The organism is Shewanella sp. ZOR0012, from assembly GCF_000798835.1.
GTDB classification, from domain to species: Bacteria; Pseudomonadota; Gammaproteobacteria; order Enterobacterales; family Shewanellaceae; genus Shewanella; species Shewanella xiamenensis.
In genome coordinates this window covers 1,686,357-1,735,061 of sequence record NZ_JTLE01000094.1, presented here as the reverse complement: position 1 = coordinate 1,735,061, position 48,705 = coordinate 1,686,357, and the positions used below count along the sequence as shown (strand labels likewise).

Below are 48,705 nucleotides of genomic sequence, written 5' to 3'. Positions count from 1 at the left end.
TGATGAGTTTTAGCGACTACATCGTGGCCCATTGCGAGGCCGATTTAAAGTGGATGGGTCCATTCCATTATCCATGCCTCGCTCACGCAAAGACCGCAAATGCCCTGCGGCAACTCCGAGGGGAGGTGAACTCCTGTCGCATTGATATTGTCTGCTATTTACTAAAAATATGCATACCCTAGCTTTCGATATCAATCAAAAAGATTTTTATTAATATTTTTTAGCTTATTAGCATTCTTTTCTTGAGCACTTTCATATGTCCAAAGACCTCGTTTACTACGTTCAGTTTTAATCTTTGATGTGAACAAAGTATTATAACTTTCTCGATACTGTTCTAAGTAACTCGTTTCATCACTCAAGTTATTTAATCTATTTTCAATAGTATCAACCGGACCAAGTTCTGAACCAATCCATTTACGGCCTTTAATTTCTGACACAACATAAGTAGTGCCAGCACCACCGAAAGGATCAAAAACAATATCGCCTTCTACAGAAGCCATCTCAATAATACGATCGAGTAATTTAATAGATAACTCATTAGCACCTCTGTTTTTATATTTTGCATGTCTAACTGGTGGAATATCATACCATACATCAGTTAAATTAATTCCCAAAGGGTTCATTTTATGCTTATATCCACCATAATCTTTCAAATCTCCAAAACACTTTGGACAAGTCTGCATTGGTAACCTATCAGCACTAAAGTAATTAGGTTTAACACCTTTATTAAAATATAACAATGAATAATGAGATGGGTACAGTCTTCCTTGAATTGGTAGACTATACTTGATATCTGTAGCAATCCAATGCCTAAAATTCATTCTCCCATGAATAAAACTTGCAAATTTACTATTCCATAATGGTAAATTCCAGGTAAAAAATGAACCTCCAGGCTTTAATATCCTAATACATTCACCAATCCAAGCCTCACTCCACTTTATATAACTTTCAGTTTTTAAATTATCATCCATATTAGATGGGTATAATTTATCTAAATTAAAAGGTGGATCTGCGAATACAAGATCTACTGAATCACTATCTATCATATTCATGACTGCTAAGCAGTCACCCTGATACATCCGCCCTAAATTTGTTTCAAATTTTAATTCTACACTACCAGCATTAACTTTTATTTTAGAGTCTTCATAATCATTGGCGATTATTTTAATTAGTTCATCAGAATTTTTTTGTATTGCTTCTAAAGTCGCTTGATCTAAACGTCCCATTTTTAACATTAGATTTAGTTCAGACACACCTAAATAGCTATTAATAGCCTCTAAATCATGTCCTGAGGGTAATGTATTTGTTTCATTGTAAAACTTGAGTCTTTCTACTGGCACACCAATTTTTTTCGAAATATTTTTAAGACTTGATTTGATCTCAATATTAACACCAATCGCCTTAAAAAACTGATTTGAATAGCTCATTTTTCATACTCTCAGTAACATATAACCCTCTTGTATTATCCATCAGACCTCATACATCGGGTTTTTATAGAGCTAATTATGCCTGACTCTAGCTCCAAAGCAAACAGTAACTAGATCTATAGATCCTTCCACATATAACCATTTAATGAAAATATTGATTAAATTGATTTTTTGAGATAAGTCGAGGACAAAATGGCAAGAGTAAGAAGTCATGAACTGAAAAGTCTCTTCAGTAGCAGACTCCAAAAAATCAGATCAGAGTTAGGAATGACACAATTAGAGTTATCTGAAATTCTAGAGGTCGACTCTTCCTATCTATCACTGATGGAACGCTCTAAAAAACCAATTCCAATCAGTGATTTCTTTATAGTGTGTTCACTTCTTCCTAGAGAAAGAGCCATAAAATTAATCATTGAAGTTATGGATGAGGTCAATAAAAATGAAAATACAAATTGCAAGGAATGATCTCTTTATTCCAGAGACCATAAAATCTAAAATATTTAATTATGTATCAGAAGCCCTCAACAGCATCACTACACAAAATAATCAATTCATTGTTAACGATACACTATGCTTCAGAAAACAGGGGAGAGGCAACAAAGTTACACCATGTGTTATGAACTCAGCATCATACATGTCCAGTATTTTTCAAGAATCCCTAGCATCGCTACCAAATTGTTACGGCGAAACTACAATAAACAATCAATCTTTTGATGGCATGATTCATATTGATTATGACGGTTTTGGGTTTGAAATAACAGAAAAAGACAATATATTAAAAGTTACACACCAATATATTTACATTAATAAACTCCCAAGCAATCGAGTTTATACATTATTCCCAATGTTTTATGGAATGTTTGTCGATCGCTCTTTCTTTGATATTAACTTTCTACCTGAATACCTTCATCATTTCTTCACTAAAAAGTCATTAAGAACCACTATTAAAGTAGGAGTTGAATTCGAGACTGGAAATATCGCTAGCTCATTCAGAGCCATTAATAAATTATATGGCCTTTACCAGTCAGGCTTTATTGATATTGGCGTACTAGTAACCAGTATAGATAAGCCAAATTGTGCTACCAGAATCTGGCCAGTATCCAATAGGAATGGTTCTTTCCAAGAACTAAATCAACGTAATTATGAGGAACAAGTTTCATTACCATTGATAGGAGTAGGCTTTTCTCCAGATAGTTTTAGTAATAAAGCACCATTTTTTGATGCAACAGGTTCTCTGTATTACCTTACATATACAGGTTCAATCTCTGATTGTGGGATATTTAAAAAGTATATTGGTAATAACTCAGAAGAAATTTTAATTCCAATTCATTCTTAAAGTTTAATGTAACCAAAAAAGATGGGACATTCATTTCTTTTTCAGTAAATCGCAGACAACACCAAAGCGACAGGAGTTCACCTCCCCTCGGAGTTGCCGCAGGGCATTTGCGTTCGTTGCGTGAGCGAGGCATGGATGCCGAGATAGCGTCAGTCGAATCAGGGACGAGCGTCTGACGCGATAGCATAAGAATGCTTAATGCCCAAGGAGTTTTCAACTCCGTTAGGGGCGTCTTGGAGCATCCAAGGAGGATAGGACGAGCAGTCCTCCTTGGTCGGGTGTGGGGTGAAGCCCCACGACGTTGATTTTGACTTTGATTTAGTCTTCTAACACGACCAATGAAACTTAAGCAATTTGATATGCTAGCAAGAATGTAAGGGCTAACACCCCAAGTTGTCACACCTTCAACCCAAGGTTAAATCTTCACACAGACAAACAGCGCATTACCTGAACTTAAATCCCATGGGACGATTTTTTCATAATCGTGTTCAAAGATATGCACTTCAAAATATGGCGCGAGTAACGCTTGCAGCTCCGCAAAACTGGTGGCGACCATAGTGTGTTGGTCTTGCCATAACACAGTTTGATGCGCAGATGTATCGGCATCAGCTTCTAAATCAGTGAGTTGAGTAAAAGGCTGCTGACGCTTTGCAATGCTTAGATTTAACGACTGGTTTTCGCCTTGACCACTGTAATGCCAGCCAGATTCAAAGGCAAAATGGTGCCCCTCAAACTCGGCAAAATGCTTAATCGATAAGCGGTTATCGATGCGGTGCTTATCAACCGAGTTAAAACAAAATATCCCGCCGTCATTCAGGGCACTGTGCACACTGGCGATACAACTTTTAAGGCGCTCTATGTCCGCACTGTAATGGATGGAATATAAAAAACAGGTAATTAAATCCACTGGCTGCTCAAGATAAAAGGCAGTCATATCTTGCAGATTAAACTGAGCCTCAGGGCAACGACGCATGGCCATATCGAGCATCGGCTGATTAATATCTAGGCCACTACACTGATAACCAAGGTCGATAAAATGCCGTACATGTGGGCCAGTGCCACAGGCTAAATCAAGGTGTTGTTTACCATTATTCCCTAAGAACTGATGCAATCGATGGATGCTCGCACTCTGTTGTTGATAGTTAATATCGGAGCACATTAAATCGTAATAACCGGATAGATCGGTATAAAGCGCGTTAGAAGACATAGCAGCGAAGAGAAGGTATGGGCAATTAAGGGTGGCGCATGATATATCAGTTAGCCCAGAACCGATACACACAATTCCACAACCAATCTGAGTGCAAGGCACTTGGAGCACATTAATTCAATAAAACAATGCTATAGCGCAGCATAACAATCTAAGGCGTCAAAGGTAGTTAAATACTCGAGTTGGGGTTTGGCGAAGTAGTAACCTTGAAAATAATTAATACCACGACCAACAAGATAGTCTAACTCCGCTTTACTCTCGACCCCTTCGGCCAACACCTGAGTATTAAGCGTGCTACAAATCCCGAGCACTTCATCGATAACAAACTGTTTTTGTTTGTCTAAATGGATATCTCTGATCAACTCCATATCGAGTTTTAATACCTGAGGACGCAAAAACTCCAACCAACTCAAATCAGCGAAACCACTGCCAAAGTCGTCGATGGCGGTGATAAATCCCCGTTTAGCGTAACTGTCAAAGATACGGCTCAATTTGGCTCTATCGACAATTTGCTCACCCTCAGTGACTTCAAACATGATGTTATGAATATTAAAACCAAAGAGGTCGGCCGCTTCAATCGAGGCGCGGATACAGGTTTCAGGGTTATAAACTGCATTAGGTAAAAAGTTGATACTTAATATTTTATTAAGGCCAAGCTTAGCGGCGGTTTCAATGGCTTTGACCCGACAAGCCTGATCAAAGTAGTACTTATTGTTTTCGTTTATACGCTCAAACACCCAAGCAGCACCTTCGCCATTTGGGCCGCGCACTAGGGCTTCATAACCATAAATCTGCTGATTTGGCCAATCGATAATGGGCTGAAATGCCATACGAATTTCAAATCCGAGTGACTTACCACTTAAACAGTCCATACAGGTTTGTTGCTTGATTCGAGAGGGAAAATCCATCATAGGTCTCCATAACCTTATCCTCTCTCAGTGTGGGGATAAATCGCTAATTTTGCCAGCGTTTAGTGCCTTTGCTCTGTTAAAACATGCAATATTGTAAATATGTTGACTCAGAATTAACCGATTGCGCCCCATAACAGCAATGGATGAGCCAAAGAATCCTCATCCATTGCATCTCGTTATGACTTATTTGAGTTTATAAACCACTTCGACTCTGTCTTCGATAGTCACTTGGCCATATTGATAGCTTTCGGCGGCGCCCATGGCATCGGCCTTAGCATTCATACGTAACATCACCGGTTGCACAGGGCGTTGATCATAATAACGAATTTGCCAAATCTTACCTAGGTTTTCCCCAAATCCCTTAGCTAAGGATTCTGCTTTTTGTTTGGCATCGACAATCGCCGCTTGGCGCGCCTTGGCCACATACTCGGCCTCTTTACTCGACTTAAGGGCGATATTATTAACCCTGTTGATCCCCTCCTCTAAGGCGGAGTCTAAAATCGTATTTAAACGTGCCAAATCGTTAATAGTCACAGTGACTTGGCGACTCGCGGTGTAACCAGTTAGCTCAGGTGCTTTATCCTGCGCATACACATATTGGGGTTGCAGATTTAAGTTGGCGCTTTGGATCTGCTCCTTGGTAATCCCCGCTGCCGTCAAACGGGCGATAAATTTCGCCACCGCCGCATCCGAGTTATCTTTAGCCGCCTTAGCGTCTTTCTCGGTGACAGCAACTTCGACATTAAGCTCAGCCATATCCGGCTCGACTTGAATTTGGCTTACGCCCATGGTTTCGATATGGGGAAAGTCCACATCGGCAGCCACTGCGGTGGCAGTAAATACACCAGAGAAAAGACCACCAGCCACTAATACAGCTAAAAGAGAATGCTTCATTATTAACTCCAACTAAATCATTTAAGGCGAGACTGCCTTGATTCTAATGCGATGGCTATCAGCTAAAAGTGTGACTCGCCATCTGCTAGCCATACAAACGAATCATACAAACTATCCCTATAAACGCGGGTAAACATAAAAAGGGTTAATTTTTTTAAAACGTTTTAAATTGGCAAAACTTATCAGCCTATCGCTAAAATCCTCTTCCACAAGCACTCAAGCTACAGTTGTGACTTTCCATACGAGCACGCATACGAGCCAGTCAGTCTCTAACTGGTAGAAACGCGCTCTTAGCTGTACACTTTTCACCCAAAGACACTGTACCTTTTAATCACTTCAGGTATAATCCGCGCTCTTTTTACGGCGCTCTTTTATCAGCATCAGCGAGACACCATGACAGTTGAAACTTTTCATCCTAAGCAAACTACCACGCTTGAGACCCCTGCCAAAACATTGGAAGCCGCCAGTGCTGACTCTGTTAATACGGGCAATGCTGCCACAGGCAATCGCATCGGTTTTGTGTCTTTAGGTTGTCCAAAAAACCTCGTGGACTCAGAGCGCATTCTGACCCAGTTACGCATCGACGGCTATGAAGTCACCAACAGCTACGACAATGCCGATCTGGTAATCGTTAACACCTGTGGTTTTATCGACGCTGCGGTTGAAGAATCCTTAGATGCGGTGCGCGAAGCCCTAGAAGAAAACGGCAAAGTAATCGTAACGGGCTGTTTAGGCGCTAAAGAAAACCAAATCCGTGAAGTGCACCCAGACGTGCTCGAAATTACTGGCCCACACAGCTACGAAGCCGTGTTAAAGCATGTACACAAGTACGTGCCAAAACCTGAGCACAACCCATTTACCTCGTTAATCCCACAAACTGGGGTTAAGTTAACGCCTAAACATTACGCTTACTTAAAAATTTCAGAAGGTTGCGACAACCGTTGTACCTTCTGCATCATCCCAGCACTGCGTGGCGATTTAGATAGCCGCGGCGCAGGTAGCGTATTAGATGAAGCCAAACGTTTAGTTGAAGCTGGCGTACAAGAAATCCTTGTGGTGAGTCAAGACACCTCTGCCTATGGTAAAGACAAGGGCGGCCGCACCGATTTTTGGAACGGTATGCCAGTTAAGCAAGACATCACCAGCCTTGCTCGCCAACTGGGCAAGATGGGCGCATGGGTACGCTTACACTACATCTACCCATACCCATGGGTTGACGATCTGATCCCATTAATGGCCGAAGGTTTAATTCTGCCTTACTTAGACATTCCAATGCAGCACGCCAGCCCACGCATTCTGAAGATGATGAAGCGCCCAGGCCGTGTTGACCGTCAGTTAGAAGCCATCCAACGTTGGCGCGAAATCTGCCCAGATTTGGTGATCCGCTCAACCTTTATCGTGGGCTTCCCTGGCGAAACCGAAGAAGACTTCGAAATGCTGCTCGACTTCCTGCGTGAAGCGCGCCTCGACCGCGTTGGCTGCTTCAAGTACTCAGAAGTGGAAGGCGCTGTCGCCAACACCATCGCTGAACTTATCAGTGAAGACGTCAAAGAAGACAGATACCACAGATTTATGGAAGTCCAAGCCGAGATCAGCGCTGAGCGTTTAGCCCGTTTCGTTGGCCGTACTATGGATATTCTGATCGATGATGTTGACGAAGAAGGCGCGATTGGCCGCAGCTTCGCCGATGCCCCAGAAATCGACGGCATGGTATTTATCAACGGTGAAACTGAACTCGAACCCGGCATGTTAGTTCGCGCGGTGATCACTCACTCGGACGAGCACGATCTGTGGGCCGAGTTAGTGGATGCCGATGCAGAGGATGAAGTCGAGGCTTAAGCCTTCAAATCATTCAAGTTTTAATAAGACGAGTCACAGTCTCAATTGTGGCTCGTTTTTTTATGGCCAAAATCTGGCTAATTCTCTCAATAGTTGAAGGCTAGATAGTGCGACAAAAGGGATTGAAAAGGAAATCGCAAGGCAATGTGAGGGAGGAGTCTAGCAGGGATTAAATGAGCAGGATTAACGCGGCAAAAACGTTAAAACATCATCCCCATAAAGTCGAAAGGGGTATCGCCCCTGTGCTGATACCCCTTTCGGTTTGCTGCTTTACGGTTATAAGACCCTTTGCCCTTTTTCGGCTTTTCGGTACGCATCCGAAATAACGGACTGGTCACCAGCGCCTTAAGTGCATTGTCTGTAATGGTGCCGCGACCATTTTCATGCTCTTGCACACTCTGGGCTGTTACTTTTGCCACATTTACCTTAGTCATAATGACTCCTCAATTCATCCTATATTGGTCAAGGGCCAAGTTAATCATTCTCAGCCAGCGGCGACACTATAAACCAATCTAAAAAGATGTACAGAGTTTGTGCAAAACCGCAAAGAATCGCTCTTTTTATTATCAAAAAGTATGATAGATTAATCCAACAAAAATAATACATTAGGCTAACAAGCCTTCATTTTAAGTCGCTATTTAGCGATACGATTACTCTTTGTAATCACAGGATAGGGAGTGATTAATTTTGCCGTTTGCAGTGATTTATCGGCCATTACTGAGCCTACTTTGCCTATTACTCATCCTATCCCCCAGCCTAGCGCAGGCTTTTTCAAGCTCTGAGTGTGTTATTAGCATGGGCTATCGCACCAGTGAACGCCGCCCCTTTATCGAACAGGAACCTAATAACCAAGGGTTTTACTACGATATTTACCAAGTCGCGGCCGAAAGAGTGGGATGTAAATTGCGGGTAATTCGAGCACCTAAACTGCGTATTTTGCGGGATCTCAAACTCGGAAATATCGATTTTTATCCTGGGCTGCATTTTAGTGAAGAACGTGCCCAATTTACCTATTTTATTCCTAACGGTCTGTCGGAGCGCATTATTGGAATTAGCCGAGCGGGTGCGGCAAATGTTGGTTCATTAGAGCAGTTATCACAGAGCGGTATGACGCTATTAATTGCCCCGGGCAGCTACGACTTTAATGGTATATCCGAAACCATGTCGGTCCGTAAACCACCTGAACTCAATGTGCCTAAGGCCTTAGATTACCTTATTAGTGGCCAAGGGGACTTTTTTATCTACGATCAAGCAACCATCAGTTATTACCTTAAAAATCGAGATACAAGCCAATTTAAGCTACACCCTAATTGCTGCCAGCAACCTCAAGCTATGTATCTGGGATTTTCGAAAAAAAGCCGCCATTTTCGTGGGCAACATAACCCTAACTATCGCGCCGATCTTCCCTTAAGTCCGAATAACAGCCCAAGCGTACTCGCTGAAGATTCAAAGGCCTATGAATTTGCCAAAGCACTCGCCGCCATGGATGCAGAGGGGGAAACCCAGCGGATCTACTTTAATCACTTCGGTTAATCCAAGGGCGTGTTAAACCGCGCCGCTTGATATCCTCACCTTGGCGCTAGCTTATCCTCATCTTAGTGCTAGCGAGAACTTCAGGCCGCTATTTCAGCTTTATCTTTATAAGCTCTGCGACAATATGCCGCACTTGTCACACTTAGATGATCTTTATAATGCAGCGCAATTTATCTAAGTGAATGGAAGACAATAAGATGGCTGCAAACGCTTCAACTATTCCCCACAGCTTTAAATGCTCCGCAATCGCCAGCGCGCTGACCTTAGCATTAGGCGCTTCAGTTGCCTCACAGGCCATAGCCGACGAGACAAATCAGACTCAAATTGAACGTATTCAAGTCCATGGCGAACAGAGTATTGGCCGTAATGCCTTAGGCTCGGCCGATGCTTTGCTGAAAGATCAAGGCGTCGATTTCTCCGAAGCGGGCGGCGTTTCCGCCTTGCCTGTGCTCAATGGCATGATGGGCGATCGCATTAAAGTGTTAGTCGATGGTGCGGATATCACCGCCTCCTGCGCTAACCAAATGAACCCACCACTTTCCTATGTTTCTGCTAATCAAATCAGCTCGGTAGAAGTGGTCGCGGGCGTGTCCCCTGTCAGTGCGGGCGGTGACAATATCGCCGGGGTGATTAAGGTTAATAGCCTGAATCCTAAATTTAACGACAGCGACAACCTCAGCTTCGAAAGCGGCGAGATTTCATCGGGATACCGCAGCACCAGCGATGCATTCCTACTCGGCGCGAAGGCTGGGATTGCCAGTAAGGACCTAAGTTTCAGCTATCAAGGCGCCTATGAAGACGCCAATAGCTACCACGATGGTCACGGCGATAAAGTACTCGATACCCTCTATCGCGCCCAAAACCATGCGTTAACAGCGGCATGGCGCGATGACACACAACAACTGGCGATTAAGCTAACGCACCAAGCAATTCCATTCCAAGGTTTTCCTAACCAATACATGGATATGACGGATAACAAGAGCTACGGTGCCCTAGTCCGCTATCTGCGGGATTTAGACAACGACGGCGAGTTTAGTGCCCAGTTAAACTGGCACAGTGTGAAGCATGAAATGGGCTTCTTCACCCCAGAAAAAACCGGCAAGATGCCAATGAATACAGAGGGTAGCGATTACAGCTACCAACTGCATTGGCGCCTACCCATGGGCGATAACAGCACGCTACTCATCGGCCAGGAATTTTATAACTATCAACTCGATGATACTTGGCCAGCGGTGCCAGGCACTATGATGGCACCCAATGACTATATCAATATCAATGACGGTGAACGCCGCCGCGCCGCAGTTTATGGCGAGTGGCAGCAAAACCTCACGCCACTCTGGTGGTTGTCTGCTGGGGTGCGTTATGAATATGTCACCACAGATACGGGCGAAGTGCAGGCTTACAGCAATATGCCCATGATGGGCATGCCCAATGTGGATGCCGAGGCGGCAAAAGCCTTTAATGCCATGGATAGAAGCCGTGACGATAACCTTATCGATGCTACGCTGCTGGCGCGTTATCAGCTATCGGCCAAACAACAATTGGAATTTGGCTTAGCCCGTAAAAACCGCGCACCAAACCTGTACGAGCGTTACAGCTGGGGCCGCGGCGTGATGGCAACCACTATGATTGGCTGGTATGGCGACGGTAACGGCTATGTCGGCAACCCCGATCTTAAGCCCGAAACGGCGCATACTCTGAGCGCGGCCTACAAGTTTAATGGCGATGAATGGCAATTCTCTACCACGGCTTGGTATAGCGCGGTGACAGACTATATTGATGCCGAGGTGATTGGCAGCTTTAACCGTACTGGCCTTGCCAGTGGTAAACGCAATATCCTTAAATTCACCAACGAAGATGCCAATTTATATGGCGCTAAGTCTAGTGCGGTCTACCTATTAGCCAATACCGACAGCGGTAAATGGCAGATGCAGGGTAAGCTCGATATCACCCGCGGCGAGCGTGATGAGGGTAATGAGCCACTTTATCAAATCAAACCGCTACAAACCGAGTTAGCCCTTAGCCATCAACTGGGTGATTGGGAAAACCGCCTATCATGGCAATGGGTAGCGACTAAGGATAAAGTCGATGAGCGCCGTTTAGAAAATGAGACCGACAGCTATTCGCTGTTAAATTTAAGCAGTAGTGTTAAATGGCAAGAGCTGAGTTTAACCTTTGCAATCAACAACCTGTTTGATACTTACTACGAACTACCGCTGGGTGGTGTCAACCTTGCCGAGTTTAAGGCTGATAGCACGGGTGGCTTTAGCCAAGTCGCAGGTTCGGGTCGCTCATTTGAATTAAGTGCCAGCTACAAATTCTAATGAGCACCGCCGCTAACAAGTGGTGATGCAATTTAGGGCGGATCAGTTAAATCAAAAAGGGCAAATGCAGCTGCATTTGCCCTTTTGTGTTTCAATTGACTGAACCGTTATATGCCGCTGGCTAGTTACCTGCGACCTTCATCTCGGATAATAAGATCCCGCCGGTGCGGATAGATGAACGTAAATCGAAGTCCTTACTGACCGCCTGAATCCCACGGAACATATCCTTAAGATTGCCAGCAATGGTAATTTCTTCAACGGGGAACTGGATTTCACCATTTTCGACATAAAAACCAGCGGCGCCACGGGAATAATCCCCCGTCACCATATTCACGCCTTGGCCCATCACTTCTGTGACAATCAAGCCAGTGCCCATGCCTTTGACTAACTCATCGAAACTTTGGCCAGTGTGCGCCAGCGTCCAGTTGTAAATGCCGCCCGCATGACCTGTGTTAGGTAGGCTCAATTTGCGCGCCGAATAACTGGTTAGTAAATAGGTTTCTAATATGCCACTGTCGATGATGCGTCTATCTTGGGTCGCCACACCTTCGCTATCGTAGTTGGCACTGGCTAGTGCGCCTAATAGATGCGGCTGCTCTTCAATGCTGAACCAGTCAGGGAAGATTTGGGTGTGAATGGCATCGAGTAAGAAACTTGATTTACGATACAAACTACCGCCACTGATGGCACCAATCAAATGGCCGATTAAGCCAGTCGCAATCTCTGGCGCCAGTAATATTGGCAAACGGGTGGTGGCAATCTTACGTGCCCCTAAACGGCTCACGGTTTTCTCGGCGGTTTTTAGCCCCACCAATTCAGGTGAAAGCATCTCATTGAATTTACGGGCGATAGTGTAATCGTAATCCCGCTGCATATTGCCGTCACTGTCTTCACCGATCACGCTGCAACTTAAGCTATAGCGCGAGCTGCAATAGCCATTTAAGAAGCCGTGGCTATTACCGTAAACCTTAACCGACGTATGGGCGTTTGCACTGGCGCCGTCAGAATTATTGATGCGCGGATCGGCATCGAGCGCCGCGGTTTCGGCGCGAATGGCCAATTGGGCTAATTCGTCGGGGGAAATATCTTCAGGATAATAGAGTTTAAGATCGCGGATCTCAGTCGCCATTAAGGCTTTATCGGCTAAACCGCTAAACGGGTCGGCCGAGGTGTAACGGGCGATATCATCTGCCGCTTTAACCGCAAGAGCAATGGCTTCAGGACTGAGATCTGAGGTAGATGAACTGCCCTTGCAACCATCGCGATAAACCGTAATACCGAGGGCGCCATCTTTATTAAACTCTACCGTTTCAACTTCCTTTAAACGGGTTGAAACCGATAATCCCTGTTGTTTACTGATCGCCACTTCAGCGGCATTTGTCCCTAATTTATTCGCATATTCGAGGGCCACAGCAACCGCATCTTTCAGCGCGGTCAATTCACTATCGATTCTGTTCAAAGACACAAAGCAACTCTTTCGTTATAGGCAATGCCGCTAGCATAACAAACACCTATCCCATTCTCATTATTTATTGCGCGCTTTACTGATTGAATCGCGCTTTAACTAGGCGAATTTTGGCGGGAGATGTTATTATTAGCGCGTTATTTAACTGAGGTTTTATCTATATGAAGATTGTTGGTGATTCAGAACATTTTAAACAGCCCTATGACAGTAACGACGATTATGTCAGTAAAACTGAGGATAAGCGTGACTGCGAAGCGGCTCAAAAAGTCGGTATGGAACTGGTCTCACTCAGCAAAACCCAGCTAGATAAAATCGAGCTGGACGAGCACTTGTACGACAGCATTCAGCAAGCTCATAAGATTAAACCAAAGACCGAAGCCTATCGCCGCCATATGCAGTATATCGGCAAGCTGATGCGTAACGTCGATATTGAACCTATCAAGGCGTCGCTCGCGGTCGTGCTTAACAAAAACAGCAACGAAACCGCCAAGTTGCAAATGTTCGAGAAAATGCGTGAGCGTTTACTCACCCAAGGCGACGGTGAAATCCAAACCTTAGTGGAACATTACCCACAGTTGGACAGACAAAAACTGCGTACCTTAGTGCGCCAAGCAACCAAAGAGCTGGCGAAAGGTCCTGAGTCTAAATCCTCAAAAGAGCTGTTTAAATATTTACGCAGCGAAATCCAAGACTAGCGTGTTGAGTTTTTGAGATTACATTTTACTGTTCAAGCAAGCTCTAGCTCGCGAAGCGAGGGATAACACACCGTTATTCAACTCAAATGACGGGCGGCTCTTATGATTAAAAGTAAGAGTAAGAGCTTGCCAGAACACCCTCTTGGCCAGCATATGGCTACAAAATAACCCTGAAAGTCAACACGCCCCAATCCCCGCACTTCGGAATATTGCCTTAGGCGCTAGGCGCGATTTAGCAAAAGGTAATGTCTCTAACCTTGCTTTCTATGGGTCAACAAAACTGGGAAAATTTTATCCACGAGTTTTGCAAACGAACAACATGGCGTCTCCAGTCGGCGTAAAAAAATGTCGTTCACTCTTAAGCGAACGACATTAGCATACCTCAGTGCTGTTACTTTATGAGTCAATACCTTAGTTAACTCTGCAACTCTACCGCTTTGCGCAAACGTAGGCTGCGCAGCGCCAAATACAACATCCCTACAGCTCCCCAAATTAAGCCAAGTTCTAAGGACTGAGGCTCGAGGTTTATCCACAGCACGCCAATGGTCGCCGCACCACACAGGGGCAAGATAAAATACTGCAAATGTTCCTTAAGGGATTGATTACGTTTTTCTTTAATATAAAACTGCACTATCACCGACAGGTTTACGAAGGTAAAAGCCACTAAGGCACCGAAATTTACCAAAGCCAAGGCCATTTCTAAATCAAATGACACCGCCGAAAGCGCCAGTAACCCCACCAGAATCACGTTAAATGCCGGAGTACGCCATTTAGGGTGAACATAACCAAAACCTTTATTGGGCAGCATATTGTCGCGCCCCATCACATAGAGGATGCGCGCCACCCCCGCATGAGCCGCCATGCCCGATGCTAGCACCGCAATCGTTGTCGCCACCAGCACGATAGACTGGAATAAATTACCGCCCACATACAGGGCAATCTCAGGCAGCACAGCGTCTAACTGCTGGAAGCGGGAAATATCAGGGAAATAGAGTTGTAAGAAATAGGACACGCTCACAAAAATCACCCCGCCAATCAGCGCTGTCAGTACAATGGCGCGGGGGATCACTCGCTTAGCGTCCTTGGTTTCTTCACTCAATGAACTTAAGCCATCAAAGCCTAAGAAGGAGAAACACAGAATGGTCGCGCCAGTAAAGAGCGGCGCTAAGGTTATCTCTTCGGAATAGAATGGACGCACGCTGGCAATGACCCCTTCACCTTCGCCAAGGGACAAGCTATGGGCCATTAAACCGATGAAGACTAAGATAATGGCTATCTGAGCAAATACGATAACGCCATTAAAATTCGCAACTAAATCAATGCCTCTCAGGTTGAGTACTGTCATGACGGTGACTAAACCAAAGATGAAAATCCAAGGTTCAACGTTGGGGAACATGGCAGTAAGGTAGATTTTGGCCAATAACATGTTGATCATCGGCATAAACATGTAATCGAGTAGCGATGACCAACCCACCATAAAACCGACATTTGGGCTAAAGGTTTTTTGGGCATAGGTATAAGCCGACCCCGCATAGGGATATTTACGCACTAAATGACCGTAGCTAAAAGCGGTAAACAGGATACCCGCTAATGCGAGCAAGTAAGAGGTGGCCACGTGGCCAGAGGTGATCTCAGAAACAATTCCGAAGGTGTCAAACACGGCCATAGGCGTGAGGTAAGCGAGCCCCATCACAACCACTTGCCATAGATTAAGGCTTTGCTTTAAGCCCGGTTTTTGTTGGCTCATATACCACCTCCGAGTGCCGTCGGTGGAATGACTAACGCAACATCTTGATTGACGGCAATGACCGAAAATCCGGTAAACAACAGCCCCATTGAATTGTCCTCAGTAAAGTAGGTTCAAGCGAACCTCGTATCATTTCCGGATGTTTACCGGCCTCTATTGGTTTAAAACCCATATATTCAAAAAGAAAATAACCGAGGCAATGAATACCTCGGTTATTTTTTCGGCGCGCATTTTCGCCCAAAACAGGGTAGAAGACAACCCAATAAGCACATTAAGTGCCTTTTATGTGTCCTAGATTAGGGCGTGTTGACGTTTCGAGATTAGATTTTGTTCGTTCTGGCAAGCTCGTGCTCGCGAAACGAGGAATGATGTGTAGTTATTCTACTCAAATGACGAGCGGCTCTTATGACAGAAAGTAACATAAAAACAATTTCTTAGCATTTATCCAGAAGCTTAACTATCAATCTTCTTTATGCATCAATTAATCGTATTGCCTGAAAAATAAAAGGCCTCGCATTGCTGCGAGGCCTTTTACTTTAAAGAGGTTGAGTTGGCCGATAAGCCGGGTCCTGTCGTGGACAGTCATTCATCTAGGCCTGCAATCGCTCACAGGCTCAAGCGACCTACCCGGTTCCAACGCGAGCCACGCCATACGGAACCCTATTTGGTCTTGCTTCGGGTGGAGTTTACCTTGCTACGGACTATTGCTAGCCGCACGGTGCGCTCTTACCGCACCCTTTCACCCTTACCACCTTAGCCGAGGCTATGATGGCGGTCTCCTCTCTGTTGCACTTGTCGTCGGTTCACACCGCCCAGGCGTTACCTGGCACCCCGCTCTTTGAAGCCCGGACTTTCCTCCCCGTTCTTGCGAACGCGGCGACTGTCTGGCCAACTCGGCGCGGATTATAGCCTAAGCCTTCTACCTGCACCACTGTTAATCCTGCCAGTGTGTGTCTATCTGTTAGATCTGCTTATAAATCAGACTCTAAACCGAATTTATACAGGGCATTCTTTTTAAGACCGTGAATTTGCGCGGCAATGGCGGCGGCTTTTTTAAGCGGCAATTCTTCACAGAGTAACTTGAGTGTGTTGATGGCAACGGTTGGGATAGCTTCATCATCCTCGGCCGCACGGTGACCGTGCACCATCAGCACTATCTCGCCTTTTTGCTGGTTAAGATCGCTGCTGACGGTAGCCAATACCTCAGCCACTGGGCCGCTGAGGAAGGTCTCGAAGGTTTTAGTCACTTCACGCGCCATCACCACCTGCCGCTCACCGCCTAACACTTCAACCATAGTCGTTAGGCTATGTTCGATACGGTGGGGAGATTCATAAAAAATCAGCGTGCGCGGATCTTCCTTAAGTTCAAGCAACTTATCGGCGCGAGCTTTTTCTTTCGAGGGTAAAAAACCTTCAAAAGAAAAACGATCCGACGGCAAACCCGAGGCACTTAACGCCGTAATCGCCGCACAGGGGCCTGGCAGCGGGATCACCTTAAACCCAGATTGGCGCACATGGGAGACCAAGTGATAGCCGGGGTCGGAAATCAGCGGCGTACCCGCATCGGAAATTAGCGCAATCGACTGCCCTGCGGCTAGCTGATCCACAATCCACTGGGCGCGAGCACGCTCATTATGGTCGTGCAGTGCGATGGTTTTAGTTGAAATGCCAAAATGACTCAATAACTTGCCGCTATGGCGGGTGTCTTCACAGGCAATTAATGCAACCTGGCTGAGCACGTCAATAGCACGTGGGCTCATGTCCCCCAAATTACCAATAGGAGTGGGAACGATGTAGAGTGCGACGCTTTGGTCCATATATACCTCTGTAATGACAGTGCCAAGACTTTCGTCAAGCGCAAGAGAAGGTTAAACTAGAGGCAGCATCTTACCAGAGTGAAGCCCAGTGTTAAAAAGCCTGAATACAACTAAGTTCGTTTCCGTGGCCATTTTATCCGCAGTGTTGGCGGGTTGCGGCAGTCAAGCGCCCACCTCAACGAATACTGCGCCCACCGTGGCCACCTCTTTAGCCTCTGCTCCATTGGCGCCAAATGTGTATTTAGCACAGGCTGCTAATAGCAAAGATCCCCAGCAACGTGATACTTACCTGCTGCTGGCGGCGCATGCGCATATCAATGCGAACGACTATGCGGCGGCGCAAAAGCTGCTCAAGTCGATGCTGCCAAGCCTGACTCAGGTCCCGACGCTAGTGGCTGAACATAAATACCTGACTGCGCGGGTGCTAGAGCATACATCGACGCCGCTTGATGCTCTGAAAACGCTAACTTACCCAAGCACTTGGGTATTACCCGGCTGGCAAATGGCAGCGTATCATCAATTAAGAGCGCATTTATTCCAACAGAATAAACAGCCTATCGAACAGGTGCGCGAATTAAGTTTATTGACCACCTATTTACCTCCCGCCGAGGCGAATGAAGTCAATAATCAGATCTGGCAAGTGTTGCAACCGATGCACGAGCAAACCTTGCTCGCATTCACCAAAGATGCCAAAAGCCCTGTTTTTGCAGGTTGGTTACAACTGGCGTATATCGCTAAGCATTATGCGGTCGATCCCAACCAACTGGTCCGTTATTTAGGCGACTGGCAAAAACAAAACCCTTATCATCCTGCGGCGGCGAAGTTGCCCGCGGATTTAGATCAAGCGTTAAACGCCAAACCTTATACTCCAAAAAATATCGCTGTACTCTTACCGCTCACAGGCCAGCGCGCCAGTGCCGCCAATGCGATTCGCCAAGGTATTTTGGCCAGTTATTTAGCCAAACCGAATGAGCAAGTCTCAGTGAATTTTTACGATACCGCCAATGACGCAGTAGCCGCCTATCAGCAAGCGGTAAATGCAGGCGCTGAGTTTATTATTGGCCCGCTACTGCCAAATGAAATCGATCAATTATTGGCATTAAACACTGGTACTGCGGCAACCAACACCACTGGCACGCCAGCAGCGCCTGTTGCGGCAAGCGCGCCGATCCCGCAACTGTTTTTAAATCAAACAGACAAGTTTGTCGCTGATGCTAATAAGTTTTACTTTGCATTATCGCCAGCACAAGAAGCAGCCGATGCTGCAATACGCATGTATCAAGATGGCGTAACTATGCCACTGCTACTCGCCAGCAACGACGCCATCGGCAAACGTATGGCCGAGAGCTTTATTCAAGCTTGGAAAAAGAAAAGCGATACGCCCATCGAAGTCTATTACTACGACAGTGGCGATAAGATGAAAACCACGGTGCAAGATGCGCTCGGCGTTCGCGATAGCCAAGCCCGCATTGCGCGCATCAAAGAACTACTGGGCAATTCAGTACAGGCCGATTTCCGCTCGCGCCAAGATATAGATGCGATTTATATGATCTCGACGCCGCAGGAGTTAACCCTGCTCAAGGCCTTTATCGATGTCACCTTTAGCGTCTTTACTCAGCCCGTGCCGTTGTACACCTCGAGCCGTAGCCGTATCGATAATGAATCGAGCCAAACTGCGCAGGATTTAAATAACCTCACTCTCAGTGACGCACCTTGGTTGATGCAAAATGGCGAAGAAAACCTGATGGTTAATACCTTATGGCCCGGCTGGAACAACGGCCAAAAACGCTTATTTGTGATGGGTTATGATGCGATGGATTTGATCAGCAAACTCGCACAAATGCGCTCATTTACCGGTTACCAGTTCAATGGTCGTAGCGGCGTGTTATCGGTCAATCCCGATGGCGTAATTAACCGCCAATTAAGCTGGGGACGCTATCAAAGAGGCAGTTTCCGCCAACTATGACACTCGGACAGCAAGCAGAGTCGCTCGCCCAAGGTTACCTTGAACAGCAAGGTTTAATCTTTGTTGAGCGCAATGTCCGCTATCCCTTTGGTGAAATAGACTTAATCATGCGCCACAAAAACTACTGGGTATTTGTTGAAGTAAAATACCGCTCAGCAAATCAATTTGGTGGCGCAATACAAGCACTTAGCAAAGCACAAATCGGCAGGATCCGCATGGCGGCCAGTCATTATTTACAGAGCCATAAATTGGATGTACCCTGCCGATTCGACGTTGTCGCCATCGAAGATACGCAGATCCAATGGCTGGTCGATGCCTTTTAAACGAGGCTCTCGACTCAGCTAATCGAATAATTTTTAACGCTTATGCCTCAACTCCACCGTGGAAATATGGCATCATAGCCACACTTTATCCTGAAAGGATGTATCCATGTTAGAACGCATTAAAGACAGCTTTACTGAATCTATCCAGACTAAAATCGATGCAGCCGAAGCACTGCCAGAATCCATCGCCAAAGCGGCGGAGATGATGGTGCAATGTCTTTTGGGTGGCAATAAAATTCTTGCCTGCGGTAACGGTGGTAGTGCCGGTGATGCTCAGCACTTCTCGGCCGAGCTATTAAACCGCTATGAGATTGAACGTCCACCACTGCCAGCCATTGCCCTGTCGACAGACACATCGACTATCACGGCAATTGCTAACGATTACAGCTACGATGAGATTTTCTCAAAGCAAATCTTAGCCTTAGGTCAGCCTGGCGACATCCTGTTAGCCATTTCCACCAGCGGTAACTCTGGTAACGTGATTAAAGCGATGGAAGCGGCACTGAGTCGCGATATGACTATCGTAGCCTTAACCGGTAAAGACGGCGGCGCGATGGCGGGATTACTCAGCGTGGGTGACGTCGAAATTCGCGTTCCTTCGAACGTGACGGCACGTATTCAAGAAGTGCACTTACTGGTGATCCATTGCCTGTGTGACAATATCGACCGCACACTCTTCCCACAGGACGAACAGCAATGAGATATGCTGCCCCACTGTTAATGGTTTGCATGCTACTGCAAGGTTGCGCCGGTGCCGTTATGGTGGGCGCAGTCAGCGGTGCCATGATGGCCAACGATGAGCGTTCGGTAAAAACGCAGCTCGATGATACTAATACTGATTTTAAGATCACCAGTGCGCTACTTGAGCATGAAGATCTTAAGAAACAAACCAATATCACGGGTGTATCGGTAAACGGTAATGTGCTGATGATAGGCCAAGCCCCCAACTCGATGTTGAGGGATAAAGCGGTTAAGGTCGTACAAGACCTTAAGCTGGGCGGTAAAATCCACAATCAGATCCGCATCGGTAATCCAACGTCTTTCACGACTCGCAGTAACGACACTTGGGTAACAACCAAAGTGAAGGGACGTATGCTCAACGAGAAAGAATTGGATGTGACCCGAATTAAAGTGATCACTGAAAATGGTGAAGTCTTCCTGCTAGGGCTGATCCACCGCTCACAGGCAGAGCTTGCTGTTGACATTGCCCGTCATACTGCTGGTGTACGCAAAGTCGTTAAGGTTTTCGAATATATCGAATAACCGATTGAGCCTAAACACTTAAAGTTTAGGCTCGCCTTTTACCACGGTGTCAATTCCTAAAGACTTCACCTGTATGTTATCCATCATCTTGGGTGACTTCTCCACCAACGCTCCTATCCAAGGTAAAAACAGCGAAGGCAGCACAATCAAAGCGGCACCCAGCCAACTTAAGCTATCCAGCCATTCATCAAACAACAGCCAGCCTAAGAAAACGATAAATAACAAACCAGTATATTCGGCAATCGCAATATCACTCGCCTGTGCTTTACGGTAAGCCAGTACACAAAACCAATGATAAATCAGTAAAAAGGCATTACTAAGTAGTGCAACCGCGAGCAATTCCCAGCTCAGCCCCTCCAATCCCTGAAAGGCTGCAATAACTAAAGTCGCAGGAATCCCCAGCAAGTTATAGAGCATTAAGGTTAATACCGGATGCTCAGTATTAGGCACTTTTTTAAGCATCAACTGATTGATAGCAAAAGTAAATGCTGAAAATAACACCGCTAATCCAAACCAGTTCATCTCGCTCGGCCTGAGGATAATTAAGATCCCCACAAAGCCTAACGCTGTGCATATAACCTGCCCAGTGGTAATCCGCTCCTTTAAAAACCAGTATCCCATCAAAATAATCATCAGGGGGGCAGAATAAAACAGGGAACTGACTGTAGCTAAAGGCAATGCCATCAAACCAATAATTAAAAAAAGCGCGCCAACCGAGCCTATGTTGGCACGCCAAAGGTGAACCGAAATATATTCCGTCTGCGGTCTCTGCGAGTACAACCAAATCGGGGTTAACATGAGTACTGAAGTGATTTGTCTCACGAGTAGAAAAGTGGCTGCATTAGCATCTTCTGGCAACCATTTGATCGATACATCGTAAAAAGCACTAAATAGATTACCCACTATCAATAAAATCAAACCGATAACAACAGGGCGCTGCATTTTAACTATCCGTAAATCTCAATGCTGGCATGATAATCCCCGCAAAACTTAAGCTGAAATGATGCTTTCTAATGCTAGATGAATTAAATTCATACTAAATCGTTTAGACGTTGAAAATCATGAGAAAGCTTCCTCCCTTACGTGCGCTGCAAGTATTTGAAACCGCCGCGAGGCAACAGCATTTTTCCAAGGCTGCCGCCGAGCTTTGCATTACCCAAAGCGCGGTTTCACACCAAGTGCGTGTATTGGAGGAGTACTTTGGTGAACAACTTTTTGATCGTCAGGGACGTAAACTACAGCTCACGCCCAAAGGCCAGAGCTTATTTATTGAGTTAGAAAGAATTTTTAATGAGTTAAGCGATCTTAATCTCAAAATCCGCGACACCCCAAATCAACAACTCTGTTTGGCGGTATACAGCTCATTTGCGGTGAAATGGTTGATCCCAAGGTTAGCGGATTTTCGGCGCCAATATCCCAGCGTTAAAATTCGCCTCGAGATGATCACTCAAGACCCCGATCTCAGCACCAGCACGGCCGATATCTTTATCGCAGGCAAACTCAATCAACGGGGTTATTGGCAACAATTACTGCACAAGGAACGCCTGATCCCCGTATGTAGCCCTAGCCTTTATCCTAAATGGCGCGAGATTAACTTGGGCAATTTTCAGCAACAAGCATTACTGATTGTGGATGAAGGCCCACTTGGACTCGATTGGCATAAGTGGTCATCGGCGCATAAAATCCCCCTGAATAACGAACAACAGCATATTTTTAGCCACATAGTGATGGCAATTGAGGCGGCGATTGCCGGACAAGGTATCGCCCTCGCCCCTGATTTTATGGTGGCCGGTGATATCAGTACTGGACGACTGGTAGCGGTAAATCTACCCGATGTTCATACGGGTTTTGAATTTTGTTTTTTATGCAAACAGCGACGCCTAAATGAACCCGCCATTGCAGCCTTTGCATCTTGGTTAAAATCGCAGGCCTAAACGCTTAGCTACAGCCCAATAAATAACAGACATAAAAAAGCCGACCTAGGAATAGGTCGGCTTAATAACGTGTTGTGTAATGCGCTTTTTAGGGCAAATTACACCAATAAACCAATCTTCTCGTACACCTTTTTAAGCGTCACTTCAGCACGAGCTTGGGCATTTTCAGCGCCCGCTCTCATCACTTGATCAAGGTAAGCACGGTCAGCACGCAGCGCACGATAACGCTCTTGCAGTGGCTCTAACATCCCCACTACCACTTCACCCGCGGCGCCTTTTAAATGACCATACATCTTGCCTTCAAACTCGGCTTCGAGGCTGGCAATGCTTTGACCCGTAATACCTGACATTAAGCTCAGCAGGTTAGATACGCCTGGCTTGTTTTCCATATCGAAACGCACCACTGGCGGCTCATCACTGTCGGTCATGGCTTTTTTCAGCTTTTTCATGACCGCTTTAGGATCTTCAAGCAAACCAATTACGTTGTTACGGTTGTCGTCCGACTTAGACATCTTCTTCAGCGGATCCTGAAGCGACATCACCTTAGCGCCATGCTCAGGAATAAAAGGCTCAGGAATGGTAAATGTCTCGCCGTAAGCGTTGTTAAAGCGAGTGGCGATATCACGTGTTAACTCAAGATGTTGCTTCTGATCTTGACCAACTGGAATTTCATTCGCTTGATACAGCAGAATATCCGCCGCCATCAGTACAGGATAACCAAACAGACCGACGTTAATATTGTTGGCGTGCTTTTGTGACTTATCCTTAAACTGCGTCATACGGCTCAGCTCACCCATTTGGGTATAGCAATTTAACGCCCAACCCAGCTGAGTGTGCTGCGGCACTTGAGATTGGATAAATACCGTGCTCTTTTTAGGGTCGACGCCGCAGGCTAAATACAGTGCAAGTGTATCTAAGCAGGCTTCACGCAATGCTTGAGGATCTTGGCGCACGGTAATGGCATGCAAGTCCACCACGCAATAAAGGCAGTCGTGGCTATCTTGCATGGCAACCCATTGACGCAATGCACCCATGTAGTTACCTATGGTTAATTCGCCGGACGGCTGTGCACCGCTGAGTACTATGGGTTTGGTCATTACGTCATTGCTCCAAATAAAGATAAAAAGAATCGATTAAACTGCCTGGCCGACATTTAGCCAGCTAAGGATCTCGGCAAACTGCTCGCACACCGCGTCAGGGCCAGTGAGCCCAATATCTTCACCGTAGTTGTAGCCATAGGTCAAGCCGATTGATGCAACACCTGCTGCTTTCGCCGCTAAAATGTCATTTTTAGAATCGCCCACCATCAACAACTCACTTTTATCGAGTTGCCATTGCGCTAATAAATGCTCTAGCGGTAATGGATCCGGCTTCATCTTCGCCAGCGAATCGCCGCCAAGCACTAAGCTAAAGAAGTCATTAATCTTAAAGGCCTCAAGCAGCGGCAAAGTAAAGCGGTAGGGTTTGTTTGTCACCACTGCCAGCTTAAATCCAGCGTCAAACAGAGTTTGTAGCACTTGGTGCACATCGGCATAAAGTGCGCTGTGCTTCTCAAGATTTTCTTGATAGTGATGCATAAAAATCGGCATAGCCGCATCTAATGCCGTTTGCTCGACATCCGCGCCTAAAGCGTGGCTCATGGCGCGGCGCATAAGCATTTCAGCGCCATTACCCACCCAAGTTCTCACCTGTGCCTCGGTACACGTTGCCAAACCTAATTCGGCGAGTGCCGCCTGTGTCGCGACCGCAAGATCGGGCACACTGTCAATCAGTGTGCCGTCGAGATCAAAGGCAATCGCCTTAATCTGTTTCCGCATCATTTGGCCTCAACTTTTGCTAACTCGGCACGCATTTCATCGACAACGGCTTTATAGTCTGGTTGACTAAAAATAGCCGACCCAGCGACAAACATATCGGCACCTGCGGCAGCAATTTCGGCAATGTTATCCACTTTTACGCCACCATCGACCTCTAAGCGAATATCAAAACCGCTCGCATCGATACGCTCACGCACTTGGCGTAATTTATCTAAGGTCGAAGGAATAAAGGATTGGCCACCAAAGCCTGGGTTGACCGACATCAGCAGGATCACATCTAACTTATCCATCACATGGTCAAGATAATGCAGCGGTGTTGCAGGGTTAAACACTAAACCTGCCTTACAACCGGACTCTTTAATCAGTTGCAAAGTACGGTCGATATGCTCAGAGGCTTCGGGATGGAAAGTAATAATAGAAGCGCCAGCCTTAGCAAAATCTGGCACGATGCGATCAACAGGCTTAACCATTAAATGCACGTCGATCTCGGCCGTAATGCCATAGTCGCGTAACGCTTTACACACCATAGGACCAATGGTTAAGTTCGGCACATAGTGGTTATCCATCACATCAAAATGCACTACGTCAGCCCCTGCATCTAACACGGCTTTAACGTCATCCCCTAAACGGGCGAAATCGGCGGATAAAATCGATGGAGCAATTAAAAATGGGCGCATAGGACACTCGCTGCTATTGAACAAAAAGTGCCTTATTTTACCCTTAGCTAGACCATGCCTCTATAGCAAATGCCACATTTATCGCGATTGAAACCAGATAGAAGCTCAATTCCAGTACTCACAACCTACGGTAAGTCCTAGGAGAAGCTGAAGCGTTAGAAAGATTTTAGTGAAGATTGATAAATTATTGTTCATAAACTAAGCGAGTTTGTTATACTCGGGCAGCTAGCGTGGATCATTTAATGATTTCAAGGGAAGTATCATGAAAGGGCGGTTAACACAGTTTTCACACATTTTAGGCTCGGTGACATTTAAGTCGTCGATGATGTTGGCATTTACCGCAGTGGTAGTCGCCTCCTTAGCCTTTGGTGTCGAAAAACTGACCGCAGGTAACGATACCTCCGCCTGCGCTTGCAGTAGTGATACTCGTTACAACAATAGCTTACCTAGCAGCCATCCGAATAACCGTTGTGCTGAACAGGCGCAAACTTTAAGTTGGAAGACCTGGCTTACTGGCAAAAATCGCTCTAGCCAGTTCCATTTTGTCGACTTGCTTGAACTGCTCCATGGTCATCAAGATAAACCTATCGATGACATGAAACCTGCCAATTCACAACAGTCCTATTGATGCTAAGCCGGATCTGGCAAGTCTTTCACAGTACGATAGCCGCCTTCTTTGGGGTGCAGTCAGATAAAAATCGCCAAAAAGACTTCCAGACCAATTCACCATTACCGTACATTTTGATGGGAATCGTGTTAGCGATAGCCTTAGTTGCCAGCCTTATTTTGCTGGTTAGCCAAGTCGTTAGCTAGATAAGCAAATAACTGAAACCTTCCGTCATCAGTAATTAGTCTTTAGTCTTTAGTCTTTAGTCTTTAGTCTTTAGTCATCCTGCGGATCGTAAGTCTCATCGTATAAAGCAATCAACTCGTCAACTTTATTGCGGCCACTACCATTTTGGCTAATGTTGCGTTGCACTTGGATCTTAGCGAGATGCGCGCCGCGATACAGTTCTCGCGTCAGCGGAATATCATGGTTGCTAATCACAACAGGAATGCGCTGTTCAAGAGCCATATGCCGCGAATAACGCGCGAGCAACGCCTGATCATCTAAGCTAAAGCCTGCACCGACATAGGTAGTAAAACTCGCCGTGGAGGATAATGGCGCATAGGGTGGATCACAATAAATCACATCACCAATTCGGATTTGTTCAAAGGCTTTTTCATAGCCAATGCACTTAAATTCGGCGCGTTGCGCTTTCTTTGAAAAGGCCAAGATTTCCTTTTCGGGGAAATAAGGCTTCTTGTAGGAGCCAAAGGGTACATTAAAGCCGCCTTTGCGGTTATAACGGCACAAGCCATTAAAACCATGACGATTGAGGTACAGGAAATAAACCGAACGCAGGAAAGGATCGCGAGATTTATTAAAGTCTGTACGCACGCGATAGTAGGCTTCTTTCTGATTCATCTCATCGACAAATAGCTTCTTAGCAGCCGCAATGTACTCCAAGGGCCTTTCTTTGACTATGTTGTAGAGATTTATCAGGTCTTGATTGATATCGCAGAGTAAATAGCTGGGATAGTCAGTATTTAAAAATACCGAACCTGCGCCAACAAAGGGCTCAACTAAACGTTCACCCGTGGGTAAATAGTTCGAGAGCTCATCCACCAATTTAAATTTTCCGCCAGCCCATTTCAGGAAGGCTCTATGTTTTTTGATCATTTAACTTGATGAATGCCGACAAAAATAAAGGCCATGATTGTACTCTGTTTATTCTGAAATTTCACCGCTTGGAAGCGCATCTTGTAATTGATAACCACCGAGCTCAGCCCATTTTTTTATCATGGGTTGACTCAAACGATATTGTTTGACCAATTCTGCGGCAGACTGTTGCGCCGATTGACTGTCGCTAAACTGTCCCACCAGCACCACCCAAAATTGTTTGTATTTAGCGACTCGAATATCCGGCACAGAATGCAGTTTTTTCAACAGCGACTCGACTGTGTCACGCTGGGAGACTGTAGCTATTTGGATGGTATAACCGGACGTTGGCCGAGTTTTTACATTAGTTATTGATGCAGCCGTGATGTTCTTCGCTGGATGAACGTTATCGTTCTTAGCGATATCTTCATGTAATGTATTGTTACTAGCAGTCACAACATTGTTTTCGGCCTTACTTGTGGCTTCATCAATCGGTTGTGTTATGGCGGACTCATTCTCGGCTGGAGTCTCACCATGAAATCCCGCCAAAGGATCAGCTTGCTGCGCCGCTTGCAATAATAAAGACTGTGCTAACGACTCCTCACGTTGTTTAAAATAGGGCGTTAATATCCGTTGACCATGGGCTAAAAACTCGTCGGAATCCAATGCGGGATAAGTGACCACGTCAAGCACGGGCTCATCGGAAAAGGGTTGAGCCAATCCAAACCAAATCAAAATGGTAATCAACAAACTGCAAAGTCCAATCAACGCTAGCTTATATTGTACCCAGGCTGACTTCTTCTCACTCTGGCCATGTAGCGCCAGTTCCAGCAAGGTAACGACTTCCTGAGGAGTACCCGTTTGTTTTTCAAGTTGTGCGCGAACAATGTCTCTTGGAGTAAATGGATTTTGGTCACTGTATCGCAGCAAGGTTTGATACAGTGCTTCCCGCTCAGGCAAACTTAGCGGTTCAATACTAATAGGCAGGATCTGCCGCCGGAGAGAATCGGGTAATTGTGGCAATAAATCGGCTAAAAATGCTGGAGGAACCGTTAAGGTCACAGCTATCCGCTGTCCCGCACACTGAATTTGATTGAGTATGATGCATTCTGCCCATAGCTCTTTTGAGAGCAAATGAGCATCATCGATAATGATATGTAACGGTTTACTTTGATTTTGAGCTACACGCAGAATGGTTTCGGCGAGGGGGATCTCATCATCAAAAATGGGGGATGACATCAACTGCACTAAAATCTTGCGACGAATCTCAGCGTTATCGGCATGCATAGGGCAGATAACCAGCGCCGCATTTGAATCATCAAAATCGGTAGCTAATGCAGTGAGCAGCGTTGTCTTGCCCGAACCTTGGCCGCCAACAAGCACCAGCAATTGGTCGCTATAACTGGCAACATGATGCAATCTTTGTATGAGGGCTTCCTGTGAGGGAAGCAAGACTTGCCCCTGAAATGTCACTCATCCACCACACAAGGTTTATGCGCAGCAGATAACCTGTTCTAGGGTAGATTCAGAGACTTGACTAAATACTTCTGCTCGACCAATGGCCGTTGGAAGTACCAGCCGGATCTGACCGCCTAACACTTTCTTATCGCGACGCATATGTTGAATAAAACTGTCGAAATCCATTGATTCCGGCGCTTTTACAGGAAGATCGAAGGCTTGAAACAATTGCACAATACGACGGACAATTGACTCATCAACCAATCCTAAAGACTTAGCGGTTTGAGCAGCAAGGACTGTGCCAGCCGCAACGGCCTCACCGTGCAACCAGTTACCATAGCCCATCTCAGCTTCAATAGCATGACCAAAGGTATGCCCAAGATTCAAAAGCGCGCGCACGCCCTGCTCTGTTTCATCTTGGCTGACCACATCAGCTTTAATTTCGCAGCAGCGGGAAATCACATAGACTAAGGCTTGAGTGTCTAAGCTTTTTAGTGCTTGAACATTATCCTCAAGCCATTGAAAAAACTCAGCATCCCACATAATGCCATATTTAATAACTTCCGCCATCCCCGCAGCAAACTCACGCGCCGGCAAGGTCTTTAAACAGTCAGTATCAATAATGACAATTTGTGGCTGATAAAAAGCCCCTATCATATTTTTACCCAAAGGATGATTGACCGCCGTTTTGCCGCCAACCGAAGAATCCACTTGGGATAAAAGCGTTGTAGGGATTTGAATAAAATCGATACCACGTTGATAACATGCCGAGGCAAACCCCGTCATATCACCAATCACCCCTCCACCGAGGGCCACCAACACAGAATCTCGGGCATAATTACGTTGCAGTAGAGCCGAAAAAATAACATCTAAATGCGTTAAATCTTTAAATTGTTCGCCATCGGGAAGGATGACACTAGATACCTCACCAAACGAAGCCATCGTGTCTTGAACCTGGTTTAGATACAAGGGCGCGACGGTTTCATTGGTGACGATAAGGATACGTTTTTTCAGCAGATAGCGAGACAAAGTCTCGCTATCACTCATCAAACTCTGGCCAATGTAAATGGGGTAACTACGTTCACCTAAATTAACCTGAATTTGTTGTGTCATTCTGCCTAGAAACCTAATTTCTCAACGATTTGATTCGCAACAACCTTTGCACTTTGATCATCAGTTTTAACGATCACATCAGCAATTTCTTCGTACAGAGGGTTACGGATTTCTGCGAGGCTCTCTAATACTTCTCGCGGATCATCTACTTGCAGTAATGGGCGACGCTTGTCTCTTTGAGTTCGCGCAACCTGTTTGTCGATAGTGGTTTCGAGATAAACCACAATACCGCGAGCAGATAAATGATTACGGATATCTTTGCTCTGAACTGAACCACCACCAGTGGCAAGGACAATACCCTGTTTTTCAGACAGATCAGCAATAACCTGAGCCTCACGACGGCGGAAACCTTCTTCGCCTTCTACATCAAACACCCAAGCAATATCAGCGCCTGTGCGTTGCTCAATCTCTTGATCTGAATCGTGGAATTCTAAATGCAGCATTTGCGCCAGATGGCGACCAATTGTGCTTTTACCTGCGCCCATTGGGCCTACCAGAAAAATATTACGTTTTTCAGCCATTTCTTGTACGTCTGAATCTTAATGAAAAGTATGCCTATATCGACTCATGATCAAGCCGACCTACTGTATGTTACCTTGCTCTTATGAGACTTGACCGAGGATTATCTCAGTTTAATGTCTAGTCTGGCAAGTGATGCTCGCTATTTATGGTAAGAATTGTATTTTATAAATAATAAAGCCAGCAAGTGGTGCTGGCTTTATCCGAACGACTACATAGAGTTAGAGTTTCTCATTCACAATTTTAGGTGTTACAAAAATCAATAGCTCTTGGCGCTCATTCTTGTCGGTACTGTTACGGAATAAGAAACCGACCAAAGGAATGTCTCCCAAAATAGGTACCTTGCTAACCCGGCTAATCAAATTCTGCTGGTAGATACCACCTAATACAATGGTTTCGCCATTGTCGACAAGTACTTGAGTACCAATACGCTGTGTATCAATCGCTACTGCTGGACCTGTCGGCGTATCCACCGTTTTGCCCTGTGAGTCCTGTGTAATCTCAAGATCCAGAATCACACGATTGTCCGGTGTAATTTGTGGTGTCACCCTTAGTGACAACACCGCCTTTTTAAAGGTCACCGAGGTCGCACCGCTTGACGTGGATTGTACGTAGGGAATTTCAACACCCTGCTCAATATACGCCGATTTTTGGTTAGAGGTCGTGATACGAGGGCTCGCGATAATCTCACCTTTGTTTTCTTGCTCTAGTGCACTGAGCTCTAGATCCAAGATAGTACCGTCGGCGAGCTTAGCCACATGGAAGGCGATGCTAGTTGGGTTAGTGACGGCCGCAGGCAAGTTCACATTCAAACGATTATCTAAACTCGGTATCGTACCATTGGCAATATCACCGGCCCCTTCTAGAGAACCAGAGGTCCCTTTATCACCCTGCTGATCAGTAACTCCCCAGCGGATACCCAAATCTTCGGACACGTCATCCTTTACGGTAACCATACGTGATTCAATCAACACTTGGCGGATCGGAATATCAAGCACCTCAACCAAACGATGAATATTTTCGATGATTTCAGCGGTATCTTTGACGAGTACCGTATTGGTGCGCTCATCAACGGCCACAGAACCGCGAGGAGACAATAAACTTGAGTCAGTGCCTTTTAATAGCTCGGCAATGTCGGTCGCTTTGGCATAGTTAATCTGCAGATACTCAGAATAAAGCGGCGCAAGCTCTTTAACTTCCTGTTTACTTTTTAGATTTTGACTTTCGCGAATTGCAAGTTCTTCACTCGGCGCCACCATCAAAATATTACCTTCGATGCGCTTATCGAGTCCTTTGGTTTGCAAAATCAAATCCAGTGCTTGGTCCCAAGGTACATCGTCAAGCCTAAGAGTAATATCTCCCTCAACAGTATCACTGGTCACTAAGTTAAAGTTGTTATAGTCAGCAATAATCTGTAATACGGTACGAACAGAAATATTCTGGAAGTTTAATGAAAGGGTCTTACCGTTATATTTCTTAATATCTTTAGTCGCTACAGTACGTTCAACCTTATTAATCGACAACCTAAAGAGGTTATCTTCCTGCTTATAATTGAACTCATAATTACCCGATACATCAACTATGATGCGAGTCGTTAAGTCATCTTTAAAGGTTTCAAAGTTTTTAACTGGCGTAGAAAAATCCTGTACATCCATCACATACAACAAGTCATTGTTGATGTCAGTGTTGTAAAGCTGAACCTCTAGTTTGGCGCCAATTTGCTCAACGTTGGCCGCAACAGAGCGGCTATTTAGATAGACTAATAAATCGCCACCGCCATTTTCATTACGTCGAAAATCGATATTTTTAATACTATTAACAAATGGGCTATTTGCTGTTGCCTGAGAATTCACAACCTCATCATTAATGGTTAAGCGATAAGAATTACCTACTACGCTACCTTGATAAGGTTTGACTTTGGATAAACCTAAAGTCACTGTCAAACGCGCATCTTGCTGCGAGGTCACTAGATCTTTAACACCGACCTGATTAATCGGTAAGCGATCTTTAGAAAGACCAGAAATACTATCATCAAAGGTCAATACCAGCTCAGCAGGCGATGCATTTGAATCAATTTGTGGAGCCGAAATCGCATCCTCAAATATTAACTCGACCTCTAACTGATGATCGACTAAAGCATGGTATTTCACATCCATTAGCCGATTTGCCGCAAAGCTCGATGGCAAAAATCCAAATAGTAATGCGATCCCAATAACAGACTTAACTAAGCCTGAAGATAAAAACGATAACGGGATTTTTATCGCGGCAGAAGATTTCATTGTTCCCTCATCCTTCGCTTGTTATTTTCCAGAAAGTTCGATGTTGTTTGTGCGCTCTGACCAACAACCCGTACCATCTGGAATTAATTCTACAACTTCCACATTCTGTGGAGTCACTTTCGCTATACGTCCGTTAAACAACCCTAGATACTCACCCACGCCCATCCGATATACACTGCCATCATTAGTTTCAATCAGCGCCCAAGTTACATTAGCTTCACTTAACGTACCGCGCATTTTTAGGTTGTCTAAAGCATAAGTTTCTAAACGGCCCTTACGACGTTTTAAATCCGGTTGTAAGCAGTTTTTACTGGTATCAACGACTTCTTCGGTTAATTCGCGAGAAGGCGGAACAAAGGGACTACGCATTAACTCAGCCTGGTAGGCAAAATGCTCAAACTTAGGCGGTTCTTTTAAGGGTGGAATATGCGCCACATGCTGTGCTTTAGTTGTAGTAACAAATAGCTCTAAATCACTACGATCGCCAACACACCCCATTAAAAAAAGACTCATCCCTAACAGAGGTAAGAGTTTCATTATTTCTTCCCCTTGTTAGCAGGCTTTTCGGGGGGTAACTCTGCCCCTTCTTTAAAGCGATAGGTTTTAGCAAGAATGTCCATGGTTAAAGTACCGCTATCATCACGTTTGATCGTAAAATCATGCAAACTAACAATACGAGGTAACTTAGCAACACCACTCACCATATTGCCAATCTGGTGATAATCACCAGTGACTGACATCTTAATTGGAAATTCGATATAAAAATCTCGCTGAATTTCAGCTTCCCAATTTAAACTTTTAATCCGTAAACCAGCATCCGTTGCTGCAAAGGTTAAGTCATCAAGCAAACCGGGCATCTCGTTTTCTGAAGGTAACATTTTCAGCAATTCGGCAAATTGCCCTTCCATTACGGCAAGTTGTTCACGATAGAGCTTTAAATTAGCGGCCAGTTGATATTTGTTTTGAAAATCTTCTCTTAGCTGTAACTCTTTGTTTTGTTCATTATTAATCACATCGATTGCATCAGACAACACCACAAAATATCCCGCTGCAAATACGCAAAGAGCCAGCAAAATAGCGAAAAATACTTTTACTTGTTTTGGCCAACTTCCGATATTTTCAAAATCGATATCATTAAACTGACTGAGATCGAGCTTCATTTACTCGCTCCTTTTGCCGCTTTTGCGGGCTCTTCAGCAATGGCTCCTTTGATGCTCACCCTTAAACTAAAGCTCTGCAATTGTCTTAACTCATCATCTTGGGTAACGATCGATTGCATATTGGGATCGGTTAACCACTCAGACGCTTTTACCTTACGCATCATATTTGCTACGTTATTATTCGACTCACTGCGACCTTCAATGAGCAACAAACTGCCTTTTTTCTCAAGACTCGATAGATAAATTCCTGGCGGAACAATACGCACTAGCTCGTCTAATACGTGTGTCGGCAAATTACGGGATTGCTGAAGATTTAAAATAATTTCTGTTCGACGCTCAATATCTTTTTTACGTTCAGTGATCTTTTTAATCTCGGCAATTTGAGCATCGAGCTGCTGAATTTCTGACTGTAAATAAGCATTTCTTGCTCGCTGCTCATCAGTCATCATTTCGAGTAAAGCCAGCGCAGCATAGACTAAGATTGCTGACCCCAAAAATACCGCAGCCAATATGCCGATATAATCGCGTTTCTGCTTTTCTCTCGCTTCTTCACGCCAAGGAAGCAGGTTTATGTTCGCCATTGACCGTAGCTCCTCAGGGCTAAGCCACAAGCAACCATATATTTGCTAATGCTAGGTTGCAGTATATTTTTAACGGATTCATCCGCGTGCAGGCATCCTTGGAAAGGGTCGGCAATTATGGTGTGAACACCTAACTCATTGGTCAATAAGTTAGCCATGCCTTCCAGTTTAGATGTGCCACCACATAAGACGAGATAGTCGACTTTATCTTTGCCGCTTGAAGTACAATAAATTTGCAGCGTTCGCTTAATTTGCTGCAGTAATTGCGTTTGGAAGGGAGATAACACTTCAAACATATAATTACGCGGTAAATCACCCTCGATTTTTGCTTTTTCTGCCTGCTCATAAGACATGCCATAAAAAGAGAGAATCGACTGAGTAAATAACTCACCACCAAAGGCTTGTTCACGAATAAACGTAGTTTCGCCAGACTCGACAACGCAGAAAGTAGTCATATTCGCGCCGATATCGACCATGGCAACCGCTTTCTGGCGAGCCCCTTCAGGTAATTGGCCTAGGACTAACTCAACCGCTCGACCTAAGGCATAACCTTCAACATCAACGACTTTAGTCTCTAGCTCGACTTCATCAAGCGCATCAACTCTGGCATCGATATTGTCAGTACGGCAAGCACTGAGTAACACATCGACCTTAGAAGGATCGGTACTGTTGACGTTTAAGGTTTCAAAATCAATGCTGACTTCATCAAGGGAATAGGGGATTAAGTTATCAGCCTCAATCTCAATTTGCGCTTCCATTTCCTCTTCGCTAAGCGAGGCATCCATGTAGATGACCTTAGTCATTACAGCAGAACCAGAAACCGCAACCGCAGCATATTTAACCGATTTAGGCAAAGCACGCTTTACCTGTTTGAGGCATTCAACAACGGCATCGGTATCACGAATATCATGATCGTTAATAGCACCCTTTTTTACGGGAACCGCTACGTGACTTAATATTTTGTATCCATCAGCAGTCTTACTCAGCAAAATGGCCTTTACTTCATGGGAACCAATATCAATTCCGACCATTTGCGGAGCCTGACGCTTCCATAAATTTGAAAGCATAATCCGTTGTCACTTTATTATTTATATTTCAGTATGAGAGATTAGCACAAAATCAACCCGTTATACGTATTTGTATAGAATGTTTCAAGATTTTACAAACGCTATTTTAGGGCCGTCACGTTTTTGCTTCACCCAAACGTTCGCGCCTTATATACTGTCGCACTTAACTGAACATTAGGATCAATTTAGGTGAAGTGGTTAAAACGTATTGTTATAGCTCTATTCAGTCTAGCCCTTTTGGGCGTAGGCGCCATTGTTGCAGCATACTTTTATGTTTTGCCGGATCTGCCGGATGTTTCGACACTAAAAAATGTGCAATTACAAACACCTTTGCGCATTTACAGTAGTGATGGCAAACTCATATCTCAGTTTGGTGAAAAACGACGTATTCCCTTAAAACTGGAAGAAGTCCCTAAACCGCTGTTACAAGCCTTCCTTGCCACCGAAGATGCGCGCTTTTATGAGCATGGTGGTATCGATCCTGTCGGGGTAATCCGCGCAGCAATCGTCATGTTAACAACCGGCGAAAAAAAGCAAGGAGCAAGTACTATCACCATGCAGGTGGCACGTAACTTCTTCCTAACCCGCGACAAAACCATTATTCGTAAGGTGAAGGAAATTTTTATTTCCTACCATATCGAGCAGTTGTTAACGAAAGATGAGATTTTAGAGCTGTACGTTAACCGTATCTATTTAGGCCAAAGAGCCTATGGCGTTGGCGCAGCCGCTCAAGTGTATTTTGGCAAAAACGTCCAAGATCTGACTCTGTCTGAAATGAGTATGATTGCTGGCTTGCCAAAGGCCCCCTCAACGCTTAACCCCATTACTTCACCTTCCCGCGCTCTCGCTCGTCGCAACGTGGTGTTGATGCGGATGAATGAAGTGGGGTATATCAGCAAAACGGAGTACCAAACCGCACTCCAGGAGCCACTCGTAGCCAAATATCATGGTGCCGAAATCGATCTCTATGCCCCTTATATTTCTGAAATGGCCCGGGATTACATGGTGCAAAAATATGGTGAAGAAGAAGCCTATACCAATGGCTATAACGTCTACACCACGATTTCATCCGATCTCCAGCTGTTAGCGCAGCAAGCATTACGCAATAATGTTTATGCCTATGATGAACGTCATGGCTACCGCGGTCCTGCTGCTGTTTTGTGGACAGGTGCTAAGCCTGATAATGCACAAATCAAAGCTGAACTGGCTAAAGTCACACCCGTCCAAGAGTTACAACCTGCCGCGGTATTAAGCATTGATGGACAGCAAGCCAGTGTATTAACCGCTAAAGGTGAAACCAAAGTCATCAAATGGGATGGCTTGAAATGGGCGCGTAAATTTATTAATGATAAACGCCAAGGTGCGGTACCTAAATCGGCTTCAGACATGCTGACAGTAGGCGAGCGTATTTGGATCCGCGACAATGGCCAGTACTTACAATTATCGCAAGTCCCCGAAGTAGCGAGTGCCACAGTGTCACTCGATCCGGAAAATGGCGCTATCCGTACTTTAGTAGGTGGTTACAGCTTTAGCCAAAGCCAATACAACCGCGTGACTCAGGCTAAACGCCAATTAGGTTCGAATATTAAACCTTTCATCTATGCTGCTGCATTAGAAAGAGGCTTTACGCTCGCGACTCTGATTAACAACGCACCGATTAATAAACCCGATATTAGCCAAGGTACTGCCTGGCGGCCGAAAAACTCGCCCGATATCTATGGTGGCCCAACGCGTTTACGTGTGGGCTTAGCGCAATCGATCAACGTAATGTCGGTTCGCGCCATGCGCCATATTGGTTTAGATGCGGCTATCGCCGAATTGACTAAGTTTGGCTTTGACCCTAACGACCTACCTCGTAACGAGTCCTTAGCCCTCGGTTCACCTTCGGTAACGCCCTTACAAGTCGCAGCGGCTTTCAACGTGTTTGCGAATGGTGGCTTCTTGGTTGAACCTTTCTATATCGAACGAGTAGAAGACTCCTTCGGTAATGTAATTGAAAAAGCCAATCCAACCTTAGCTTGTAAGCCAAGTGGTAATCTAACCCAACCGAGTAGCGACCCAATGGGCTTTAGTGAGCCAACGGCGCAAACCGATGAGCCAGTTGCCCATTGCTTTGAACAAACTGGCCGTTACGCACCGCAAATTATCTCCGAACAAACGGCATTCCTGATCACCGAAGCGCTGAAGAGCGTGATCTGGGGTGGCGGCGATTGGAGTAAAGGCACAGGTTGGCAAGGTACAGCTTGGCGTGCGGCGCAATTAATTAAACGCCATGATATTGCAGGTAAAACGGGGACAACCAACGAATCTCGTGATACGTGGTTCAGTGGTTTTGGCCCAACGCTGACGAGCACCTTCTGGGTGGGATTTGACGATCATGGTCGCCAGTTAGGTAGAACCGCTTGGAACGCTAATGGTGAAAAAGATCAAATCACCGGGACCGAAGCCGGTGCTAAGACCGCAGGGCCTGGCTGGAACGAATTTATGAATAACGTGCTTAAAGGCGTCCCAGAAACCACGGCGATTCCACCAGAGGGAATCGTCTCGGTGCGGATCGACCTTGCAACAGGCAAGCTCACTCGTAAAACTGATTACACCAGTGATTTTGAATACTTTATCTCGGGCACTGAGCCGAAGGAATATATCAGTGAAAGCCAAGATGAAAATAATCTCTTCATCGATGCGCCAGCGGATGACTTGTTCCAATAGCCGTAAATAGCAATAAAAAAACGCGACCTTGAGTCGCGTTTTTTATTGCTCATCTAAGATTAACCTACTTTGCCATTAACCCGCTTTTTTAGCCGCAATCGCTTGCTTAACTTGAGTCAACGCTGTGCCGCCGAGGACATCACGTTTTGCCAAACAGGCTTCGATGGTAAGGTTGGGATACACATCATCTTCGATGATATCGGCAAAGGTTTTAAACTCGGCCAGCGTAAAACCTTCTAACGGGATCTTCTTAGCGATCGCCGCAACCACGGCCACACCGACGACATGGTGCGCTTCACGGAACGGCATGCCCTTAGACACCAGATAATCCGCCAATTCGGTCGCGTTGGCATAACCTTGCTGCGCGGCTAACAGCGCATTCGGGCGATTCACCACTAAGCCAGATAATACCAGCGCCGCCATATCTAAGCAGATTGCCCAGCTGTCGACCACGTCGAACAAGCCTTCTTTGTCTTCCTGCATGTCTTTGTTGTAGGCCAGAGGCAGGGCTTTCATGGTGGTGAGAATACCCACTAAACTGCCGTACACACGACCCGTTTTACCGCGGATCAGCTCCAGCGCATCGGGGTTTTTCTTTTGTGGCATCAAGGACGAGCCTGAGGTCACTTCGTCACTCAAGGAGATAAAACTCGCTTCACCCGTGTTGAAGAAAATCAAATCTTCGGCCATGCGGCTTAAGTGCATCATGCTGATTGAGGCGGCTCCGCACAGCTCAACCACATGGTCGCGATCCGACACGCTGTCCAAACTGTTTAAGGTTGGCGAAGCAAAGTTCAGTGCTGCTGCAAGCGCATGTCTATCCATTTGATAGGCTGTGCCCGCCAATGCACCCGAACCGAGCGGACAGGTATTGGCGCGCTTTAAGGCATCGGTTAAGCGGCTAAGATCACGCTCAATCATTTCCACATAGGCTAAACACCAATGGCCGAAGGTCACAGGTTGAGCGCGTTGCAAGTGAGTGTAACCTGGCATTACAGCGTCGAATTCACGCTCCGCGAGCGCGATAAGTTCGCTGCGTAAGGTTTGTAGGCGAGCCACTAATGCCGCACCTTCGGATTGGCACCAGAGTTTTAAGTCGGTAGCGACTTGGTCGTTACGGCTACGGCCCGTATGGAGTTTTTTTCCCAGATCGCCGACTTTGGCGATCAACGCAGATTCCACGAAACTGTGAATATCTTCCGCGCCCGAGGCGAGAATAATCGCAGGATCGCCCTTCACTTCCACCAGCAGCTCGTTCAACGCTTTCTTCAAGTCGCTGCATTCAGTGGCAGTGATAATGCCGACGCTAGCAATTGCATCGGCCCAAGCGATAGAACCGACCACATCTTGCTCAAACAAACGGTAATCCACAGGCAGTGAATCGTTGAATAATTTAAATAGCGCGCTGGTTTCGCCCTGAAATCTTCCACCCCATAAAGCCATGCTCAATCCCCTCGGTCACTGCTTTGAATACGTTAAAACTTAAGATATAAAAAAGGGCGCTAGGCGCCCTTTAAGTCTGCCTATTACTTAGCGTTGAGCGCGCGGATACGGCTCGCTAACGAGTACAGACGGATAAAGCCTTCAGCGTGTTTTTGGTCATACACTTGGTCTTCACCGAAGGTCGCAAACGCTTCAGAGTACAAGCTGTTTGGCGAACGTTTCTTAACGGCAATCGCGTGACCTTTGTAGAGTTTCACCACAACTTCACCGTTGACAGACTCGGCTAAGGACTCAGATGCCGCCAGCAAAGATTTACACAGCGGTGTAAACCAACGCCCGTCGTACACTAAGTGCGCCATTTGGGCTCCCACTTGCTCGCGCCAAGTACGGCTGGTTTTATCCAGTACTAACTCTTCAATCGCGCGCAGCGCGGCAAACATCACAGTGCCGCCTGGGGTTTCGTAGCAACCACGAGACTTCATGCCCACTAAACGGTTTTCGGTGATATCGATACGACCCACGCCATGTGGTGCAGCAATTGCGTTCAGCTTCATCAGTGCAGCGTATGGCGTTAAAGCTTCGCCGTTTACTTTAGTCACACGGCCATGTTCAACTTCGAGTGACACATATTCTGCTTGGTTTGGCGCATCTTCTGGATCGGCGGTCAGCGTCCACACACCTTTGCTTGGCTCGTTCCATGGATCTTCCAACTCGCCACCTTCGTGGGAAATGTGGAATGCGTTGGCATCACGGCTGTAGATCTTAGTGGCAGAAGCTGAAGTCTTAATATTACGCTCAGCTAAGTAAGCCAATAGATCTTCACGGCTCTGCATGGTCCATTCACGCCATGGTGCAATCACTTTTAAATCAGGCGCTAATGCCGCAAAGCAACCTTCAAAACGCACTTGGTCGTTACCCTTACCGGTACAACCGTGGCACAGGGCATCGGCACCCACTTTACGCGCCACTTCAACCTGCGCCTTCGCGATGATTGGGCGCGCCATTGAAGTACCTAACAAGTAAGTCCCTTCGTAAATCGCCCCCGTTGCCATGGTTGGGTAGATGTAATCTTTAACGAATTCTTCTTTCAGATCGACGATATGGCATTCAGACGCGCCTGAGGCTAATGCCTTTTCAGTCAGACCCACTAACTCTTCTTCACCCTGACCAACGTCAGCGCAAAAGGCGATGATTTCACAGTTGTCGTAGGTTTCTTTTAACCAAGGAATAATGGCCGAAGTATCTAGACCACCCGAATAGGCTAAAACGACTTTTTTCACGCCAGTATTTTTGTTCTCGATAGACATCTTAAATTCCTATAACTCGTTTCTCACCTTGGAGAAAGTAGGCTGCTAAACAGGGTTAAATTAACTAAATAGGGTTACCAGTACTGCATTTTGGGCGTGCATCCGATTCTCAGCTTGTTGCAGGATCAAGGAGCCTTCGCCATCCATGACCTCATCGGTCACTTCAACACCGCGGTGAGCGGGTAAACAGTGCATAAAGAAGTGAGCACCCGCTTTCGCCATCAAGGCCTTATTGACCTGATAAGGTGCAAACTTATCCTTAATTTCCGCTAACGGTGTTGGATCTCCCATGGAAATCCAAGTATCAGTATAGATAGCATCGTGACCTTCAATCGCATCAATATCTGAAGTCAGTACAACCTTGCCGCCATATCGGCTCGCGAGCTCTTGCACTTCGGCCACAACGTAGCCATCAGGAAAGTGACCCGCAGGGCAGATCACTGTCATGGTGGCACCGAGAATGGCCGCGCAATACATCAATGAGTTAGTAACGTTATTACCATCACCCACATACGCTAACTTAGCATCACTGATATTTTCAAAATGCTCGGCCAAGGTTAAAAAATCGGCTAAAGCTTGGCAAGGATGATATAAATCCGAAAGTGCATTAATCACGGGCACACTACCAAACTCAGCTAATTGTTCGATAGTCGTGTGGGAGAAGGTTCTCGCCACAATGGCATCGGCCCAACAGGACAGGTTAGAAGCAAAGTCAGCAACCGATTCCCGCTTACCTAAGGCACCATTTTGCTGGTCTAGGTATAAACAGTGGCCGCCGAGCTTGTTAATACCGATATCGAAGCTAACACGAGTACGCAGAGATGGCTTTTCAAATAACATCACCACACTCTTACCGTCCAGTGCATGACGATATTCTGCGGGATTCGCTTTAATCGTCTTGGCTAAGGTAATCAGATCCAGCAACTGCTGCTGGGTTAACTCTTTTATCGATAGTAAATGCTTCATAACCTACTCCGCTTATGGTTGAATTTGTGTGCCCACGGCCTCACCTTTTGCTAATGCGACTAATTGGCTTGCATCACGCCATGAGGCCACTTGAACCGCCTGCCCCATCCACTGCGCCACTTCGAGCGCAGCTTCAACTTTTACTTTCATTCCCTTTTCGATCACGCCTTGCTTAACCAACTCGGCAATCTGCTTACCATTCAGTGAAGGGATTAATTGACCTTTACCATCGAGCACGCCAGACACATCCGATAGCAGCACCAACTTGCCACCGACCAACTTAGCTAATACCGTCGCCGCTTGATCGGCGTTCACGTTTAGCATTTGGCCATCGTCCATCATGGCAATTGAGCTACAAATCGGCATCCAACCTTGGGACAGAATAAACTTGAGGTAAGTGGCGTCTTTAGGAGAAACCTCGCCCACTAAACCTAAACGCTCATCTTTAATCTTGGCCGATACCGTGTTGCCATCGGCTAAGCTCATACCCACACTCACAATCCCAGCCTTTGTGGCTGCGCCTTGGAGGATCTTGTTTGATGTTCCGGCCAGAGCACCGGCAATGATCGGCATTTGCTCCGGCGGGGTCACCCGCAGGCCTTCTAACTTGACGGTTTCCATGCCGTTTGCGGCTAATTGCTCATCGACCAAACAGCCGCCGCCATGCACCATCAGCACCTGCTGACCATTTGCGATCATTGCTGCGGCGGTATCCATTAAACGCGCCATCCCCATTTCACACTGCAGCAGGGCGCCGCCGACTTTAAGAACTAATACTGAGTTGTTGGTAGACATCTTGACGACTCTCTTAAATAAGGATGAACGGTTAAAGGTTAAAGTGAATCTTTATGCATTGCAGGGCTTGGCTCGCCGCGCCTTTCATCAAATTATCGATGGCACTGGCAACCACTAAGTAGCCACTGTTCTCATCAAACTTCCAACCTAAGTGGCAATTCGGAGTCAGCACTACATCATCTACTTTCGGGAACTGGTTCTGTTTCACCGTCACCAGCGGAGCTTGGTCATAAACACTGTATGCCGCAGCCACATCGGCGGTGGTGGTGCCTGGTTTTAGCTGTACCGTGATGGTTGCTAAAATGCCGCGCTTGAAGTTGCCAAGGTGCGGCGTGAAGATCACCTCTTGCCCCAATTGAGTGGCAATTTCGGGTTGATGTCTGTGACCTAATACGCCGTAGGGTGTGAGGCTCACTTCGCAAAAACTGGTATGCAACTGTGCCTTACGACCCGCGCCCGTCACACCACTAACCGCATTGATCACTGGATAGGCTGACGTCAGTAAATTCTTTAATGGTTTCAAAGCGGTTAATGATGCTGTTGGGTAACAACCTGGCACAGCAATCATCTTAGTTGCGGCGACTTCTTTGGCATTCCACTCGGCAAGACCATAAACAGCCTTGGCTAGCACCTCGGGATATTCGTGCTCAAAACCGTACCACTTAGGGTACTGCGCCACATCACTGAAACGATAGGCACCGCTTAAGTCAAACACGGCTAAACCTTGGTTGTAGAACCAAGCCGCTAAATGCAAACTCACCGAGTGCTCGGTCGCCAACACCACGGCATCCGCCTCGGCGACGATCTTAGTCTTCGCTTCTTCAGTCAATGGTGACAGAGCTAAGTCAATGTGGCTGTAGACAGGGTACAAATCTGCTAAAGCTCTACCTTTATCTAAACTATTTTCAGAGACATACAGGCCTTGAATTGATAATTCAGACTCCGCATGGACTAAAGCAGTGAGTTGTGCACCTGTGTAACCACTGGCGCCGATAATGGCGATATTTTTCATATGTATTTTTATAAACCAAATCAAAGAGACTTAAAGAATAGATGAATAGCGTATACGCAACAGCGCATATCTATGATGACAGGACTATCGTCGTGGGAAATCGTAATGGCTCGTTATTTTATTCACTGACGGCTTAACGCTATACATCATGATATTTACTCTACAGGTCACAATGGGTGACTCATCTCAACTGCAGGTTAGACTACCACAAAGATCTATTTATGCAATATATGTGAATATATATTTTTATTAAATTTTATCTTTAATCTTCGTTCAAGCACGCTTAGCAAATGACACAATACCTCACTAACTTCTTTATAACTCAGTTATCTATGGATGAAAGACTGAAAAATCAGTCCTTTTTATTAACACCTGATATACATGTACGCAAAGCCAAAATAATGCAGTTCATATTCACTTTGGCTAAACATAATAAAATATTGCGTTAGCTCGCATTTATATTGAATATTCTTCAACAATTATCGTGATTAGTTGCATATCAGATAAGCCAGTCGTATAAGTTATAAGTTCTGCTGTTGACCATTGCCCTCTGTGGTGGGTATTGTGCTAGCGGGCTAATACAAAGCGGATTTTGATGTTTTTCTATTCGGAGTAACTATGGCAGGTAATGTGGCAGACAATGTGACCGACATGTATGCGTCGTTAAGATCAAACGTGAGTATGTTAGGGCAGATCCTTGGCGATACAATGCGCACCCACCTCGGTGATTCTTTCCTCGAGAAGGTTGAGCAAATTCGTAAACTTGCAAAAGATTCCCGCCGTGGCGATGAGGCGGCACGGGAGCAAATGCTAGAACTGCTGACCGCACTCCCCGATGAAGAGTTAGTGCCTTTTGCCAAAGCCTTCAACCAATTCCTCAACCTAGCAAACTTATCCGAACAATTTCATACTATTAGCCGTAACTGTGATGAGCTGGTTTGTGTACCGGATCCGGTCGAACAGTTGCTTGGCCGTATGCTTAATGGCCGTATCGATCAAACCAAGATGTTGGATTGCTTAAAGACGCTTGATATCGACTTAGTCCTCACCGCACATCCAACGGAAATCTCTCGCCGCACACTGATCCAAAAATATGCGGCGATTGTGGATTGCCTCGCCGAGCAAGAAAACGATCAATTATCCGATAGAGAACGTCGCCAAATTAATCTGCGTCTGCGTCAGTTAATTGCTCAGATCTGGCACACCAATGAAATTCGCCGTGAGCGCCCAACGCCAGTGGATGAAGCCCGCTGGGGATTATCGACGATTGAAGAATCTCTCTGGCACGCCGTCCCCGACTTTTTAAGGCAGCTCAACGATCAAGTACAAGAGCGCACTGGCCAGCAATTGCCTATAGATATTGCACCAGTGCGCTTCTCAAGCTGGATGGGTGGTGATCGCGACGGTAACCCCTTTGTGACCGCCAAAGTCACCCAAGAAGTGTTAGACCGTAATCGCCATGCTGCGGCACGTTTATTCCTCAAAGATATAGTGTTGCTAGTGGGTGAACTGTCAATGGAAGAAGCTAATGATGAATTAAAGGCTTATACCAACAATAGCTGCGAACCCTATCGTTTTGTGCTGCGCTCATTAAGACAAAAACTGCGTGACACCATAGATTACTTAAATGCCCGTATTGAGGGCCACAATCCTGAAGTGGATAAGTCGACGCTGATTTGGCAAGAAAGCGATCTTAAAGCGCCGCTAGAGATGCTGTATAAGAGTTTATGTGACTGTGGCATGCGTTTGATTGCTAACGGTTTACTGCTCGACATTTTGCGCCGTCTCGCTTGTTTTGGTATTCATATGCTTAGGCTCGACATTCGCCAAGACGCCGGCCGTCACTGCGATGTCCTTGCAGAATTAACCCGCTATCTAGGTATGGGTGACTTTAACCATTGGGATGAAACCGAAAAACAAGCCTTCTTACTGCGCGAACTCAGTAACCGTCGTCCGCTGATCCCGAGCAACTGGCAACCTTCCGCCGACGTGGCCGAAGTGCTTAACACTTGCCGTTTAATTGCTAAACATCCTGCTAAGGCGTTGGGCTCCTATGTGATCTCGATGGCGAGCAAGCCTTCAGATGTATTAACCGTATTATTACTGCTCAAAGAAACTGGCTGCACGCATCCAATGCGGGTTGTGCCGCTATTTGAAACCTTAAGCGACTTAAATAACGCCGCCGAGTGCATTACCGCACTGCTCGATATCGACTGGTACCGTGGTTATACCAAAGGCATGCAAGAGGTGATGATCGGCTACTCTGACTCGGCCAAAGATGCGGGTGTAATGGCAGCCGCTTGGGCGCAATATCGCGCGCAGGAGCAGTTAGTCGCCGTCTGTAAACAGGCTGGCGTTAAGCTGACGCTGTTCCATGGTCGCGGAGGCAGTATTGGTCGTGGCGGCGGCCCAGCTCACAAAGCGATTCTGTCGCAACCGCCCGGCTCAGTTGATGGCCGTATTCGCGTCACCGAGCAAGGTGAGATGATCCGCTTTAAGTTCGGCCTGCCTAAATTGGCGGTGCAAAGCTTAGCCCTGTACACCTCAGCGGTGTTAGAAGCGACTCTGCTTCCGCCGCCCGAGCCTAAGCAGGAATGGCGCAATTGCATGGAGCGAATTGCTCAGGAGTCAGTGAGTGCTTACCGCGGTATTGTCCGTGAAGAGCCGGATTTTGTGCCTTATTTCCGTGCAGCCACTCCGGAGGTTGAACTAGGCAAATTACCATTAGGCAGTCGCCCAGCAAAACGCCGTGTCGATGGCGGTATCGAGAGCTTACGTGCCATTCCTTGGATTTTCGCTTGGTCTCAAAACCGCTTAATGTTGCCAGCATGGCTCGGCGCAGGTGAAGCATTACAGGCTGCCTGCCAACGTGGCGAAATGGATTTGCTACAGGATATGGATCGTGAATGGCCCTTCTTTAGCACGCGGATTTCAATGCTAGAAATGGTGTACGCCAAGGCGGAACCTAACTTAGCGCGTTACTATGAAACCTGCTTAGTACCGCCCAATCTCCACCACTTAGGCGAAACTTTACGCCAGCGTTTAGATCTCGGCATTAAAGTGGTGCTGGAGCTGACTAAATCGGATACCTTAATGGCGCATACACCGTGGAATCGCGAATCAGTCAAACTGCGCAATCCCTATATCGATCCATTAAACTTCCTGCAGACCGAGTTATTAGCTCGTACTCGCAAGGAAACAACCGAAGCTCCCGCTTCCGAACACGTGCAACTCGCCTTAATGCTGACGATTGCCGGTGTCGCGGCGGGCATGAGAAACACAGGTTAATGAAAAAACTCACGCTTAGCCTTTGCTTGGGATTATCTGTACTGCTTGGCGGCTGCGTCACGCAGTACAGTATTAGCGAGCATGAAATGGAGCAGTATCTCAGCAAAGAGATCCATTTTGAGGTGAAACAAGGTAATCAACTCGTGGGCGCGCAAGTGCGCATTAACGACATCAGTGTCAGACTCGGTGAAAAGCCTGACACTATGAGCGTAAGTGCAACCACTCAGGTGTCCATCACTAACCCTATTTATCCGTTGAAGGCGCAACTTTCAACCACCTTTGAGGCTAAGCCTTGGTATGACAGTGCCACCCACAGCGTCTACCTACGCCAGCTTGAATTGGTGAAAGTCGAGTCAACACCCAAGGATATCGAGAAAGCCATCAGTAGCGCGACACCACAAGTGATGGGCTACTTAAGGCATTTCCTCGAGAATCAGCCCGTTTATGTACTCGATACGAAGGACAGTAATCAAGCGCTGATGGCGAAGATGACCGAGAGCATTCAAGTCGTCCCTGGCGAATTAGTCCTTAAGTTCATTAAATAACGGCTTGCGTTGCAAACCATTCACCATAAAAAATGCTCCCTCGGGAGCATTTTTGTTAATCCAGCTAGACTGACTAAAACCCGTAAGTCAGCAAAAAGTTACTTGCTGAAACGCCCTATCGACTGATAATCCACAATCACAGCTTCGGTGAGTAACTCACGTCTTAGCATATCGTAGGCTACCGCCGCACTTAAGCTACGCACTAAATCCCGCGAACGTCGCGGCAGTTTTATCATTTGGCTGTAGACGCCACTGCGGGTTGCCAAGGCAATTGCCACCGTACCAACGGGCTTTTCTTCGGTCCCGCCATCAGGTCCCGCTATCCCACTGGTCGCTAAGGCAAAATCACTGTCTAAAATAGCACGCGCGCCCTTGGCCATTTCTTCAACCGTTGGAATAGAGACTGCGCCGTGATCGTCTAAGGTCGCAGGGTTAACTCCTAACACTCGCACCTTAGACTCATTACTGTAAGTCACCAGACCGTGTTGCAAATAGGAAGAGCTGCCCGGGAAATCCACTAACTGACTGGTAATCATCCCACCCGTACAAGACTCAGCAACACTCAAGGTCAATCCAGAATTCAGCAACTTAGCATGGATCTCTTCGGCAAGCGTCGCTTTATCTTCGGCGACGACCGCAGTTCCCAGCACCATTTTGATGTGCCCAGTCACCCGTGGCAGCAAAGCAATCGCCTTCTCGCCGCGGGCAAAGATCTTAATCTCAATATGTGGCATTGAGGAGCGATAACCAATGGTAATCCCCTCAGGCAACTCCAATGGCTCAATTTTGTCGGCAAGGGAAGACTCGCCATGACCTATGGTCAGCAACTTCTTCAGCGCCACCTTAGCGTCGAGGTCAAACTCTTCACGGATAAAAGGAATAAACTGTTCCTTCACCATATGCTTGAGTTCAAATGGCACGCCAGGGGTGAAGAACAACCAAGCTCGATTCAACTTCACTCTAAATCCACAAGCCGTGCCAACGGGGTTATCCACCATCACCGCAGACTCAGGCAGCATTGCCTGCTTTAAATTACTCACTGGCATCTCGCGATTATTGCGCGTAAACCAATCTTCTAAACGTTGACGCCACTCACGATTCTCAACCAGAGGCTCGCCTTTAGCCTTAGCCATTGCCTCGGCAGACATATCATCACTGGTCGGCCCCAAGCCGCCATTCACTAAAATCACATCGGCATGCAAACTACGCTCTTGGAAAACCGCAATTAAGTCCTCGAGACGATCCCCGACTGTAACGCGCCTTTGGATCTCAATGCCATGCTCCATCATAGTGCTGGCAAACCAAGCAGCGTTAGTATCAACAATCTGACCCGACAGCACCTCTTCCCCAGTACAAATCATCTCTAACTTCATCATAGATCCTTAGCTACCCCAATAAGTTACTGCATAAGGTAAGTAACCTCTGAAGTAATAGCAAGAGTTGACCTTTGGGAGATATGGTTCAGTAGTGTGAAGAAAATAAGGTAGTCAGTCGCGATTTAGCGCACATCAGGGGTGTGTGAGCGAAAGAGGCTGAAAATTGGAATGAGTGATTTCAAAATCACAATCTAAAGATGGCAAACGCGA

42 protein-coding genes and 1 other RNA gene are annotated in these 48,705 nt (G+C 46.2%); 15 read left to right on the top strand and 28 right to left on the bottom strand.

Annotation, left to right across the window (positions count from 1 at the left end; all coding sequences use genetic code 11):
* Positions 1–191 precede the first annotated feature (191 nt).
* Complete coding sequence (locus L976_RS09275) at positions 192–1,427, bottom strand: DNA-methyltransferase (protein WP_037422497.1); 1,236 nt, start codon at positions 1,425–1,427, stop codon at positions 192–194.
* Between the two features lie 439 nt (positions 1,428–1,866).
* Here L976_RS09275 and L976_RS09270 point away from each other — a divergent pair, with 439 nt between their 5' ends.
* Positions 1,867–2,763: a hypothetical protein gene (locus L976_RS09270; RefSeq protein ID WP_051714221.1), complete on the top strand. Its 897-nt coding sequence runs from the start codon at positions 1,867–1,869 to the stop codon at positions 2,761–2,763.
* 415 nt (positions 2,764–3,178) lie between these two features.
* Here L976_RS09270 and L976_RS09265 read toward each other — a convergent pair whose 3' ends face one another.
* The 3 genes from L976_RS09265 to L976_RS09255 all read right to left on the bottom strand — a co-directional run bounded on the left by L976_RS09265 (position 3,179) and on the right by L976_RS09255 (position 5,775).
* Positions 3,179–3,970 carry a class I SAM-dependent DNA methyltransferase gene (locus L976_RS09265; RefSeq protein WP_047540328.1) on the bottom strand — a complete coding sequence of 264 codons (792 nt, stop codon included), beginning with the start codon at positions 3,968–3,970 and terminating at the stop codon, positions 3,179–3,181.
* A gap of 131 nt (positions 3,971–4,101) precedes the next feature.
* Positions 4,102–4,878, bottom strand: coding sequence for an EAL domain-containing protein (locus tag L976_RS09260; protein ID WP_047536243.1), 777 nt, complete (start codon positions 4,876–4,878; stop codon positions 4,102–4,104).
* A 186-nt stretch (positions 4,879–5,064) separates the two neighbouring features.
* The gene (locus tag L976_RS09255) at positions 5,065–5,775 is read right to left on the bottom strand and encodes an oxidative stress defense protein (protein WP_037422489.1); all 711 of its coding nucleotides are present in this window, start codon (positions 5,773–5,775) and stop codon (positions 5,065–5,067) included.
* A gap of 393 nt (positions 5,776–6,168) precedes the next feature.
* Here L976_RS09255 and rimO point away from each other — a divergent pair, with 393 nt between their 5' ends.
* On the top strand, positions 6,169–7,614 hold the full coding sequence (gene rimO / locus L976_RS09250) for a 30S ribosomal protein S12 methylthiotransferase RimO (RefSeq protein ID WP_037422487.1): 1,446 nt from the start codon (positions 6,169–6,171) through the stop codon (positions 7,612–7,614).
* Positions 7,615–7,814: 200 nt separating this feature from the next.
* Here rimO and L976_RS09245 read toward each other — a convergent pair whose 3' ends face one another.
* Positions 7,815–8,048, bottom strand: coding sequence for a ribosome alternative rescue factor ArfA (locus tag L976_RS09245; protein ID WP_037422485.1), 234 nt, complete (start codon positions 8,046–8,048; stop codon positions 7,815–7,817).
* A gap of 253 nt (positions 8,049–8,301) precedes the next feature.
* Here L976_RS09245 and L976_RS09240 point away from each other — a divergent pair, with 253 nt between their 5' ends.
* Both L976_RS09240 and L976_RS09235 read left to right on the top strand, forming a co-directional pair.
* Positions 8,302–9,147 (top strand): substrate-binding periplasmic protein, encoded by an 846-nt coding sequence (locus tag L976_RS09240; protein WP_037422483.1) that lies wholly within the window; start codon positions 8,302–8,304, stop codon positions 9,145–9,147.
* 182 nt (positions 9,148–9,329) lie between these two features.
* Entirely contained in the window at positions 9,330–11,471 is a 2,142-nt protein-coding gene (locus L976_RS09235) for a TonB-dependent receptor (protein ID WP_047536241.1), read from the top strand.
* A gap of 121 nt (positions 11,472–11,592) precedes the next feature.
* Here L976_RS09235 and pmbA read toward each other — a convergent pair whose 3' ends face one another.
* On the bottom strand, positions 11,593–12,936 hold the full coding sequence (gene pmbA, locus L976_RS09230) for a metalloprotease PmbA (RefSeq protein ID WP_037430621.1): 1,344 nt from the start codon (positions 12,934–12,936) through the stop codon (positions 11,593–11,595).
* A gap of 161 nt (positions 12,937–13,097) precedes the next feature.
* Here pmbA and yjgA point away from each other — a divergent pair, with 161 nt between their 5' ends.
* Positions 13,098–13,631 (top strand): ribosome biogenesis factor YjgA, encoded by a 534-nt coding sequence (gene yjgA, locus L976_RS09225; protein WP_037422477.1) that lies wholly within the window; start codon positions 13,098–13,100, stop codon positions 13,629–13,631.
* Between the two features lie 415 nt (positions 13,632–14,046).
* On the opposite strand, the gene L976_RS09220 is transcribed toward yjgA, so the two are convergent.
* The 3 genes from L976_RS09220 to rsmI all read right to left on the bottom strand — a co-directional run bounded on the left by L976_RS09220 (position 14,047) and on the right by rsmI (position 17,195).
* On the bottom strand, positions 14,047–15,378 hold the full coding sequence (locus tag L976_RS09220; protein ID WP_047536238.1) for an APC family permease: 1,332 nt from the start codon (positions 15,376–15,378) through the stop codon (positions 14,047–14,049).
* 542 nt (positions 15,379–15,920) lie between these two features.
* Positions 15,921–16,274: RNase P RNA component class A (gene rnpB / locus L976_RS22555), an RNA gene on the bottom strand.
* Between the two features lie 75 nt (positions 16,275–16,349).
* Positions 16,350–17,195, bottom strand: a complete 846-nt coding sequence (rsmI, locus tag L976_RS09215) for a 16S rRNA (cytidine(1402)-2'-O)-methyltransferase (RefSeq protein ID WP_037425136.1) — start codon at positions 17,193–17,195, stop codon at positions 16,350–16,352.
* 88 nt (positions 17,196–17,283) lie between these two features.
* Between rsmI and L976_RS09210 the strand changes: the two genes are divergently transcribed.
* The 4 genes from L976_RS09210 to dolP all read left to right on the top strand — a co-directional run bounded on the left by L976_RS09210 (position 17,284) and on the right by dolP (position 20,747).
* Positions 17,284–19,161, top strand: a complete 1,878-nt coding sequence (locus L976_RS09210) for a penicillin-binding protein activator (RefSeq protein ID WP_047536236.1) — start codon at positions 17,284–17,286, stop codon at positions 19,159–19,161.
* Complete coding sequence (locus L976_RS09205; RefSeq protein ID WP_047536234.1) at positions 19,158–19,484, top strand: YraN family protein; 327 nt, start codon at positions 19,158–19,160, stop codon at positions 19,482–19,484. Before L976_RS09210 ends, L976_RS09205 begins: the two co-directional genes overlap by 4 nt.
* 106 nt (positions 19,485–19,590) lie before the next feature.
* Positions 19,591–20,184: a phosphoheptose isomerase gene (locus L976_RS09200; RefSeq protein WP_011070670.1), complete on the top strand. Its 594-nt coding sequence runs from the start codon at positions 19,591–19,593 to the stop codon at positions 20,182–20,184.
* A complete protein-coding gene (gene dolP / locus L976_RS09195; protein ID WP_037424203.1) occupies positions 20,181–20,747 on the top strand; it encodes a division/outer membrane stress-associated lipid-binding lipoprotein in 567 nt (188 codons plus the stop codon). The genes L976_RS09200 and dolP overlap by 4 nt, the downstream gene beginning before the upstream one ends.
* An 18-nt stretch (positions 20,748–20,765) precedes the next feature.
* Here dolP and L976_RS09190 read toward each other — a convergent pair whose 3' ends face one another.
* The gene (locus tag L976_RS09190; protein ID WP_037424200.1) at positions 20,766–21,689 is read right to left on the bottom strand and encodes a DMT family transporter; all 924 of its coding nucleotides are present in this window, start codon (positions 21,687–21,689) and stop codon (positions 20,766–20,768) included.
* 119 nt (positions 21,690–21,808) lie between these two features.
* On the opposite strand from L976_RS09190, the gene L976_RS09185 reads away from it, so the two are divergent.
* On the top strand, positions 21,809–22,681 hold the full coding sequence (locus L976_RS09185) for a LysR substrate-binding domain-containing protein (RefSeq protein ID WP_037424198.1): 873 nt from the start codon (positions 21,809–21,811) through the stop codon (positions 22,679–22,681).
* Positions 22,682–22,779: 98 nt separating this feature from the next.
* On the opposite strand, the gene trpS is transcribed toward L976_RS09185, so the two are convergent.
* From trpS to rpe, 3 genes are read right to left on the bottom strand one after another with little or no spacing between them, the layout of a single operon-like run.
* Positions 22,780–23,778 carry a tryptophan--tRNA ligase gene (gene trpS / locus L976_RS09180; RefSeq protein WP_047536232.1) on the bottom strand — a complete coding sequence of 333 codons (999 nt, stop codon included), beginning with the start codon at positions 23,776–23,778 and terminating at the stop codon, positions 22,780–22,782.
* A 36-nt stretch (positions 23,779–23,814) separates the two neighbouring features.
* The gene (locus tag L976_RS09175; RefSeq protein WP_037425184.1) at positions 23,815–24,498 is read right to left on the bottom strand and encodes a phosphoglycolate phosphatase; all 684 of its coding nucleotides are present in this window, start codon (positions 24,496–24,498) and stop codon (positions 23,815–23,817) included.
* Positions 24,498–25,175: a ribulose-phosphate 3-epimerase gene (gene rpe, locus L976_RS09170; RefSeq protein ID WP_037424193.1), complete on the bottom strand. Its 678-nt coding sequence runs from the start codon at positions 25,173–25,175 to the stop codon at positions 24,498–24,500. The genes L976_RS09175 and rpe overlap by 1 nt, the downstream gene beginning before the upstream one ends.
* Positions 25,176–25,437: 262 nt before the next feature.
* Between rpe and L976_RS09165 the strand changes: the two genes are divergently transcribed.
* Positions 25,438–25,803 (top strand): hypothetical protein, encoded by a 366-nt coding sequence (locus L976_RS09165; protein WP_037425148.1) that lies wholly within the window; start codon positions 25,438–25,440, stop codon positions 25,801–25,803.
* Positions 25,803–25,988, top strand: a complete 186-nt coding sequence (locus L976_RS09160) for a DUF2970 domain-containing protein (RefSeq protein ID WP_037424187.1) — start codon at positions 25,803–25,805, stop codon at positions 25,986–25,988. Before L976_RS09165 ends, L976_RS09160 begins: the two co-directional genes overlap by 1 nt.
* Before the next feature lie 70 nt (positions 25,989–26,058).
* Here L976_RS09160 and L976_RS09155 read toward each other — a convergent pair whose 3' ends face one another.
* From L976_RS09155 to L976_RS09115, 9 genes are all read right to left on the bottom strand, one after another.
* Positions 26,059–26,898 carry a Dam family site-specific DNA-(adenine-N6)-methyltransferase gene (locus tag L976_RS09155; RefSeq protein ID WP_037424184.1) on the bottom strand — a complete coding sequence of 280 codons (840 nt, stop codon included), beginning with the start codon at positions 26,896–26,898 and terminating at the stop codon, positions 26,059–26,061.
* A 48-nt stretch (positions 26,899–26,946) separates the two neighbouring features.
* Complete coding sequence (locus L976_RS09150) at positions 26,947–28,350, bottom strand: AAA family ATPase (protein ID WP_047536228.1); 1,404 nt, start codon at positions 28,348–28,350, stop codon at positions 26,947–26,949.
* An 18-nt stretch (positions 28,351–28,368) separates the two neighbouring features.
* Positions 28,369–29,448, bottom strand: a complete 1,080-nt coding sequence (aroB, locus tag L976_RS09145; protein ID WP_047536226.1) for a 3-dehydroquinate synthase — start codon at positions 29,446–29,448, stop codon at positions 28,369–28,371.
* Between the two features lie 5 nt (positions 29,449–29,453).
* Positions 29,454–29,969, bottom strand: coding sequence for a shikimate kinase AroK (gene aroK, locus L976_RS09140; protein ID WP_037424170.1), 516 nt, complete (start codon positions 29,967–29,969; stop codon positions 29,454–29,456).
* A gap of 219 nt (positions 29,970–30,188) precedes the next feature.
* Positions 30,189–32,246: a type IV pilus secretin PilQ gene (locus tag L976_RS09135; protein WP_037424166.1), complete on the bottom strand. Its 2,058-nt coding sequence runs from the start codon at positions 32,244–32,246 to the stop codon at positions 30,189–30,191.
* 21 nt (positions 32,247–32,267) lie between these two features.
* Positions 32,268–32,783: a pilus assembly protein PilP gene (locus tag L976_RS09130; protein WP_037424163.1), complete on the bottom strand. Its 516-nt coding sequence runs from the start codon at positions 32,781–32,783 to the stop codon at positions 32,268–32,270.
* Complete coding sequence (locus L976_RS09125; RefSeq protein WP_037424160.1) at positions 32,783–33,406, bottom strand: type 4a pilus biogenesis protein PilO; 624 nt, start codon at positions 33,404–33,406, stop codon at positions 32,783–32,785. The genes L976_RS09130 and L976_RS09125 overlap by 1 nt, the downstream gene beginning before the upstream one ends.
* Positions 33,403–33,987 carry a PilN domain-containing protein gene (locus L976_RS09120; RefSeq protein WP_047536223.1) on the bottom strand — a complete coding sequence of 195 codons (585 nt, stop codon included), beginning with the start codon at positions 33,985–33,987 and terminating at the stop codon, positions 33,403–33,405. The genes L976_RS09125 and L976_RS09120 overlap by 4 nt, the downstream gene beginning before the upstream one ends.
* Positions 33,975–35,054 (bottom strand): pilus assembly protein PilM, encoded by a 1,080-nt coding sequence (locus tag L976_RS09115; protein WP_037424154.1) that lies wholly within the window; start codon positions 35,052–35,054, stop codon positions 33,975–33,977. Before L976_RS09115 ends, L976_RS09120 begins: the two co-directional genes overlap by 13 nt.
* Before the next feature lie 189 nt (positions 35,055–35,243).
* On the opposite strand from L976_RS09115, the gene L976_RS09110 reads away from it, so the two are divergent.
* Positions 35,244–37,763: a penicillin-binding protein 1A gene (locus tag L976_RS09110; protein WP_047536221.1), complete on the top strand. Its 2,520-nt coding sequence runs from the start codon at positions 35,244–35,246 to the stop codon at positions 37,761–37,763.
* A gap of 75 nt (positions 37,764–37,838) precedes the next feature.
* Here L976_RS09110 and argH read toward each other — a convergent pair whose 3' ends face one another.
* The 5 genes from argH to argC all read right to left on the bottom strand — a co-directional run bounded on the left by argH (position 37,839) and on the right by argC (position 43,286).
* Complete coding sequence (gene argH / locus L976_RS09105) at positions 37,839–39,206, bottom strand: argininosuccinate lyase (RefSeq protein WP_047536218.1); 1,368 nt, start codon at positions 39,204–39,206, stop codon at positions 37,839–37,841.
* A gap of 83 nt (positions 39,207–39,289) precedes the next feature.
* Positions 39,290–40,513, bottom strand: a complete 1,224-nt coding sequence (locus tag L976_RS09100; protein ID WP_011624428.1) for an argininosuccinate synthase — start codon at positions 40,511–40,513, stop codon at positions 39,290–39,292.
* Between the two features lie 60 nt (positions 40,514–40,573).
* A complete protein-coding gene (locus tag L976_RS09095) occupies positions 40,574–41,479 on the bottom strand; it encodes an ornithine carbamoyltransferase (RefSeq protein WP_047536215.1) in 906 nt (301 codons plus the stop codon).
* Positions 41,480–41,491: 12 nt separating this feature from the next.
* Positions 41,492–42,274, bottom strand: a complete 783-nt coding sequence (gene argB / locus L976_RS09090) for an acetylglutamate kinase (RefSeq protein ID WP_037424139.1) — start codon at positions 42,272–42,274, stop codon at positions 41,492–41,494.
* A gap of 31 nt (positions 42,275–42,305) precedes the next feature.
* Positions 42,306–43,286 carry an N-acetyl-gamma-glutamyl-phosphate reductase gene (argC, locus tag L976_RS09085; RefSeq protein WP_047536213.1) on the bottom strand — a complete coding sequence of 327 codons (981 nt, stop codon included), beginning with the start codon at positions 43,284–43,286 and terminating at the stop codon, positions 42,306–42,308.
* A 618-nt stretch (positions 43,287–43,904) separates the two neighbouring features.
* Between argC and ppc the strand changes: the two genes are divergently transcribed.
* Both ppc and L976_RS09075 read left to right on the top strand, forming a co-directional pair.
* Entirely contained in the window at positions 43,905–46,574 is a 2,670-nt protein-coding gene (gene ppc / locus L976_RS09080; RefSeq protein ID WP_047536209.1) for a phosphoenolpyruvate carboxylase, read from the top strand.
* The gene (locus L976_RS09075) at positions 46,574–47,119 is read left to right on the top strand and encodes a DUF1439 domain-containing protein (RefSeq protein ID WP_047536207.1); all 546 of its coding nucleotides are present in this window, start codon (positions 46,574–46,576) and stop codon (positions 47,117–47,119) included. Before ppc ends, L976_RS09075 begins: the two co-directional genes overlap by 1 nt.
* Before the next feature lie 98 nt (positions 47,120–47,217).
* Here the strand turns inward: L976_RS09075 and L976_RS09070 are convergent, their stop codons facing one another.
* Positions 47,218–48,492, bottom strand: a complete 1,275-nt coding sequence (locus tag L976_RS09070; RefSeq protein WP_047536205.1) for a CinA family nicotinamide mononucleotide deamidase-related protein — start codon at positions 48,490–48,492, stop codon at positions 47,218–47,220.
* Positions 48,493–48,705: the final 213 nt, after the last annotated feature.

Coding starts and splice junctions, on each gene's coding strand:
- L976_RS09155 (WP_037424184.1), bottom strand. CDS start 26,898: ATGATCAAAAAACATAGAGCCTTCCTGAAATGGGCTGGCGGAAAATTT.
- dolP (WP_037424203.1), top strand. CDS start 20,181: ATGAGATATGCTGCCCCACTGTTAATGGTTTGCATGCTACTGCAAGGT.
- aroK (WP_037424170.1), bottom strand. CDS start 29,969: ATGGCTGAAAAACGTAATATTTTTCTGGTAGGCCCAATGGGCGCAGGT.
- L976_RS09135 (WP_037424166.1), bottom strand. CDS start 32,246: ATGAAATCTTCTGCCGCGATAAAAATCCCGTTATCGTTTTTATCTTCA.
- L976_RS09175 (WP_037425184.1), bottom strand. CDS start 24,498: ATGCGGAAACAGATTAAGGCGATTGCCTTTGATCTCGACGGCACACTG.
- L976_RS09190 (WP_037424200.1), bottom strand. CDS start 21,689: ATGCAGCGCCCTGTTGTTATCGGTTTGATTTTATTGATAGTGGGTAAT.
- L976_RS09255 (WP_037422489.1), bottom strand. CDS start 5,775: ATGAAGCATTCTCTTTTAGCTGTATTAGTGGCTGGTGGTCTTTTCTCT.
- L976_RS09095 (WP_047536215.1), bottom strand. CDS start 41,479: ATGAAGCATTTACTATCGATAAAAGAGTTAACCCAGCAGCAGTTGCTG.
- L976_RS09125 (WP_037424160.1), bottom strand. CDS start 33,406: ATGAAGCTCGATCTCAGTCAGTTTAATGATATCGATTTTGAAAATATC.
- trpS (WP_047536232.1), bottom strand. CDS start 23,778: ATGACCAAACCCATAGTACTCAGCGGTGCACAGCCGTCCGGCGAATTA.
- L976_RS09115 (WP_037424154.1), bottom strand. CDS start 35,054: ATGCTTTCAAATTTATGGAAGCGTCAGGCTCCGCAAATGGTCGGAATT.
- L976_RS09265 (WP_047540328.1), bottom strand. CDS start 3,970: ATGTCTTCTAACGCGCTTTATACCGATCTATCCGGTTATTACGATTTA.
- argC (WP_047536213.1), bottom strand. CDS start 43,286: ATGAAAAATATCGCCATTATCGGCGCCAGTGGTTACACAGGTGCACAA.
- aroB (WP_047536226.1), bottom strand. CDS start 29,448: ATGACACAACAAATTCAGGTTAATTTAGGTGAACGTAGTTACCCCATT.
- L976_RS09070 (WP_047536205.1), bottom strand. CDS start 48,492: ATGAAGTTAGAGATGATTTGTACTGGGGAAGAGGTGCTGTCGGGTCAG.
- L976_RS09275 (WP_037422497.1), bottom strand. CDS start 1,427: ATGAGCTATTCAAATCAGTTTTTTAAGGCGATTGGTGTTAATATTGAG.
- L976_RS09120 (WP_047536223.1), bottom strand. CDS start 33,987: ATGGCGAACATAAACCTGCTTCCTTGGCGTGAAGAAGCGAGAGAAAAG.
- L976_RS09185 (WP_037424198.1), top strand. CDS start 21,809: ATGAGAAAGCTTCCTCCCTTACGTGCGCTGCAAGTATTTGAAACCGCC.
- L976_RS09200 (WP_011070670.1), top strand. CDS start 19,591: ATGTTAGAACGCATTAAAGACAGCTTTACTGAATCTATCCAGACTAAA.
- L976_RS09165 (WP_037425148.1), top strand. CDS start 25,438: ATGAAAGGGCGGTTAACACAGTTTTCACACATTTTAGGCTCGGTGACA.
- argB (WP_037424139.1), bottom strand. CDS start 42,274: ATGTCTACCAACAACTCAGTATTAGTTCTTAAAGTCGGCGGCGCCCTG.
- ppc (WP_047536209.1), top strand. CDS start 43,905: ATGGCAGGTAATGTGGCAGACAATGTGACCGACATGTATGCGTCGTTA.
- L976_RS09075 (WP_047536207.1), top strand. CDS start 46,574: ATGAAAAAACTCACGCTTAGCCTTTGCTTGGGATTATCTGTACTGCTT.
- L976_RS09205 (WP_047536234.1), top strand. CDS start 19,158: ATGACACTCGGACAGCAAGCAGAGTCGCTCGCCCAAGGTTACCTTGAA.
- L976_RS09100 (WP_011624428.1), bottom strand. CDS start 40,513: ATGTCTATCGAGAACAAAAATACTGGCGTGAAAAAAGTCGTTTTAGCC.
- L976_RS09130 (WP_037424163.1), bottom strand. CDS start 32,783: ATGAAACTCTTACCTCTGTTAGGGATGAGTCTTTTTTTAATGGGGTGT.
- argH (WP_047536218.1), bottom strand. CDS start 39,206: ATGGCTTTATGGGGTGGAAGATTTCAGGGCGAAACCAGCGCGCTATTT.
- L976_RS09235 (WP_047536241.1), top strand. CDS start 9,330: ATGGAAGACAATAAGATGGCTGCAAACGCTTCAACTATTCCCCACAGC.
- rpe (WP_037424193.1), bottom strand. CDS start 25,175: ATGCGCCCATTTTTAATTGCTCCATCGATTTTATCCGCCGATTTCGCC.
- yjgA (WP_037422477.1), top strand. CDS start 13,098: ATGAAGATTGTTGGTGATTCAGAACATTTTAAACAGCCCTATGACAGT.
- rsmI (WP_037425136.1), bottom strand. CDS start 17,195: ATGGACCAAAGCGTCGCACTCTACATCGTTCCCACTCCTATTGGTAAT.
- L976_RS09220 (WP_047536238.1), bottom strand. CDS start 15,378: ATGAGCCAACAAAAACCGGGCTTAAAGCAAAGCCTTAATCTATGGCAA.
- rimO (WP_037422487.1), top strand. CDS start 6,169: ATGACAGTTGAAACTTTTCATCCTAAGCAAACTACCACGCTTGAGACC.
- L976_RS09260 (WP_047536243.1), bottom strand. CDS start 4,878: ATGGATTTTCCCTCTCGAATCAAGCAACAAACCTGTATGGACTGTTTA.
- L976_RS09245 (WP_037422485.1), bottom strand. CDS start 8,048: ATGACTAAGGTAAATGTGGCAAAAGTAACAGCCCAGAGTGTGCAAGAG.
- L976_RS09160 (WP_037424187.1), top strand. CDS start 25,803: ATGCTAAGCCGGATCTGGCAAGTCTTTCACAGTACGATAGCCGCCTTC.
- L976_RS09270 (WP_051714221.1), top strand. CDS start 1,867: ATGAAAATACAAATTGCAAGGAATGATCTCTTTATTCCAGAGACCATA.